Origin of the sequence: Kitasatospora sp. NRRL B-11411 (genome assembly GCF_000721345.1) — a bacterium.
GTDB lineage: Bacteria > Actinomycetota > Actinomycetes > Streptomycetales > Streptomycetaceae > Kitasatospora > Kitasatospora cineracea.
Genome location: NZ_JOGH01000067.1, coordinates 1 through 42,010 on the forward strand (window position 1 = coordinate 1; position 42,010 = coordinate 42,010).

The window sequence follows — 42,010 nt, forward strand, 5'->3', positions numbered from 1 at the left end:
GGGCGGGGCGGCGGGGTGGGACGGCGGGCAGTAGCGGGTAGCGTGCGGCGGTTCGGGCAGACGGTAGGGCCGGAGGTGATGCCCCGATGCCCGGACCTGGACTCGGACCTGGCACTGGACCCGGCCCCGGCCCCCGGCCCGGCCGGGGTTCCCGGCGGTACGTCGCGCCCGGGAGGGGACGACGGGCGCGGGTGCGGGCGCCGTTGGGCAGCCGTTCCGCCGTGGCGCGGGTGCCGCGCGGGCGTCCCGGGCCGGTGGCCGGGCGGCGGGGCGGGTGGGAGCGGGCGGCGGGGCGGGCCGGGCGGCTGCTGCTGGTGGCCGCGGCCGGGTACGCGGGCTACCTGGTGGTCAGCCGGCTGATCCTGCCGGTGGTGGCGGTGTTCGTCGCGCTGGTGCTCACGGCCGTGCTGCGGCCGCCCGTCGACCTGCTGGCCCGTCGGATGCCGCGCGCTGGCGGTGCTGCTGACGGTGCTGGGCGCGCTGGTGCTGATCGCCGGGCTGGGGGTGCTGGTCGCGGTGGTGGTCCGGGCGCAGGCGGGGCAGCTCGGCGGGCAGGTGCGCGGCGGGGTCGACCGGCTGGAGCACTGGCTGGAGGGGCCGCCGCTGCACGCCCGGTCCGGGACGCTGACGGACCTCCGGCAGCGGCTGGGCGAGCTGCTCAACACCCACCGGCAGGCCGTCCTGTCCACCGCCCTGACCAGCGCGGGGTGGGTGGTGGAGGCGGCGGCCGGGGCGGCGCTCGCGGTCTTCTGCGCCGTGTTCCTGACCCATTCGGGGGAGCGGATGTGGGGCTGGGCGACCGGCCTGCTGCCCGCCCGGAGCGCGGTGCTCTGGCGCCGGGCCGGGCACGCCGCGTGGCGGGCCTTCGCCGGGTACACCCGGGGGCTGTTCCTGGTCGCGGGCACCAACGCCGTCCTGGTCGGGGTGGCGCTGGCGGCCCTCGGCGTGCCGCTGGCGGTGCCGCTGGCGGGCCTGGAGTTCGTGGCGGCGCTGATCCCGCTGGTCGGTTCGCCGATCGCGCTGGCCGTCGCCTCGCTGGTCGCCCTCGCCACCCGCGGGCCGGTCACCGCCCTGCTGGTGCTGGCCCTGATCGTGCTGATCGGCCAGCTGGAGGGACACGTCCTGCACCCGCTGGTGATGGGCTGGGCGGTCCGGCTGCACCCCGTCGCGGTCGCCCTGGCGGTGGCCGTCGGCGGCACCCTCGGCGGGATCGTCGGCGCGGCCGTCGCGGTACCGGTGCTGTCGGTGGGCTGGGCGGTGTTCCGCGAGCTGCACGAGCCGCGCGCGGGAGGGGACGGGCGCGGGGGAGGGGAGAGAAGCGCGGGAGGGGACGGACGGAGAGCGGACCGATGATCGGACCGTCATGAAGCGATCATCGGGAGGACCGCGTCACGTGCAACACCCCGAGCAGCACCGAGAGCAGCGCCCGGCAGGGTGGGCCGAGCACCGCCCGGAACTGGTGGTGGCGCATGGTGCGCAGGCGCAGGTCCAGCTCGACGTCCACCCGCAGTTCGGCCTCCAGGGCCGCCAGCAGTTGGCGTTCCCGGGGGGAGAGCGTCGCGCCGTCCACCGTCCTCACCACCAGTCGATCAGTCGATCAGTCGATCAATCGTCGGTCGTCAGTCGTCCACGACCGTGGCCGGGCCCGCGACCGTGGCCGCGCGCGCAGCCGGGTCCAGCAGCGTGCACAGGGCACACAGGGCACACAGGGCCGTCCAGGACGCCGCGCGGACGCGGTAGCCCAGGCGGCGGGCACAGCAGATGCAGGTCAAGCAGGCAGAGCGGGCAGAACGGGCAGAGCGGGCGAGGCGGCCGCTCGTCGTACGCGTCCCGTTCACCGTTCACCGGTCCGCGGCCGGGCCAGCAGGCTGTCGTCCAGGCCGTCCAGCAGCCCGCCCACCGAGGGGTGCACCTCCAGGGCGCCCGCGTCGCGCAGCTCCGCGGCGGCGAAGCCGCCGGTCTCCACCCCGACGCACGGCGTCCCGGCCCGGTTCGCGGCCCGGACGTCCCACACGCTGTCGCCGACGAACACCGACCGGTCCGCCGCGGCGGACACCTGCGCCAGGCTGCTGCGCACCAGGTCGGGGGCCGGCTTGGAGGCGTCCACCGCGTCCGCGTCGGCCGTCGCGTGCACCGCGTCGTCGGCGTCCAGCACCCGGCGCAGCACGTCGAGTTCACGGCCCGAGGCGGAGGTCGACAGCACCACCCGCCACCCCCGCCCGGCGCACTCCCGCAGCAGGTCGCCCGCCCCGGGGAAGGCCCGCAGGCCGGGCCAGTGCTGGGCGTACAGCGCGAGGTGCGCGGCGCTGACCGAGTCGTCCTCGGAGCGGTCCCGGTCGTCCCCGAGCAGGTGGTCGAGCAACTGGTCGCTGCCCATGCCGATGGCCCGGTGCACCCGGGCGGCGTCCACCTCGTGGCCGTACTGCGCCAGCGCCTGCCACCAGGCGAGGGTGTGCAGGTAGGTGGTGTCCACCAGGGTGCCGTCCACGTCGAACAGTGCGGCCGCGACGTCCGCTGCCATGCCCCGTCGCCTCCTCCCGACCCGTCCCCCCGCCGGAACTCTTCCGGTGCGTGGCCCCGTCTACCCCGGCCGCCGCGCCCCACACCCCCGGTTTCCGGTCCGCCCCGGCCGGACAGACGCCCTGCGGACGGAAGGGGGCCACCACCGTGCCCGAGGACCGCCGGGGTCGCCACGAGACGCCGAACGAGCGTGCGGACCGGCGCTGGACCGAACTGCTCCAGGAGGTCCGGGTCGCCCAGACCGGCGCGCAGATCCTGTTCGGCTTCCTGCTGAGCGTGGTCTTCATGCCGCGCTTCACCACCCTCGACACCTTCGAACGCGGCCTGTACGTGGTCACCGTCGTCCTCGGCGCCCTCGCCACCGGCGCACTGATCGCCCCCGTCGCCTACCACCGGCTGCTCGCCGGCCGCCGCCTCAAGCCCCAACTCGTCGACGCCACCGCCCGAGTGGTCACCCTCGGCGTCGTCCTGCTCGCCCTCACCGTCGGCTCCGCGCTGCTCATGCTGCTGCACCTGGCCACCGGCGGCAGCCCGTTCGCCTGGCTGATCGTCGCCGTCGTGATGGCCTGGTTCGCCCTGTGGTGGCTGCTGCTGCCCTGGCTGCTGCTGCACCGCAACGGCAACGGCAGTAACGGCGACGACCACGGTGACGGTGAGCCCTGAGCCCTGAGCCCTGAGCCCTGAGCCCTGAGCCCTGAGCGCTGAGCCCTGAGCGCTGAGCGCTGAGTGCTGAGCGCTGAGTGCTGAACGCCGAAGCCGTCTCGTCCGGGCCCCGCTGCGGTCCGGTGCGGTTTCCGTTCCGCCCGGACCGGTCAGACGTCTGCCATGGCACCCACCGAACCCCGCACCGTCGTCGTCACCGGCGCCTCCGCCGGCGTCGGCCGCGCCGTGGCCCGCGCCTTCGCCGCCCGCGGCGACCGCGTCGCCCTGCTGGCCCGCGGCCGGGCCGGACTGGACGCCGCGCTGGAGGAGGCCCGCGACATGGGGGCCCGCGCGATGGCCGTCACCGTCGACCTCGCCGACCCGGACGCCGTCGAACGCGCCGCCGAGAGCGTCGAACGCGCCCTCGGCCCGATCGACGTCTGGGTCAACGCCGCCCTCGCCTCGGTCTTCGCCCCCTTCACCGAGATCACGCCCGCCGACTTCCGCCGCGTCACCGAGGTCTCCTACCTCGGCTACGTGTACGCCACCCGCGCCGCGCTGCGCCGGATGCTGCCGCGCGACCGCGGCTGCGTGGTCCAGGTCGGCTCCGCGATCGCCTACCGCGGCATCCCGCTGCAGAGCGCGTACAGCGGCGCCAAGCACGCCCTGCAGGGCTGGAACGAGGCCGTGCGCTGCGAACTGCTGCACCAGGGCACGGCGGTGCGCACCACGATGGTGCAGCTGCCCGCCGTCAACACCACGCAGTTCGACTGGGTGCGCTCCCGGCTGCCCCGCCAGGGCCGCCCCGTCGCGCCCGTCTACCAGCCCGAGCCGATCGCCCGCGCCATCGTGCACGCCGCCGACCACCCCGGCCGCCGCGAGTACCGGGTCGGCGGCTCCACCGTCGCCACCCTGCTGGCCAACGCGCTCGCCCCCGGCCTGCTCGACCGCTACCTCGCCCGCACCGGCTACGACGCCCAGCAGACCGACGCCCCGCGCCCGCCCGACCAGCCCGACAACCTGTGGGCCCCGCTCGACGAGCACCGCGACCACGGCTCCCACGGCCGCTTCGACGACGAGGCGCACGCCCGCTGCCTGCAAGCCTGGGTCGACCGCCACCGCGCCCCGCTGGCCGCCACCGCCGCCACCGCCGCGCTGCTGCTGGCGGCCGGCGCGCTCGGCCGACGGCGCTGCCGCTGACCCGCCGCCGGCAGCCGGCAGCCGGCAGCCGCGGGGTCAGACCAGCCGGGTGCCGAACGGGTCGCCGCCGGCCGGGGCCGCGGTCGGGGCCGGGGGAGGGGCGGGCGCCTTCGGCGCGGTCGGGAAGCGGACGCTGCGCACGACCCGGACCAGCAGCGGGGCGTACACCTCGGGCCAGCTGTCGACGTCCGGGGTGCTGAGTTCGAGCAGCAGGACGCCCCGGAGCGCGGGCGGCATCGGCAGGTACGCCTTGGCGGAGAGCAGCGGCACGCTCTCCTCGGCGGTGAGCTGCCAGCCCGGCTGCTGTTCGAGGGTGATCACCACCGGGCCGGCCGGGGCGTCGAACCGGCGGAGCGTCGGCGACGGCCCGGCGTCCGGCGGGGTGAGGACCTCGACCAGCCCGGCGGCGGCGGTGGCCTGCGGGGTGTCGTCCCCGGTGCCGAGCGCGGTGACGGTGAGCGTCGCCGTGGACAGCCGGTCGCCGACCGTGCCGAGGCAGGTGCCGGACCAGATCGCGCCTGCCCCGTCGAGCGCGGCCGACCCGGCCGCGTACAGCTCGGTGAGCGCCTGCCGCCGGGCGGGCGGCAGCCCCTCGGCGGCCGGGCCGAGCCGGGCCAGGACCAGCTCGTAGGCGTCGTCCACGCCGTCGGCGGGCTCGAACGGCACGAAGTCGGGCGGGACGTCGAACTCCACCGTCGCCGCCCGGTCCGCGTGCGCGTCGCTCGTGCTGTCCGCGGTGTCCGCGGTGTCCGCCGGGGTTGCTGCGTTCTCCGGGCTCTGCGGGGGTCGGGCGGTGCTGCCGGTCAACGGTCGTCCTCACGGGTCAGGGAGCGCGGTGGGGGAGGCGGTGGCGGCGGGGTGCCGGGGCCCGGCGGCGGGTCGTACGGGGGTCGGCGGTCGGCGGCCGCATCGAGCAGCCGGTCGCGGTGGCGCCTGGCGGGCAGGTAGCCGACCAGGAACGCCAGCGCGACGGCGCCGAGGACTGCGGCCGCCGCCGGGGCGCTCGCCGCCAGGGCCAGCGCGGCGACGGCGAACACGCCGCCGATCACCAGCAGGCCCGCCGGGCGGTACTCCGCGTCGACCTGCTCGGGCGTGGCCCGGGGCATCCGGTCGGGCGCGGGCGGGAGCGGCCCGCAGCCGGGCGGCCACCCCGGGGGCGTCCAGGCGGCCGGGGCGCCGGTGTGCGGGCCGGTCCACGGCACCGGGGCGGGTGCGCCGGGCCGCAGGTCCGGGGCGCGCATCCACGCGGCCCGGGCCCGGGCGGCCGGGTCCTGGTCCAGCACGGCCCGCACCCGCTTGTGGTGGGTGCGGCCGACCTGCCGGGCCTGTTCGAGCCGGTAGCCGTAGAGCCAGCACAGCCAGCGCAGCCGGCCCTCGTCGAAGGTGAAGGAGTTGACCAGTTCGTCGACGGTGCCCCGGCCGTCGAGCAGCAGGGCGGTGCGGGTCAGGTCCATCCGGCCACCCCGTGCGGGCATCCTGCCTGACGCATCGTCAACTCCCGTTCCCGGCGGCGGCCCTGTCCTTCTCGGAGCCGTCGTGCCAGGCGTTGTCCAGGCCCACCAGCAGCGGGCCGCCCAGCAGCAGTTCGCCCCACTGGCCGCCGTCGCGGGGCAGGAACTGGCGCAGGCCGCTCGCGTCCTTCGACCAGCCGTCCAGGGAGATGCCGGTGGCACCCAGGGCTACGCCGTTGCCGACCGCCTCCCGGGCGAACAGCGAGGCGGCGAGCTTGCCGGTCTTGCCGACCTCGCCGATCACCGGGACCATGCCCATCACGTCGACCGCGAAGCTCAGCGGCGGTACGTCCGCCCCCGCCGCCGCGGCCACGCCGTGCGCGGCCAGCGCGGCGCCGGACAGGCCCATCGAGACCGCGTTCAGTGCGGCCGCGCCGACCTCCAGCGGCGGGAACACCAGCCCGGCGCCGGCCAGCGCGATCGAGCCCAGGCCGACCAGGGTGCTCGCGTTGGAGAGCAGGTCGCCGACCGCCGCGATCGCGTTGGCGTGCGACCTGGCCCACTCCATGGCTTCCTTGGCGAGCTGGACGTGCGCCTGGGCGACCTTCTTCACGCTGTCCATCAGGTTGGCGAACCAGCCCGGACCGTCCGGCGCGTCCTCGCCGGCCCGGGCCACCACCCGGGCGGCCTGCCGGGCCAGTTGGTCGTGCTCGGCGCGCAGCGCCTCGGCCCGGGCCACGATGCCCTGCAAGTCGGCGTCGGCCGCCCGCAGTTCGGCGTCCGCCTTGCGCAACCTGCTCTCGGCGTCGGCGAGTTGCCGCTCGTCCTGGAACCACAGGCCGCCCAGCTTCAGGTCCGGGTTGTCGGCGGCCCGGGCGCGCCGGGCCTTCGCCGCCCGGGCCTGCTCCTCCTGGTCGGCGGCGGTGCGCTGCAGACCGGCGAGCTGGTCGCGCCAGCCCGCCAGCGCGGTGTACGCCGAGCTGAACGACGCCTGGGCGACGTCGAGTTGGCCCGGCAGCTTGGCGATCCGGGCGGAGAACGCGTCCGCCGCCTCGCCCTGCCAGGCCCCGCCGCCGCAGGACGCCCGGTTCACGCTGCTGCGGGCGTCCTCCAGCTCCTTCGCGGCCTGCTGGAGGTCGCGGACCAGCTCGTCGATGCCGGGCAGGCTGCCGGGCGCCGGGTCGAACCCGAGCGCGTCGAACCCCTCGCGGTCGGTCGGTGCGGCCCAGGCCGGGAACGGAAGGGTCGACATCAGGCCGCCTCCCCCGCCATCACCCGGCGCACCGTCTCGTCGGTCTCCCGGTACGCCCGCACGGTCACGTCCAGGCCCTCGCTGATCGCGTGCAGCGTCTCGTTGAGCTGCTTCAGCCCGTACTTCCAGTCGTCGGCGAACGCCGCGCACGCGCCGTCCAGTTCGCGCTGCCCGGTCACCTGCGGCGACGTGCGGCCCAGCGCGTGCAGCGCACCGCCCATGCTGCCGGTCGCCTCGGCGAGCTCCTTCGACACCCGGCCGAGCTCGTCGACCTCCACCCGGAACGTCCCCTGGGCCACAGCTCCCCCTCGTCTCCCCGTCCCACCGCGTCCGGCCCCGTCGCCCGGCGCAATTCCGCGCAGCCTACCCGGAATTGCGGGGGACGACGGATTCTGGGTGTTTCCTGGAAATCGGACCGGAAATCCCTTGGGGCCACTCTGGCCGGCCGATATCTCCAACTCGCTTGTGGTGGACGGGATTTGGTGGAGGGTGGGGAATACGGGGGCGGACCGGCGGGGCGGGCTCCTCGGCGGGACGGTGCGGGACGGTGCGGGCCGTCGCGGGAAATCCGCCGTCGAACGAGCGGTCGGACACTGCTTTGGCTGTAGCAGGTCTGTACTTGACTGTTACTTGACCTGGGAGGGGGTGGGTGGGCAGGTCAGGACAGGTCGAGGCCCAACTGCCCGGCCCCGTCCGGCAGGTCGCGGAAGCCGCCGTGCCGCCGCAGCCAGGCCCGGGTGCCCGCCGGGGCGGTGGACGGGACGCGGGCGGTGAGCCGGCCGACCCCTTCGGCGCGGGCTGCCCGCAGCAGCGGGCCGAGCAGCTGGGCGCCGACCCCGCGACCCCGGTGCGCGGGCACCAGCACGACGGTCAACTCCGCAGTGCTGCCCACCTGTTCGCCATCGTTACCGTCACCGCCGGGCCTGCCGCCGCTCTGTTCTCCGGTGTGCCGGAACCAGGCCGCGCCGATCGGCACCGGCTGCCAGCCGGACTCCTCGGTGGTGGAGAGGGCCACCAGGCCGAAGTCGCCGGGGCGCGGCCAGCCGTCCGCGCGGCGCGCGACCTGCCGGCTGTCGGCGCCGTCGGAGTTGTCGGAGTTGTCGGGGGCGCCACCGGCCCCGGCGGTCAGCAGGTCGCGCAGCAGGCCGGCGTCGGTGGTCAGGGCGAGCCGGAGGTGGACGTCCGCCGGGCCGGTCCCGGGCCAGTACTCCTGCTCGCGTCCGGCGGGGGTCAGCAGGCGGAGCCGCGGGCCGTGGAACATCCACACCCGGAAGTACACCTCCTCCTGGTCCATCACCATCAGCTGGACGAACCCGGGTTGCTGCCAGGGGAGTTGCTCGACCCGGGCGATCAGGGCGGCGAGGTCCGCGTGGTTCAGCGCCCCGGCGTACACGTCGCACTCCGGGAACTTCCCGCCGCCCCACCGGGTGTCCGCCCCGGTGGTCTCGCGCAGCGCCCCGACCCACCCCGTCCTCCCGTCCCGGCCCCGGAGCGGTGCGTCGGACTCCAGCCAGCGGCTCAACTCCTCGGCGAGGGGGCGGTCGTCGGGCTCGACCGACAGCATGACGTTGGCGACGTGGCTCATGCCGCGAGCCAACCAGGGCCGGGCCCGTCCGGCGAGCGGGTTTTCGCCGCTGTCGGACGGGCCCGGCCCGGTGGGGCGGGGGGCGGGGTCAGCGCTTGAAGGCGCCCTTGACCTTGTCGACGCCCTCGGCGACCCGGTCCTTGGCCTTGTCGACGCCCTGCTTGGCCTGGGCTCCGGCCTGGTCGGCCCGGCCCTCGTTCTCCAGCCGGTCGTTGTCGGTCGCGGCCCCGGCCTTCTCCTTCGCCGCGCCGACGGCCTCCTCGGCCTTGTGCTTCATGCGGTCGGATGCGTCACTCATGGTTCGGTCCTCCTCGATCGTGCGGTGGTGGTGCGGTCCGGTCGGTCAGTGGCCCGGTCGGTCAGTGGGTGAAGCGGTGGCGCGGGCGGCCGGGCGGGCGCTGGGCGGTGGGGGGCTGGTTGGCGGCGGGACGGTCGGCGGCCGGCAGGTCCGCCGGGACGCCGTCCGGATCGGTGGTGCGGTCCAGCACCAGACGGGTGTCCTCCGGCGGGACCGTCCGGCGGTGGCGCCGCCACCGCAGGCCGCCGCCCATCAGGGCGAGCCCGGCGCAGAAGATCAGCGCGAGGGCCAGCCCGGCCAGGAACGCGCCCAGGGTGCTCATGGTGGCGATCTGGTGGCCGAGCACGGTGACGCCCGTCTCGGGCCCGCCGCCGAGATTGTCGGCGATCAGCAGGCCCGCGAACGCGCCGGACGCGGCGAACAGCAGGAGTCCGAGCAGCAGCATGGTCCAAGTCCTTTCGCTGGCTCCGTTGCTTCGTGAGTTCGAGGTTTCGAGGTTTCGAGGCTTGAAGGCTTCGTGGCCCAGGGGTTCTCGTGCTCCTCGGGGCCCCGGTGCACCGTTGCCCCGGGTCGGGAGGCGTCTGCCCACTGCGCCCGGGCCGAATCAGCCGTCCCGCGGGGCGGCCCGCCGGGCCGGGCCGGGTCAGCCGTCGGGCCGGAGCGGGGGCCAGGCGTCCACCAGGTAGGGCGCGGCGCGCCGCTCGGCGAGGGACAGGCCGTGCCCGGGGGTGCCGTCCGCGCCGGGGGCGACGGTGCCGCCGGCCGGGTCGAGGACGCCGTCGAACAGCAGCGACTCGACCCGGACGTGGTCGTGGAACCACTCCAGGTGCCGGACCCCGGCGGCCAGGGCGGCCGCCGCGTGGGCGTGCGCGTGCGGGGAGCAGTGCGCGGAGAGCGGGACGCCGGCCGCCTCGGCGACGGCCGCGGCGCGCAGGAAGCCGGTCAGCCCGCCGCAGCGGGTCGCGTCCGCCTGCAGGCAGTCCACGCTGGGGGCGAGGCGGGCGAAGTAGCGCGGTTCGTCGCCGTACTCGCCCGCCGTGACGTCGGGGGAGACGGTGTCTCGGACGGTGGCCAGCCCGGCCAGGTCGTCGGAGGGCACCGGTTCCTCGAACCAGGACACCCCGTCCGCGGCGAACGCCGCCGCCAGCCGGATCGCCCGCTTCGCGGTGAACGCGCCGTTCGCGTCCACGTACAGCGCCGCGTCCGGGCCGATCGCGGCGCGGGCGGCGGAGATCCGTTCGAGGTCGCGTTCGGGGCGGGTGCCCCAGGACTCGCCGATCTTGATCTTGACGCGCGGGATGCCCTGCTCCTCGACCCAACCGCGCAGCCGGTGCTCCAGCACCCGGTCCGGGTAGGTGGTGAACCCGCCGCTGCCGTACACCTCGACCGGCCGGGGCCGCCCGCCCAGCAGCCGCACCAGCGGGATGTCCAGCAGCCGGGCGGAGAGGTCCCACAGCGCCAGGTCGACGGCGGACAGCGCGTACGTGCCCAGGCCCGGCCGGCCCGCGTTGCGCAGCGCCCGCCGCATCGCCTCGTACGCGCCGGCGGTGTCGAGCGCGTCGCGGCCGAGCACCACCGGGGCGAGCAGGCCGTGCAGCAGTGCACCGGTGGCGGGCGCGCCGTACGTCCAGCCCAGGCCGGTGGCCGGGCCGCTGCCCACCGCGACCAGCACCAGGGTGGTGGCGTCCCAGGCGAGCGTGCCGTCGGCCTCGGGCCGGTCGGTCGGGACGGTGTACACCCGGACCGACAGGCGTTCGATCGGATGGTCTGACCACATGACGGTCACCTCACGACTGTCGCTTCGGGTGCTCCGCGCGCTCCGCGTGCTCCGCGTGCTCCGCGCGCTCCGGGCGTTTCGGGCGCCCCGCGTGCTCCGGGCGCCCCGCGCGCTCCGGGGTGCGCAGGCCCGCGCGGGCCCCGGCGGCGAGCACGCCCGCGGCCCGGTCGACCAGGGCCATGATGGTGAGCGCCGGATTGGCGGCGCCCTGGGTCGGCAGCACGCTGCCGTCGGTGATCAGCAGGTTCGGCACCGCGAAGGAGCGCAGGTCCCGGTCGACCACGCCGTCCTCCGGCCGGGTGGCCATCCGGCAGCCGCCCACCAGGTGTGCGTACCGGTCGATGGTGATCACCTCGCTGGCGCCCGCCGCCGTCAGGATCGCCTCCATCACGCCGCGCGCGGCCGCGATCAGCTGCCGGTCGTTGTCGCACTGCGAGTAGGCGAAGTGCGCGACCGGCAGCCCGTGCCGGTCCTTCTCCTCCGCCAGGGTGACCCGGTTGCCGGGCTGCGGGAGCAGCTCGGCCATCGCGCCGAGCGTCGCCCAGTGCACGTAGTCGGACAGGTAGTGCCGCAGGTTGGCACCCCAGTGGCCCTGGGCGACCACGTGCTCGGCCCAGGTGATCGGCAGCGGCGAGATGTTCTGGATGGTGAACCCGCGCCGGTACGGCTTGGCCGGGTCGGTCTCGTAGAACGCCTCGGTGGACACCTCCGGCGGCGGCGCCTTGTACGCCCGGACCTCCTGCTCGAACCGGCCCGAGGTCTGCGGCGCGCCCTGCACCATCACGTACCGGCCGACCTGGTCGAAGTCGTTGCACAGGCCGTCCGGGAAGCGGGCGTTCGCCGAGTTGAGCAGCAGCCGGGGCGTCTCGATCGCGTACCCGGCGACCGCCACCGTCCGGGCCCGCTGGAGGTGCTCGCGCCCGCCGCGCAGGTAGCGCACGCCGCGGGCCAGGCCGTCCGGGCCGAGCTCGACCGCGGCGGCCATCGCGTCGGAGCGGACCTCCACGCCGTGCGCCAGCGCGTCCGGCAGGTGGGTGATCAGCGGCGACGCCTTGGCGTTGACCTTGCAGCCCTGGAGGCAGAACCCCCGGTACACGCAGTGCGGACGCCGCCCGAACCGGCCGTTGGTGATCGCCACCGGCCCGACCCGGGCCTCCAGACCGAGCGCCGCCGCCCCGCGCAGGAACACCTCGCCGTTGCCGCTCACCGGGTGCGGCGCGTGCGGGTACGCGTGCGGCTCGCCCCACGGCCAGTACTGCCCGGCCACCGGCAGCTCCGCCTCCAGCCGCTGGTAGGAGCCGCGCAGGTCGCCGTACGCCAGCGGCCAGTCCGCGCCCACCCCGTCCCGGCTGAGCGTCTCGAAGTCGGAGGGGTGGAAGCGCGGCGCGTACCCGGCGAAGTGCACCATCGAACCGCCCACCCCGCGCCCGGAGTTGTTCGACCCCATCGGCACCGGGTCGGAGCCGGACAGGACCCGCGGCTCGGTCCAGTACAGCTGGTGCGAGGCGTACTCGTCGCTCACCCAGTCCCGCAGCGGCTCCCAGAACGGGCCCGCCTCCAGCACCACCACCGACCAGCCCGCCCGGGCCATCCGCTGCGCCAGCACGGTGCCGCCCGCGCCGCAGCCGACGATCACCAGGTCGACCTCGTCCTCGTCCCGGTGGCGGCGCATCCGCTCGACCAGCTGCCGGTCGAAGCCCAGGCCGTCGCGCGGCAGCAGCCAGGCGGAGGCGTTGCGCCGGCGCACCGCGCGCTGGCGGCGGGCCGACTGGTGCAGGGTGGCGAGCGCGGCCTTCGCCCCGCTGTGCCGCCCGGGGTCGGTGACGGCGGGCAGCGGCGGCGGGTCGGGCGGCTCGGACGGAGGGGACGGCACAGCGGGGTCGGACGGGTCGGCGTCCGGCTGCCGCTCGGGGTGCGCGTCGGCGACCTCCCACGGCTCGCGGCGTCCGAGGCCCAGCCGGGCGTATCCGGACGGGAAGGCCGGGCCGCCGAAGCCGATCTCGTCCCAGGCCGCCGGGTGGCTGTAGTAGGCGGTGCAGGCGTAGCGGGTCCACAGGCTCCACACGTGCTTGGCCGGCCAGCCGTGCCAGCGCACCGCCCGGCGCACCTTCTCGATCAGGCCGTCCTGCTGGCGCACCGTCAGCTCGGCGAAGGCGGGGCGGCCGGGCAGTGCCCGGGCGTCCTCGTCCAGCGCCCGCATGCTCTCCGGCCAGGCCCGGTCGTCGGGCGGCAGGTCGGCGTAGTGCCAGCCGTCGGTCTCGCGCTCGGCCAGCCGGGCGTCGATCATCGGCAGCAGGTCGACCGGGGGGTGGTCCAGCAGCCGCTCCAGCAGGGCCCGGGCGGCGGCCTCCTCGGCGGGCGCGAACAGCCGCAGCGGCGGGCGCGGGCCCGCCACCCGGCCCGTCACCACGGCCGCCGTCGCCGGGTCCCAGTGCGGGCGGCGGGCCAGCGAGTCGTAGCCGGGGAACCGGCCCTCGTACGGCGGCCGCCCCTCCTGCCCCGGCCGCTCCCGCGCGCTCACGACCCTCCCTCGCGCCGCAGCACCGCCGCGACCAGGCCCATCCCGCCGACCATGCCCAGCAGCAGCGGGGCGAACACCGGCGGGCCGGTCTCCAGGTTGAACCGGGCCATCCGCCAGCCGCCCGGCTTCTCCGCGACGCCGCGCACGTGCAGCCAGAACCCCTGCAGCCCGTTCGCGGCGATCGCCGCCGAGACCAGCGGCAGCAGCGTCCGGGCCGCCTTGGCGTCCACTGCGCCCGCGATGCCCGCGGCCGCGCCGACCGGGCCCAGCACCACCGGCCACCACATCATCCGGTTGCCGAACCCGGCCCGGTCGTGCTCCAGGTAGATCTCGGCGGCCGCCACCACCGAGCCCGCGCCGGTGGCCAGCGCCAGCGAGCGCTGGAACCGGCCCTCGCGGACGGCTTCGAGCGGCCGCACCACCGCGGACGGCCGCACCGCCGTGGACAGCCGCACCGCCGCCAGCGGCCCGGTCACGACCTGCTCCGGTGCGGCAGCAGCTCGGCCAGCTTGGCCCGCAGCCCGCGCTTGACCACGGCCACCCGGTCGCTGTCGCCGCGCAGCACCGACTCGGCGGCGTCCTTGATCTGCGACCAGTCGGCGTGCGGCGGGATCGGCGGCACCGCCGGGTCGGTGCGCACGTCCAGCACGCACGGCCGGTCCGCGCCCAGCGCCCACTCCCAGGCCGCCCGGACCTTGCCCGGCTCCTCGACCCGCAGCCCGCGCAGGCCCACCGACTCGGCGAAGTCCGCGTACCGGACGTCCGGCAGCTGCTGCGAGGGCAGGAAGCTCGGCGCGCCCTCCATGGCCCGCATCTCCCAGGTGACCTGGTTCAGGTCGTGGTTGTTCAGCACGCACACCACCAGCCGCGGGTCGCTCCAGCGCTCCCGGTAGCGGGCGATGGTGACCAGCTCGGCGAGCCCGTTCATCTGCATCGCGCCGTCGCCGACCAGCGCCACCACCGGCCGGTCCGGGTGCGCGAACTTCGCGCCGATCGCGTACGGCACGCCCGGGCCCATCGTCGCCAGTGTCCCCGACAGCGAGCCGCGCATCGTGCCGCGCATCCGCAGGTGCCGGGCGTACCAGTTGGCCGCCGACCCCGAGTCCGCGGTCAGGATCGCGTCCTCGGGCAGCAGCGCGTCCAGCGCGTGCACCAGGTACTCCGGATTGATCGGATCGGCCGCGACCTTCGCCCGCTCCTCCATCACGCCCCACCAGCGCTCGGTGTTCTTCTCCACCCCGCGCTGCCAGCTGCGGTCCTTCTTGCGGTGCAGCATCGGCAGCAGCCGGTCCAGCGTCGCGGCCGCGTCCCCCACCAGGTTCACCTCGTACGGGTAGCGCAGCCCCACCATGAACGGGTCGGCGTCGATCTGCACCGCCCGCGCCTGGTCGAACTCCGGCAGGAACTGGGTGTACGGGAAGCTGGAGCCGACGGTCAGCAGCGTGTCGCAGTCCCGCATCAGCTCGTACGAGGGCCGGGTGCCCAGCAGCCCGATCGACCCCGTCACGTACGGCAGGGTGTCCGGCAGCACGTCCTTGCCGAGCAGCGCCTTCGCCACCCCCGCCCCCAGCAGCTCGGCCACCTGCTCGACCTGCTGCCGCGCCCCGCGGGCGCCCTGGCCGACCAGCATCGCCACCTTGCCGCCCGCGTTCAGCACCTCGGCGGCCCGCAGCAGCTCGCCGTCGTCCGGCACGGGGTGCGAGTGCGGCATGCCCAGGCTGGACGGCACCATCTTGAACGCGTGCTCCGGCGCCTGCTCGGGCAGCTCCTGCACGTCCGCCGGGATGATCACCGCGGTCACGGTGCGGTACGTCGCGGCCGTCCGGAACGCCCGGTCCAGCACGTTCGGCAGCTGCTGCGGGACGGTCACCATCTGGCAGTACGCCGAGGCCACGTCCTTGTACAGGCTCAGCAGGTCCACCTCCTGCTGGTACGAGCCGCCCATCGCGCTGCGGTTGGTCTGCCCGACGATCGCCACCACCGGCACGTGGTCGAGCTTCGCGTCGTACAGCCCGTTCAGCAGGTGGATCGCGCCCGGGCCGGAGGTCGCCGCGCACACGCCGACCTGCCCCGAGAACTTGGCGAACCCCACCGCCTCGAACGCCGCCATCTCCTCGTGCCTGGCCTGCACGAACGCGGGCCGGTCGTCGGCCCGCCCCCACGCCGCCAGCAGCCCGTTGATCCCGTCCCCCGGGTACCCGAACACCTGCTCCACGCCCCACTCCCGCAAGCGGGCGAGCACCTGATCCGCCACAGTCCTGGACACGGGACGTCCCTCCTTCTCGCTCCTGCACGCGTCTGCGCGCCTGCGCGTCCGCACGCCTTCGCGCACGGCGGCACCACTGCCGTGCGTCTGACCGCCCCCGCCGGAACGGAAACACGGCGGGGGCGGCGCGGAGCGGAGGAACGGTGGGGCGGGGGAGCGGTCAGAGCTCCCTGATCCGGGCCTTGAGCAGGCAGAACACGTTGCCCTCCGGGTCGGCCAGGACGTGCCAGGGCTCCTCGCCGGTCTGCCCGATGTCGGCCGGGCGGGCCCCCAGGGCGAGCAGCCGCTCCAGCTCGGCGCCCTGGTCGCGGTCGGTCGGGTTGACGTCGAAGTGCAGCCGGGCCCCGACCGGCCCCGGATCGGTGCAGGCGCTCAGGAACAGCGTCGGCTGCGCACCGCCGAAGCCCTCGCGCGGACCGACCTCGACACTGCCGTCCGCCTCCCGGCCGACCACCACGAAATCCAGCACCTCGCACCAGAACCGGGCCAGCGCCTCGGGTTCACGGCACTCGAGCACGAGCTCACTGATCCGACACGCCATCGACCGAACCTGCTTCCGGGGAGGAGGAGTTGACGACCCGTCCGCACCCGGTGACCCGGCGGTCGCCCCGGCGCGCACCCGCCGCCGACCGTACCCGGGGCCCCGGACGGACGCGACGGATTTTCCCACCGCCCGACCCCGACGTGTCGCCCGACCCCGGCGTGTCGCCCCTCCGCGGCCGGACCCGGCCGTCGACGGCGGAGGCCTGGTGCAGCCGTAACGGCCTGACCCGGTCAGGACGGCGGCGGCGGGCCGAGCCGTACGGCCGTGCGGACCAGTGCGGCGAGGGGCAGCGAGCGGCTGTGCGGCGGCCAGGCGATGTGGGTGACGATGGGCGGTGCGTCGGTGAGCGGCACCGCGGCGTGCTCGGCCCACAGCCAGGCCCGGGCGGAGGCCGGGAAGACGGCCATGGTGCGTCCGAGGGCGATCAGTTGGGCCAGCTGCGTCTGGTCGCGGACCTCGGGGCCCGGGCCGGGCGGGTAGGTGCCGCGGCGGGGCCAGCGGGCCATCGGGAGGTCCGGGAGGTCGCCCACGTCGGCCATGGACAGGCTCGTGCGGGCGGCCAGCGGGTGCCGGGCGGGCAGGACGGCGATCTGACCCTCGGTCAGCAACTGCTCGCTGTCGAACCCGGCCAGGGAGTTGTACGGCGAGTGCATCAGCGCCACGTCGGCGCGGCCGTCGCGCAGCATGTCCTCCTGCTCGCAGGTGCCGCTCGGCAGCACCTCGACCTCGGCGGCGCCCGGCTCGGCCGCGTAGGCGTCGAGCAACCTGCGCAGCAGCTCGTGGGAGGCCGCGGCCTTCACCGTCAGCACCAGGCGGTCGCGGCGGCCCCCCGTGCCGTCGGTGCCGCCGGCCCGGCAGGTGCGGCGCGCGGCGGCGGCGGTCGCGGCGAGGGCCGCGCGGCCCTCGCGCAGCAGCACCTCCCCGGCGCCGGTCAGCGCGACGCCGCGGCGGTTGCGCTCCAACAGGCGTACGCCGAGCCGCCGTTCGAGCTGCTGGATGGCCCGGGACAGCGGCGGCTGCGCCATGCCGAGGCGCTCGGCGGCCCGTCCGAAGTGCAGCTCCTCGGCCACGGCCGTGAAGTACGTCAGCTCGCGGGTCTCCAGGGTGTCCACGGCCACAGCGTACGCCGCCGGTGATACCCGCCGGGTATGACAGGGCACCGTACCGGTGTTGGAAGCGCCGCCCGTCCGCGGGCGAGGATCGGCGGCATGAGCGAAGCAGTCATGAACGACACCACGAGGATCGCGCTGGTCACCGGCGCCAACAAGGGAATCGGGTACGAGATCGCGGCCGGACTCGGCGCCCTCGGCCACCGGGTGGGCGTGGGGGCCCGCGACGCGGACCGGCGCGAGGCCGCCGTCCGCAAGCTGCGCGAGGCCGGGATCGACGCGTTCGGGGTGCCGCTGGACGTGACCGGCGACCGGAGCGTCGCCGAGGCCGCGGAACTGGTCGAACGGCAGGCCGGACGCCTGGACGTACTGGTCAACAACGCCGGCATCTCCGGGCCGCCGACCGGCCAGGGCTGGGAGCAGGACCCGACCGCGCTCGACCTCGACGTGGTCCGGGCCGTCGTGGAGACCAACGTCATCGGCGTCATCCGGGTCACCAACGCGATGCTGCCGCTGCTGCGGCGCTCGGCGTCACCGCGGATCGTCAACCTCTCCAGCACCGTCGGCTCCCTGACCCTGCAGGCGGACCCCGGCGCCGACGTCGGCCCGGTCATGGCCGCCTACGCGCCGACCAAGACCTTCCTCAACGCCGTCACCGTGCACTACGCCCGGCAGTTCGCCGGCACGGGCATCCTGGTCAACGCCGCCTGCCCCGGCCTGGTCGCCACCGACTTCACCGGCTTCCACGGCTCCCGGACCGCCGCGCAGGGCGCGGCCGCCGCGATCCGGCTCGCCACCCTGCCCGACGACGGCCCGACCGGTTCGTTCTCCGACGACGCCGGCGTCATCCCCTGGTGACGGGCCCCGGCCCCGGTCTGGCCCCGGCTCTGTGACGGGCCCGGCTCCGGCCCTGTGACGGGCCCGCCGCGAACCGCCGGTCAGAGCCCGTAGCGGCGGTTGGACTCCTCGCACTGGGCCAGGCGGCGCAGGTTGAGCAGGACCGGCTCGAACAGGGCGGCGGAGGCGACGGCGTACTCCGTCTGCTCCCGGGGGGTGGGGAGCTGCTCCATCCGGTCCAGGTCGTGGGCGGCGGCCTGCTCCATGGTGCGGGCGTACGGGAGCAGGTCGTCGGCGTCCAGGGGGTAGCCGAGGCGGTGCAGGGTGGCGAGGGTGGTGACCAGGGCGCGGTGGGCGGGGGAGAGCGCGCCGAGCTCGCGGGCCGCCGACCAGCCGAGCCGGGCCAGCAGCTCGTCGACCAGCAGGTCGGCGGCGGCGCGGTGCGGGTCGACGGCGGCCTCCCGGGACGGGCTCGCAGCCTCCCGGGACGGGCCCGCGGCCTCCGCCGGCCCGCCGGCGGCCTCCCGGGACGGGCCCGCGGCCTCCGCCGGGGCGCCGGGGGCCTCCCCGGCGGGGTGCGGCAGGGCCCAGAGCGCCGCGCCGAGCCGCACGGTCAGGCCGAGCGAGTCGTCGTCGACGTGCGCCAGCACCTCCCGCACGGTGGCCACCGGGATCCGCCCGACCTGGATCATCGCCCGCACCAGCCGCAGCCGCCGCAGGTGGGACTCGTCGTACTCGGCCTGGGTGGCGTTGATCCGGCGGCCGGGCGGGAGCAGTCCCTCGCGCAGGTAGTACTTGACCGTGGCGAGCGGGACGCCGCTCCGCTCGCCGAGATCCGCCAGGCGCATCCCCTTGTGCCCTCCGTTGACGAGTGCCACTATCCGAAGCACTTGGTGAGTTGGGCTATCCAATCACGGGCGGCCCGACGGAGACGAGGGGGACACCATGCCTGCGAAACCGATACCCGGCCGGACCACCGCCGCAGCCGACGGCAAGGTCGTCCTCTTCCTGATCGGCATGCGGATCAACCACTTTCGGGCCCCGCACCACTGGCTGCCGGTCTTCCTCGCCATGCCCCGGATGCTCCGCGAACTCTCCCGCGACCCCGACAGCGGCCTGCTCGGCTACCAACTGCTCACCGGCTCGCCCCGCACCTACTACGTCGTCCAGTACTGGGAGTCCGAGGAGAAACTGCTCGCCTACGCCGCCGCCCCCGGCAAACTGCACCGCAACGCCTGGGCGATGATCAACCGCTTCGAACGCAACTCCCGCCAGCACGTGGGCATCTGGCACGAGACGTACATCGTCCCGCCCGGCAACTACGAAGCCATCTACGGCGACATGCCCCCCTACGGCCTCGCCGCCGCCACCGGCACCCTCCCCCTCGAACACCGCGGCCGCACCGCCCGCGACCGCCTCGCCCACGGCAAGCAACACCCCCGGCAACAACCCTGACCCCGCCCCACGACCGGCCGACAGGCCGACCGACCGCCCGGGCCCGGTGCGCGGCGGTCGGCGAGGGCGCCGTCATGGGCGGTGGCTAGGCTCCTGCCATGTCCGACGACCCCGGTTTCACCTGCTCCTGCTGCGGTGCGCACCACGCAGAGACCCCCATGAACTACTCGGCCACGGCTCCCGCCGTCTGGGACCCCGGCTTCGAGGCGGACGGCGACAGCATGCTGTCGTCCGACCAGTGCGTCATCAAGGGGCAGCACTTCTTCATCAGGGGCTTGATCGAGATACCGGTGATCGGCAGCGCGGACGTCTTCTCCTGGGGCGTCTGGGTCTCGCTGAGCAGGGACAATTTCGCCCGCGCGCTCGACAGGTGGAACACGGAGGGCCGGGAGTCCGAGCCGCCCTACTTCGGCTGGCTCAGCACCGAACTCACGCCCTACTCGCCCGGCACCCTCAACCTGAAGACCAACGCCCACACCCGGCCGCTCGGCAGACGCCCCTTCATCGAACTCGAGCCCACCGACCACCCGCTCGCCGTGGAGCAGCGCACCGGCATCACCCGCGCCCGGGTGCGCGAGATCGCCACGGCCGTCCTGCACCCCGTCCTGACCCCGCGCCGGGCCCGGGCCAAAACGCTTGGCTCCGGGCCGGGTCGGGTGGCTACGCTCGCGGCATCGAGTCGGACGGGGGCTGGAGCTGCTGGGCCCGGTCCGGGGTAGCTGTGTTGTGGGGAGGACCGGATGGACGTGCCCGAGCCGTTGACCGAGGAAGAGCTCGCCGGGATCGAGGAGCTCCTCGCGGCCACCACTCCCGGGCCCTGGTACGTCCGGTCGCTCGACGACGACCATGCGATGTGCTTGGTCGCCGTCAGCACGGTGCCCGACACGGGGCTCGGTGAGCGCTGGCCGGACTTCGACCACCACGAGATCGTGGCGGCCACGCTCGTCCAGCAGCCGCGCTACGTCGACGTGGTCGACGAACGCTGGGACGAGAACGCCGCGTTCATCGCCGGCGCCCGGCAGGACGTCCCCCGGCTGGTCGCGGAGGTCCGGCGCCTCAACCGGCTGCTGGCGGCGGGGCGGGTGGCCGGGGCGGAGTGACGCCGCACGCCCCCGGCGGGGCCGGGGGGCGTGCGGGGGTGGCCGGGTGCGGGTCAGGGGCACCTGGGGATGGCGTTGTTGTGGAACGCGGCGGCGCCGTCGACGTAGGGGGCGAAGACCCAGCCGCCGACCTGCTGGTAGGGCGCGCCGCCGTAGATCTCCTGGAAGGCGTGGTACCAGACGTCGCCGAAGGTGCCGACGTTGCCGCCGACGGTCCAGCAGTTCACGGCGACCGAGTCGCCCGGGTGCAGGTCGGGCACGCCGACCTTGGCGGAGCCCGCGTTGGGCGACGAGTAGACGCCGGCGCTGTAGGTGGTGCCGAGGGCGATCACGACGCTGCCCGAGGCCGGGGCGCTGCCGGCGCCGATGGCGGCGGTGGTCGCCGCGACGAGTACGGCGGTGGACGCGGCGGCGCGCTTGAGCACCTTGCCCATGGCTTGTTCCCCCTTGGAGTCGTGCGGTCAGTCTGAGGCATCCATGACAACAAGGGTGGGGAAGGGGACGCCATCCGGTTTCAGGACAACGTCTGGGGCTGGCAGTACGGATACGGCCAGGACTCAACTCTGATGCAACAAGGGTCGAGTGCCGCACCAGCAGCTTCCATCGGTCGATTGGGTTGCGGCGCGTCCGCCGCGGGTCGGCCCGGGATTCTTTTCTGTGGGCCTCTGGCGTGTCTCGTGCTCCCGGCGGGGAAAGTGGTGTATCCAGATCGGGGCTGCCCTGTAGCTGCGAGTACTGGGCAGGTATCGGGGAATCGGGGTGGTTCGTGGCAAGTAGTGCTTTCGAAGAAGTGTCGCAGTTGGGCAAGTTGGGGGACGCCTCCTTTGAACTGCTGCGGAGGCTGGTGCACCAGGTCCGGCGCACCTACGGCTTTCCGCCACCTGACGGGCACACGGTGTGGAGCGACGACGCCGCCTACGAGTTGCTCGCAGCGATGCTGTCCCGCAAGGGAGGGGGACAGAAGTTCGTCACCAGCTGTGCTGCGCTCGCCGCTGACGACGCTTCACTGGAGCGTGTGTTCCTCACCTCGGTCAGGTATTTCCTCATCGACGAGGCGAAGAGGACGCCGCGGGGCAAGCTCCGTCGCCGGATCGCCCGTCTGATGAGCGAGGACCCGGCCTACCGGAAGGTTTCGGGCAGGCCGCCGCGCTGGGCTTTGGCCGAGCATGCCGAAGGGGCTGTGTGGCAGGGGGATCTCGACGACGTCATCGTGCAGGCAGCGCGGGTGACGGGTGTCGGTATCACCCGCTGGAACCACTCGGGACCCACGCCCAAGCAGACGGTCCACGCCCTCAAGTCCGTTCTCCTGCACGTGCTGCAGTACGCGCAGGGCGCGCTGCGAGAGGAGGAACTCGCCAAAGTCCTTGAGGCCCGGTTCGAACTCCTGGCACCCGCCCGGTTCACCTCCCTCTACGCGGACGAGAGCACCGTGGGCACCGGCGCCGAACCCGTCGACGGGCAGGCGATCGGCTTCACGGGCGACCTTGGCGGGATCGAGGGAGCGGCCAAGGACATCTGGCAGCGTCTCTCCCCCGACGAACGCCTGCTGCTCCCCCACCTCGACGAAGACGCCCACCACGCGGCGCAGCTGTTGGAGATCCGGCAGCACCAGGCGGCTGCAGTCCTGTCGAACCTCAAGTCGAAGCTCCGCACGGCACTGGCCGCGGACATCGACCGGCAGGCGGTGATGAGGGCTCTGCTGCAGCGGGGCCTCGATGCCCAGTCCTGACCGGCCTCGAGTTGCGTCGTCCGAATCCAGTGAAGAGAGAATGCACTGATGGACCACAGCCACGGGGGAGACGGTATGAGCCCTGTCCACAGCACCGCCTACCAGCAGTTGATGGCCGTCGCGGCGGGGCTGAAGGTACCCGATGCCGTGCGCCGGGTGACCAGCGCGCCGCCCCAAGATCCGCAGCCCGGCCAGATCTGGCGAGCCGTGTGGGATGACGTCATCCAACTGCTGCTCATCACAGCAGTCGACGGCGACGTGCTGCGGGCCGTACCGGCGTCCTTCGAACGGTACGCCGACACCGACACCCTGCTCCTGCCCGCTACAGCATCCACCCTGGAGGAGTCGTTGGCACTGTGGTGGGGATTGGAGGCCGTCTTTCCCTGGTGTGTGCTGGACCGGCAGGTCAGCGAGCTGACCGACCGCCCCACATCCATGGCAGGCGGTTCGCTCGCCGACACTGTGGTCGGCGCCCGGTGGGGCAAGGGCGCAGCCGTGTCCGCTGCGGGCACTGAGTACCGAGGCGTTCTGGCCGACCGGGTCGCGGTCCTCGCCTCGGCTCGGTGGGAACCGCTGGGAACGGGAGGATTGCCACAACTGTTCAAGGACAGTGGTCTCACCCCGGGGATCCTCGCGGCTGAGCTGCAGTTACTGCCTCCGCAGGCACTGGCCGTGTGGAGGGGGATGCAGCCCCTCACCACCGACCAGGCTGCCGTGCTCGCCGAACGCCTCGGTCGATCGGCCGACGAGTTGATCGCGGCCAACCCCGCAGTGCCGCAGGACGTCGTGCGTGAGCTGAACCGTCCCTTGCGCCGCGCGCAGGTGAAGGCGCTTGCCGCGCGGCATGGCGAAGCCGAACTCGACGCCCGGCTGCGCGCCGCGTACGGCATCTTTGCGCTCGCCGCTCGCCAGTCCGGCCCGGCCCGGCCGGACTGGACGGCACGCACCGACCGTTACTTCGAACTGTGTCTGGGCGAGTAGGAGGAGTACTGCGTGGTCAACCACGTGCTTGTCGGTGCGGCTAGGACCCAGGCTGCGGCGATGGTCCGGGAACTCGAAGCGGTGTGTCCCGGTGCGGTGGAGCGCCTGGCGCGAGGCGCTCTCGCGGAGCTGAGGACCTGGGCCGAACTGACCGTGGTGGACGTCGCGGAGGGCCGGGAAGGGCAAGGCTGCAGCGTCGCCGGAGCGTACGACTCCGGGCCACCACCACGCCTGTCAGTCGCCGCCGCGGCCAGCCTCGCCCGGCGCGACTTCACCGCCCTGCACGAACTGGGGCACCATCTGCAACAGAACAGCATCCCCCTCATGGATGCCTTCGGCGGGCAACCCGACGGTGGCGTCCTCCTTGAGGACGCGGCGTGCGACGCGTTCGCTGCCGAGATCCTGCTGCCCGCCGCCCTCGTCGAGCGGCACATGGACGCCAAAGGACCTGACGCGTCCGCGATCACGGAGCTATGGCAGGCGAGCAACGCCTCGCGGATGGCGGTCTGTGTACGAGCCGCCCAGCACCTACCCGCACCAGGGCACGTGCTCCTTCTCGATCGTGCGGGGCGCCTCGTCTTCGGGGTCTCCCATGGCCTTCCGCCTCTGCCACGCGGCAGCCGCCAGGGCGACATCCCCATCGTCGACCGTGCCGTGGCCGGCACCGGCCGCGCTCGGGGACGGACCCGGGTCCGCTACCGGGACGGCATCCTCGGGCGCGAACTGCACGCCGACGTCACACCGATGAACGGCTACCTTGTCGGCGTCCTCGTCGTCGACTCTGCCCCCTGGCGCGCCTTCACTCCGCCCACCCCCGACACCGGCCCTCAGGCACGTGAGTACATCTGCGCGAACTGCGACGAGGAGTACTCCTCCTTCGCACCGTCCTGCCCGCGCTGTCGGATTCCTCACTGCCCGGAATGCGGCCACTGCGCCTGCCCGCCCCGCGTGACCGAACGCCAGTGCCTCGGCTGCTTCACCCTGCATCCGCCTGAGATGTTCCCCGCGGACAGCGACCGCTGCCTGGAATGCTCCTGACGTCACGCCAGCCCCATCCGCACTGCGTCCACCACTACTCGCGAGTTACGTCGTCTGTCCCTGGCGAAGCACCCGCACCGGGTGCTCACGGATTCCGGGCGCCGGCCTCGGAGCCGTCGGGACCTTGCCGGCTGGAGTAGAACGATGGCCCGACAGATCACCGCAATCCGGATGTCTCCCGGCGGTACCGCGCATGAGCACATCATCCACCTGTGGTGGACCGACCAGGTGTCCGGCGCCACCGGAAACAGCACCCGGGCAGAGCTCGTCACCTGGATCGAGTACCAGTACGGCCGGGCCTACACCAGCGACACGGCCGGGCGCCGCACGGAAGTCGCCGTGGTGACCCCCGCCCGCGGCGAGAAGTACCTGCGGACCCATGCCGACGGCGTGTGGACCAACAACCTCCTCGCTCTGCCCAGGCGCTGACCCGCCGCAGCGCACAACCGTTCGGCGCGCCACCGCTCCGGTGACGCGCCGAGCAGCCCGTCTCTTCCCGGAAGAGTCCGGGGAAGATCACACCTCACGCCTTCAGGAGGACTCATGTCCCAGGACAGCCACGGGCCCGCGCCCGTCACGATCATCGTCAACGCGCGCCCGCACACGTGGGAGGCGAAGGAGATCACCTTCGAGCAGGTCGTCGATCTCGCCTACCCCGGCCAGACGCCGACCGACCAGGACACCTACACCGTCCGCTACAGCCGCGGCCACGACGGACATGGAGCGGGCAGCCTCACGGCCGGCCACAGCGTCCCGGTGAAGAAGGAGATGGTCTTCGATGTCTACCGCACTTCTCGCTCGTGACCCTGACCTGGCCCGCCTGCTCGACGACGGCTACGACGCCGTCGTCCACGCCGGCCACATCGTCATCCGGCACATCCCGTACGTCACCGAGCACCGCACCGTCGAACACGGCTTCCTCACCTACCCCATAACCGTCAGCGGAGACCGTCTGGTCTCCGGAACGGACCACCGCATCTGGTTCAGCGGCTCGGCCCCGTGCAACGAGCACGGTCGGCCGCTGGCCATGGCCTCTGCGGACCTGCGGGAGATTGCGGAGGGACTGCAGACCGACTTCATGCTCTCCAGCAAGCCGGGGCCGGACGGCTACCCGGACGAATACACGAAGATCACCGCGTATGTCCGGATCATCGCCGACCAAGCACGCGCACTCGACCTCTCGGCCACCCCCACCCCGGGCGCGGCTTGGCAGGAGATCGACGACGACAGTCCTTTCGCCTACCGGGACACCGCTACGTCCCGCGCCGGTATCGCGGCCGTCAACCGGCGCTTCCGGAGCCACCGCATCGTGATCGTCGGCCTCGGGGGCAGCGGGAGCTACATCCTCGACCAGGTGGCGAAGACCGAGGTCGACTCGATCCTCCTCATCGACGGCGACACCTTCGACAACCACAACGCGTTCCGGGCTCCGGGCGCCCCTACCCTCGGCGTCCTGCGCGACCGCCCGGCCAAGGCCGCCTACTTCGCCTCCATCTACGCGAACATGCACCGGGGCGTGACGGCTTGCGAGGAGTACCTCGACGAGGACAACCTCCACCTGCTCACTGGCGCGACGTTCGTCTTCCTCGCCTCCGACGATGCCACTGGCAAACCGGCGGTCATCGCCTGGCTCGAAGCGCACGAAGTGCCGTTCATCGACGTCGGCATGGGTGTCGAAGAGATCGACGGCCGCCTCAGCGGTCTGCTGCGCGTCACCACGAGCCTCCCCGGCCGCCGTGACGCGGCGCGCCCCCGCATCCCGCAGCCGGCTCCCGAGCGCGACGCCTACGCGCGGAACATTCAGACCGCGGACCTGAACGCGCTCAACGCCGTCCTGGCCGTCATCCGCTGGAAGCGCTCCATCGGCGTCTACGCCGACGCCACCGGCGAAGGCCACAGCACGTACTCACTGATCACCAACGAGATCGCCAACGAGGACCTGCCGTGACCGCCCAACACACCCTGCGTCCCGTCTTCACCGAGACGTTCCCCCCAACCATGGATGCAGGCGCGCTGTACGTCTCGATCTCCTACCGCACCTGCGGCCATCTGTGCTGCTGCGGCTGCGGGCACGAGGTCATCACACCGCTCTCCCCCAAGCAGTGGACGCTCACCTTCGACGGCGAGAACGTGTCCTTGGCCCCGTCGATCGGCAACTGGTCGCTCCCCTGCCAGTCGCACTACTGGATCCGTGACGGTCGTGTCCGCTGGAGCCGCCCGTATTCGGCAGCGGAGATCGATCAGAACCGAGCCTGTGACCGTAACCTGCTCGCCCCGGAGACTCCGCTCCCTGCATCAGAGCCAACTTCCAAGTTCCGTCGCTGGCTGCGGTCCCGGCGGCTGTGGATACCCGGACGATCACCCTGACTGGCCAGTGCCCTGGACGTATGCCGGGGCACTGGCGCGGACCGCGCGTCAGCTCGGCTTATCCCTCTGGCCTCCTGGCTCCTTCGCAGCTGTTGTGTGGACAGTCTCGTGCCAGCGGCCTCAGCCAGAGGTTTGTCGCTGGTCGAGTGCGGTGTCTCCGGCCGCGACGTTGTGCAGCGCGTCGAGAAAGCCGAGGCCCGGGCGATTCGATGAACGGCCTGGTGCCCGGCCGTGGTTGGGTGGCTTCGGGCCCGGTTAGTGGGTCAGGCCAGCGAGCAGGGACAGGACTTCGGGCCAGCCCTTCGCCTTGACGGCCGCGTTGCCCGCGCGGGTGCTGCCGAGGTCGGTCGGGCGGGCGGCCGGTCGCCGGGTGGGTGGGGCGGGTGCCGACGGCGCGGCAGGGGTAGGTGCCGACGCCGTGACCCGCGTCCGGGAGAACCAGGGCCCGGTGCGGGTGGGGGCGTGGACGGTGTCGAGTTCCTGGGCGATCTGCCGGGCCCAGAGCGGGGAGGACCACAGGTGGTCGTCGGCGCCGACGATGGCCAGGACCGTGCCGCTGACCTGGTCGAGCGGTATCGGGCCCGGGCCGACGTCCTTGCCGTCCTTCGTCCAGGCGGTGCTGCCGTGGTCCGGGAAGCCGCCGTTGACCTGGGCGGACGGGGGAGTAGACGATCGCGCCGTGAACCAGGCCCGGGTAGACGTCGGCCAGCAGCAGGGTGGCCTCGCTGCCGCAGGAGTAGCCCAGCGCCATTAGGTGGTTGGGGTTGGTGCTCGGCTGGGCGGCCAGCAGGCCGGCCGCGGTGGCGAAGTACTCCAGCGGGATGTCCTCCAGGGTGGCGGGCAGGCCGGGGAGGCCGAAGTAGCCGAGGGCCAGCGCCGGGTAACCGTGCGAGGCGAGCAGCGCCGCGGCGGACGTCTCGCCGTTGCCGCCCTCCGAACCACCGAAGAGCAGGTCCGCCGGGTGGCGCGGGGTGCCGGGGGTGGGGAGGAACAGTTCCCCGGAGACCCGGTCGGCCGCAAGGGTGAGTTGACGGTTGGTCACGCCGGGCCCGGACCACGCGCGGGTCAGTGTCCGGGAGACGGGCGGGCGCCCGTGCGTGGTGGCGGTGAGGGTGGCGTCTAAGGTGTGCCCGGCCGAGGTGGGCGGGGAAGAAGAAGGCGGTCTCGGGGTCGCCGTCCTGGGGCTCCATCGACCAGAACAGGCCCATCCCGTCCGCCCCCTGGTAGGTGCCGGAGCGTGGGGCGGCGGTGTCCAGGGCGACGGCCCCGTGGGCGTCGGCGCGGAAGTCGGCCCGCCGGTTCCAGGCCAGGCCCTGCCGGTCCACCGACCGGGAGGCGACGGTGACCTGCTGGCTGGGCCGGAGCCCGGTGATCCGCACGTGCACCGGCTGGCCGACCAGGGTGGTCGGCGCGTCCACCTCGATCGCGGCCGGGCCGCCCTGCTCCGCCGAGCAACCGGCCGCCCCTGCGCCGACCAGGGCGAGCGCCGCCGTGGCGCACGCCCAGCACCGGATCCGTTCCCCCGCGATCCGACCCTTTACAAGTTTCAGAAAGATTATTCAATCGCACCGCGGGCGGCCCTGTCGGCCCCCCGGTGCTCCGGCCGGTCCCGGTCCTGCGCGGCTGCCCGGCCTGCCTGGGTGGCCTGCGTGGCCCGGGCGGTGGCCCGGGTGTCGGCGGTGGCCAGGGCGAAGTAGACCGGGGGGAGGGCCAGTTCGATCGCCAGCAGGACGAGCTGGAACCAGTTCGGGCGCCCGGCGACGGCCAGCGAGAGGATCCGGCCGAGGGCGCCGAGCAGGAAGAGGCCGGCCAGGGCGCGGACCGGGGCGGGCGGGATCGGGCGTTGGCGGGCCGTCCAGAGCCAGGCCAGGCCGTAGCCCGCGAAGACCGCGCCGAGGAAGCGGTTGAGCGAGTCGACGGTGGGTCCGGCGTCGGTGGCGCCGGGGACGATCGCGTTGCCCGCCAGCAGGTGCAGCAGGCCGATGGCCGCACAGGCGAAGCCCATCGCGTACGAGAGGAACCGCAGTGTTCTGGCCATCGCCCGTCAACTCCACTCCACTGTGCCGCCCACCCGGGGCGGTCTGGTTGACACGTGTCTACTAGCGGGTGCGACTCCAGGGTGGGCGCGCGGGCCGGAGCCTGTCAAGTAGACACGCGTCCAGTAGGATCGGGGCATGTCGACCGCCCCGCGCCGCCGCCTCACCCCCGATCAGCGGCGGGCCCAACTGCTCGCCGTCGGAGCGGAGTTGTTCGCCGCGCACCCGTACGAGGCGGTGCTGATGGAGGAGGTCGCCGAGCGGGCCGGCGTCTCGCGGGCCCTGCTCTACCGGCACTTCCCGGGCAAGCGCGAACTGTTCGCCGCCGTCTACCGGCAGGCCGCCGACCGGCTGCTCGCCGCCACCCGCCTCGACCCGGGGGCGACCCTGGTGCAGCAGCTCGCCCAGGGGCTGGACGCGCACCTCGACTACTTCGTGGCCAACCGCCACGCCGTGCTCGCCGCCAACCGGGTCCTGGCGGGCGACCCCGTGGTGCAGACGATCATGGCGGAGGAGCTGGACGCGCTGCGCGCCCGACTGCTGGCCGTCCTCCCGCTGGCGGGCGAGGACGCCCGCGCCACCGTCTCGACCGTGCTGAAGAGCTGGCTGGTGTTCGTCCAGGTGCTCTGCGTCGACTGGCTCACCGAACCGACCTGCAGCCGCTCCGAGTTGCGCGACGTCTGCATCGGCGCGGTGCTCGGCGCCCTGCGCCCGCTGCTGCCGGTCGACCCGGCCCCCGGGTGGGACGGCTCCTGGGACGGCTCGTAGACGGACGGACGGCCCGGCCGTCGAGGAAAGCCCGCCGGGCCGCCCGCCGGACCGCCCGCCGGGGCGCGGAGCGGGTCAGGACAGGGCGGCGACCGCGGCAAGCAGCCCGGCCAGGCCGACCAGCAGCCAGGTGACGTAGTCGCCCAGCAGCCCGGAGTGCAGGCGGCGCAGCGCCCGGACGGCGTGCCGGGCCCAGGCGGGGGCGGGCAGCGGGCGGTGCAGCGCGGTGGCGGCGAGGGCCACGGCCAGCGCGGTGGAGAGCAGGCCGAGCAGGATGCCGGAGGCCGTCCAGTCGGCCGGGGGAGCGGGCAGCGGAGGGGCGGTCGCACCGTCCAGGACGGCGCCGAGGTACCCGGAGCGGTCGGTGAACCGGGCCGCCGCGGCCGCGATCACGCGCCCGACGGCGGGCACCAGGCCGACCGCGAGGCAGCCGGCCAGCAGCAGGGCCGGGACGGCGACCATCGGGCGGGGCAGCGACCGCTGCGGCCCGCGGACCTCCGGCTCCTCGCCCTCGCCGCTGGTCTCCGGCTCGCCCGGGCGTTCCGCCGGGTGCCGCCCCCAGCCGCCGAACACCCGGGCGCAGGCCCGCAGCACGGCGGCGCCGGTCACGGCGGAGACCAGCACGTACAGGGCGGGCAGCCACCAGGCCCACGCGCCGGCCGCGTGCTCGGCGACCGCCTTGCCCAGCCCCGTCCCGAACGGCGGCAGTCCGGCCAGTGCCAGCCCGCCCGCCGCGAACAGGCAGGCCACCAGCGGGAGTCGGCGGCCGCGGCCGAACAGCCCGTGCTCGTCGACCGAGCCGAAGCGGTCCAGCAGCACCCCGCACAGCCCGAACAGCGCGGCCTTGGCGCCCGCGTGCGCGGCCAGGTAGACGGCGGTGCCCGCCACCGACTCCGGCGTCAGCAGCGCGAACCCGACCAGGAACAGTCCGACGTGCCCGATCGTGGAGAACGCCAGCAGCCGTTTCAGGTGCCGCTGCTGCCAGCACATCAGGGCGCCGGTCAGCGCGGTCGCCACCCCCGCCGCCAGCAGCACCGGGCGCACCGCGTCCGCCGGGACGCCGCCCGGCCCGCCGAACACCGTCCACCGGATCCGGGCCGCGCCGTACGCGCCGAGCTCCACCATGATGCCCGACAGCAGCATGCACACCGGGCTGGGCGCGACCGCGTGCGCGTCCGGCAGCCAGAAGTGGAACGGCACGGCGGCGGCCTTCACCAGCGGCCCGGCCAGCACCAGCACGAACGCGCAGCGCACCAGGGCGTCCGGCGGCCGGGCGTCCAGCGCGTGGCCGAGCTGGGCCAGGCCGAGCTCGCCGGTGCGCGCGTACAGCAGGCCGATGCCGAGCAGCGAGGCGTACGCCGCCAGGGAGTTGACGATGCCGAAGGCGAGCGCGCCCTGCAGCGGGCGCGGGTCCTCGATCCGGTAGCCGGTCAGCGCGTACGCCACCGCGCCCATCAGCTCGAAGAACACGAAGGCGTCGAACAGGTCGCCGGTGAGGGCGAACCCGGTCATCCCGGCGGAGAAGAGCAGCAGCAGCGCCGGGTACACGCCGCCCTTGTCGCCCGCCGGTTCGTCGAAGTACCGCCAGGAGTAGGCGAGTACGGCCAGCACCAGGACCGCGGCGAGCAGCGCGGCGAGCACGCCGATCCGGTCGGCGGCCAGCGCGATGCCCACCGACTCCCCGCCCACCGGTGTCCAACCGCCCAGCCAGGACACCGAGACGCCGTCCCCGGTGCGCACCCACAGCGCGCCCAGGCAGAGCACCTGCGCGGCCGAGCAGCAGGTGGCGACGGTGTCGCGGGCCGTCCGCGGCAGCCACCGCCCGGTCACCGCCAGCAGCACCGCCCCCAGCAGCGGCAGCACCACGCCCAGCGGCAGCAGGTCCGCGGCGGACGGCAGCGCGACGGCGAGCGGCGACAGCCCCCCTGACGGCAGACCCGCGGACGGCAGGCTCCCGGCGAGCGGCAGGACCGCGGACGGCAGCCCCCCGGACAGCGGGCCCGCGGGCGGCAGGATCCCGGCGAGCGGCAGGACCGCGGACGGCAGCGCGGCGGACAGCGGCACCCCGTCAGCCCCGCAGGCCGGTCAGCAGCTGCGGGTCGACGGTGCCGTGGCGCTTGCGCAGCTGGATCACCAGCGCCAGCAGCAGCGCGGTGACGGTCGCGCCGACCACCACGTCGGTGAGCGCCAGCGCCTGCACCACCGGATCGACCACCGGCGCGTCGGTCGGCAGGTCGGAGAAGACCGGCGCGGTCGCCCCGGAACGGTAGCCGACCGTCAGCAGCAGCACGTACGTGGAGGACTGCGCCACCGCCAGGCACCCCACCGCGTGGATCAGGTTCCGGCTGGTCACCAGCCCGTAGCAGCCCGCCAGCAGGACCCACCCCGCCACCAGGTACGGCAGCACGCCCATTCAGTCCCCGTTCCTCTCCTCGGTCTCCACCGCCTGCTCCAGGAAGTGCGCCAGCAGCACGATCACCCCGCACGCCACCTCCACCCCCACCGCCGCGTTGACCAGCGCCACCAGGCCGCTGGAGGCGAGGGTGTTGAACGTCCCCAGCGGCAGCACGTTCTGCAGGTACGCCCCGCCCGCCGCCAGCCCCGCGAACCCCAGCGCCGCGAACGCCCCCGCCGCGACCCCGTCCGCGACGTCCAGCACCGCCAGCGGGCGCAGCCGCCGCAGCGCCCGGTAGTCGGCGGCGACGTACGCCAGGTGCAGACCGGTGGCCAGCACCACCCCGCCCTGGAAGCCGCCGCCCGGGCTGAGCGCGCCGTGCGCCACCACGTACGCGCCGGTCAGCAGCGCGAACGGCAGCAGGGTCGCGCCGAGCACCCGGGTGCCGGACAGCAGTTGTCCGGGCGCGGGCCGGTGGCGCCGCTCGTCGCGGGCCAGCCGCAGCAGCAGCGTGGCGCCGAGCACCGACGCGAACAGGATCGACTCCTCGCCGAGGGTGTCGAACGCCCGCTGGTCGAAGTTGACGGAGGACACCGCGTTGGCCGTGCGGTGCGCCAGCGCGGCCGCCACCGCCCGTTCCCCGTACGGGTGTTGGTCGCCACCGAAGGCCGGCAGGCGCAGCGCGGCGGCACCGAACGCGACGGCCAGGCCGACCGCCGCCGGGACGAACAGCACGAGCCGGACGCCCGGCCTCACCGCGCCGCCCGCCCGCGCCCGGCCCGGCGGCCGCCGTCCCCGCGGTCCTTGCAGTCCTCGCCGTCCCCGCCGTCCTCGCCGTCCTTGCTGGGCCCGTCGTCCCCACCAGGGGCTTTGCGGGCGGGTTCGCGGCGCACCTTGCGGACGGTCAGCAGGATCAGCAGCGGGGTGATCGCGGTGCCGACGCCGAGTTGGGACAGCGCCACGTCCGGTGCCTGCAGGACGGTGAACAGGAAGGCCAGGGCGAGGCCGAGTCCGGACAGCACGACCGCCTGCCGGGCCGGGTCGCGGGTCAGCACCGCGAGGGTGGCGAACGCGGCGGTCAGCAGCAGGGCGACCGCGATCAGCCCGGTCACTCCGACCGTCCCGGGTCGAGGCGGACGGTCAGCCGCCCGATCGCCATCGTGGTGACCGGCCCGGCGGCCAGCACCAGCGCCCCGATCAGCAGCAGCTTCCCCGCCGCCCGCCCCGGCCCGGTCTGCACGGCCACCGCCACCGCCGTCAACGGCACCCCCAGGGTGCTCGCCGCCGCCAGCGCGTGCAGCCGCAGGTAGCGCCCGGGCAGCCGGGCGAACGCCGCGGCGGCGAGCAGCAGCGCCCCCGACCCGGCCGCCAGCACACCCAGCGCGAGGGCGTGGCGCGACATCAACCCTCGCCCGGCGCGGGGAGCGCGGATCGCTTCAACAGGGCTGCTGGCAGGCGTGATTGACGCATCGTCAGCCCTCTTCCGGTCGGGACGGTCGGGACGGCCCGGACGGTCTAGGCGGCCCGGACGGTCCGGACGGCTCGGACGGCCGGGCGTGGTCCTGGTGCGGTTCGCCCGCCAGCAGCCGGGTGAACACCAGCGTCCCGGCGGGGGCGAGGGTGGCGAGCACCAGGGCGAGGTCCGTGTAGGAGGGGCGGTCCAGCCCCTGGGCGAGCAGCAGGAACAGCGCCACCAGCACCGTCCCGGCCAGCGTCAGGGCGGCGAGCCGCTCCTCCGCCGCGCCGACCGCGCAGCGGTACAGGCACGGGGCGAGGGCGGCGCAGTCCACCGTCGCGGCGATCAACCAGCCGTTCACCGGGCCCCGTCCTTCCCGGGCGCCAACGCCCGTTCCAGCAGGCCGGGTTCGGGGACGAGCAGGTGTACCCGGGGTGGGCGGTCGGCGACGGCGTAGCCGCCGGGGGTCGCCGAGTAGAGGATCAACGCCCAGGCGGGGCCGGTGCGTTCGGGGAGCGGGAGGTCGCGCAGCACGGGCCGGGCCAGGCCCGGTCGGGCGGTGACCACGGCCAGCCGCCAGGTGTCCGCGAGCACCGACAGCGGCCAGGCTCACAGGGCCGGCCACCAGCCGCGCGCCCCGCCGAGCCGGGCGCCGGACGCGCGCCGCGCCGGGCCGGCCGCGGCCGCGCCCAGCAGCGCGGCCAGCGCGCCGACCAGCAGCTCGAGGGCGTCGACGGTCGAGATCAGCACCGTGTACAGGCCGCACAGCACGGCCCACCACAGGGCCGCCTCCGCCACCGCCGTCCACCGCACCCGCCGCTCCCGTCCGCCGCCGGGTCCCTCCGGCCCCGGGTCCGCCCCGGGCCGGGCCCCGGCCGATCCCGCAGGACGCTAGCGGTGCCCGGCCCCGGCGGGCCGGGCACCGCGTCGCCGCCCGGAGCGGGCGTCATCCGTTCGGCTCAACGGGGTCGGGATCCGTTCGGCTCAACGGTGCCGGATCCGTTCGGCTCAACGGTGCCGGGCCGGTCGCCGCGGCGGGCAGGGGGCCCCGCGGTCACGGGGCCGGCTGCGGCTGCGGGGTGGGCTCGGGGTGCGGTTCGGGCCGGAACGGGGGGCCGTGGCGGTCCGGCGGCTCCGGGTCCGGGTGGGGCTGCCCGGGCGGCTCGGGGTCCGGGGCGGGGTCGGGTCGGCCGGGCCCCGGCGGGCCCGGGTTCGGGGGCTGCGGGTCGTGCGGGACCGGCGGGGCGATCGGCGGGGCCGGGGGCGGCAGCGGGGGGGGCGGGGGGGGGGGGGGGGGGGGGGGGGGGGGGCGCGAGGGCCGCGGGTGCCGTGGTGGCCGTGGTGGTCATCGGCGTCACCGTCCCAGCGCGTGCGCGAGCTGGGACTTGTTCATCTTCGAGCGCCCCTCGATGCCGCGCTGCCGCGCCTCGTTGTACAGCTGGTCGTACGTCGGGCCCTGGGCCCCGCGGTGCGAGCGCTTGCCGCCCCGGTGCCCGGAAGAGACGTCGTGGGTGGAGCTGCGGCTCGCGGTGCGGCTCTCGCCGTGCCGGGCGCGTTCCTTGTTCACGGTGCGGGCGGCGATCTCCTCGGCGCGCTTCTCGCTCGTCCCGCGCTCCAGCTGGCTCTCCTTGATGTGCTCGTACTGGCGCTCCCGCTTGGGGCTCGATCCGGCGGGCATGGTGGGACTCCTTTCGTCGCCGGACGGGTCACCCGGCGCGCATACCCGGATGAAGGCAGCCGAACCGGGTGAATCGGGTTTGCCCTCGGCGAACGGGGTAGGAGTAGGGCGCCACGCCGAGCGCGCACCGCCCGACGCGGCCGACCCGAAGAGGTCCGTCCCATCACGGCACGCGAGCCGTGAGCTGGGAGCCGTCGCCTGAAGAAGCCGGGTTCCACGGTTCTCCGCCCGCCGCGCCGTCGTGCGGCCCACCGAGTCCCGGACGGGGCATTCCACCGTCCGGAGCCCGGCACACCGCCGTTCCGGCGCCAGGCGGGTCCCGCCGTCCCCGGAGATGACTCCCCGTGACCACCACCTCCACGCTCCGCAGTACCCCCGTACCCTTCTCCGCCCCCGGGGCGGACGAGGTCGACCCGATGCACCGGCCCACCCGCCGGGAGATGCGGGCCATGGGCAAGTACGAGGCCCGCCGGCTCAGCGACGCGCTGTTCGTCCGGCTGGCCGAGCTGCCGCCCGAGGACCCCGCCCACAGCTACGTCCGGGGCACCCTGATCGAACTCAACATGCCGCTGGTGCGGTTCGTCGCCGCCCGGTTCCGGCACCGCCCCGAGGAACTCGACGACATCATCCAGGTCGGCACCGTCGGACTGATCAAGGCCGTCGACGGCTTCGACCCGCAGCGCGGCGTCGAGTTCGTCACGTACGCGATCCCCACCGTCTCCGGCGAGATCAAGCGGTTCTTCCGCGACACCTCGTGGCCGCTGCGCGTCCCGCGCAGCGTGCAGGAGCGCTACCTGGCGGCCGCCCACGCCTCCGACCGGCTCGAACAGGCCCTCGGACGGCTGCCCGACACCGCCGAGATCGCCGAGGAACTGCACGTCACCGAGGACCAGGCCGCCGAAGGGATCGACGCCGGTCGGCTGTGCCGCTGCGACTCGCTCGACTCGCTGCGCGACGACGACTCCGACGACACCGGCAGCGCCCTGATCAACCGGCTCGGCAGCTGCGACCCCGAACTCGAGGTCGCCGAACTCCGGGTGATGGCCAAGCCGTTCATCAGCCGGCTGCCCGAACGGGAACGCACCGTGCTGCTGCTGCGGTTCTGGGGCGGACTCACCCAGAGCGAGATCGCCACCGAGATCGGCGTCTCCCAGATGCACGTCTCCCGGATCCTCTCCGCCACCCTCGCCGGGCTGCGCGCCCAGGTCGAGGGCGCGGCCGGCGGCCCGGACGAGGAGAGTGGACGGGGCGCGGGGCACGGCGGGTCCGATTGAGCCGCGGGCCACTGGGTAGCCGCCCACAGGTGGCCGCCCCAGGGGCGACGAGTCGACACCGAACGGCAGGAGGTGTGCGAACCGTGGACGCACAGCCGGGCGCGGGCCCCGTCGGCCCGCTCACCGCCACCCCGCTCACCGTCGTGCTGCGCCATCCGCCCGACGCGCTGGTGGTGCGGCCCGAGGGTGAACTCGACCACGACAGCGTCGAGCCGCTGCGCGAAGTCCTCGAACGCGCCGTCGCCGACCCGCCCGGCCGGCTGGTGGTGGACTGCGGCGGCCTCGAGTTCTGCGACTCCACCGGCCTCAACCTGCTGCTGCGCGCCCACGCCGCCGCCCGGCGGGTCGGCCTGCCCCTGCTGCTGGCCGCGCCCGGGACGGCGTTCCTCCGCCTGCTGGAGATCACCGGCGCGGACGAGGTGCTCGACCTCCGCCCCACCGTCGAGGACGCGCTCACGGCGCCACCCGCCCCACCGGCGGGGCCACCCGGCGGGGCGGACGACGCACCGGGTACGCCCACTACGGCCGACGCGCCCGGCGCGGCCGATGCGTCCGGCGCGGCCGATGCGTCCGGCGCGGCCGATGCGTCCGGCGCGGCCGATGCGTCCGGCGCGGCCGATGCGTCCGGGGAGTCGTGATGGCGGCGCGTCCCGCAGAACCGACGGGTCCTACCGGCTCCACGGGCTCCACTGGCTCCACCGACTCCACGGGCTCCACGGAGCCCGCCGACCGGCCGGCCCCGGGCCGGGCGGAGCGGCGCCGCCTGCCGCTGGCCACCGCGCCCGGGGCGGTGGCCCGGAGCCGGGAGTTCACCCGCAGCGCGCTGCGGGCCTGGGGGTGGCTGCCCGGGGCGGACGACCGGACCCGGACCGCGGCCGAGGACGTGCTGCTGATGACCAGCGAACTGGTGACCAACGCCTGCCAGCACGCGGCCGGCCCCTACACGCTGGAACTGACCAGGTACGGACCGCTGTTGCGGGTCGAGGTCCGGGACGCCGACGACCGCCCGCCCACGCTGCGCCTGCGCCGGGAGCCCGCCCGGCCCGGCGGCCACGGGCTGCTGGTGGTCGACCGGCTGTCCGCCGCCTGGGGCAGCGAGCCGGTCGAGGGCGGCGGCAAGACGGTGTGGCTGGAGATCGTCCGTCCTCCGGCGGAACCCTGAACGCGGAAGTGCCACAGTGGAGACAAGGAGCGGCCCGCCCCCCTGGGCCGCGCCGTGTTCTCGGAGCCGAGGTGATGGTCGCGTGGGCAGCACACCCGATCCCGGACGGCCGCACCCGCCGCACCCCGACGAGCCGGGCGGGAGGGCGGAGCACGCCAGGGTGGAGGACCCCCGCCGCCGCACCCCCGACGTCTCCCTCGTGCCTGCCGGGACCGGCGGCGCCACCGGGCCGGACGGCGCCGCGCTGCGCCGCCTGCTGGCCGGGCTGACCGCCGTCCGGGACGGCGACCTCACGCTGCGGCTGCCGGACGCGCCGGGCGTGCTGGGCGAGATCTCCGAGGTGTACAACGACATGGCGGAGCGGCTGGCCCGGCTGAACGCCGAGGTGACCCGGGTGGCCCGCGAGGTCGGCACCGAGGGCATGCTGGGCGGCCAGGCGGAGGTGCCGCAGGCGCGGGGGGCGTGGCGGGAGCTGGCCGACTCGGTGAACGCGATGGCCGGCAACCTCACCTCGCAGGTCCGCAACATCGCGCAGGTGACCACGGCGGTGGCCCGCGGCGACCTGACCCGGAAGATCGACGTGGACGCCCGGGGCGAGATCCTGGAGCTCAAGGACACCGTCAACACGATGGTGGAGCAGCTGAGTTCGTTCGCCGCCGAGGTCACGCGCGTTGCCCGCGAGGTCGGCACCGAGGGCATCCTGGGCGGGCAGGCGGACGTCCGGGGCGTCTCCGGGACGTGGCGGGACCTGACCGACAGCGTCAACTTCATGGCGGGCAACCTGACCGCGCAGGTCCGCTCGATCGCCCAGGTCGCCACCGCGGTGGCCCGCGGCGACCTGACCCGGAAGACCGACGTGGTGGCGCGCGGCGAGATCCTGGAGCTGAAGAGCACCGTCAACACGATGGTGGAGCAGCTGAGTTCGTTCGCGGGCGAGGTCACGCGGGTGGCCCGCGAGGTCGGCACCGAGGGCATCCTGGGCGGGCAGGCGGACGTCCGGGGCGTCTCCGGGACGTGGCGGGACCTGACCGACAACGTGAACGTGATGGCCTCCAACCTGACCGGCCAGGTCCGTTCGATCGCGCAGGTCGCCACCGCGGTGGCCCGCGGCGACCTGTCGCAGCGCGTCACCATCGAGTCGGAGGGCGAAGTCGCCGCGCTGGCCGGGGCGTTGAACACCATGGTGGACACCCTGTCGGCGTTCGCCGCCGAGGTGACCAGGGTCGCCCGCGAGGTCGGCACCGACGGCACGCTCGGCGGGCAGGCCCAGGTCCCGAACGTCGCGGGCACCTGGAAGGACCTCACCGACAGCGTCAACTTCATGGCGCACAACCTCACTTCGCAGGTCCGCAACATCGCGCAGGTGACCACGGCGGTGGCCCGCGGCGACCTGACCCGCAAGATCGACGTGGACGCCCGGGGCGAGATCCTGGAGCTGAAGAACACCATCAACACCATGGTGGAGCAGCTCGGTTCGTTCGCCGCCGAGGTCACCCGGGTGGCCCGCGAGGTCGGCACCGAGGGACGGCTCGGCGGGCAGGCCGAGGTGGAGGGCGTCTCCGGCACCTGGAAGCGCCTGACCGAGAACGTCAACGAGCTGGCCGGGAACCTCACCCGGCAGGTCCGGGCGTGGCCCGGATCACCTCCCTCATCCAGGGCCGGCGCGAACCGGCGGCCGTGGCCGAACTGCTGGTCGACGAGCTGTGCCCGCTGCTGGACGCCCAGTACGGCACCTGCTACCTGGCCGAGGAGGCCGAGGGCGGCACCGTGCTGGTCCGCGCCGCCGCCTACGGCCACCACGGCCACCCCGGCCCGGACGCCCCGCGCGGCTTCGGCCTCGGCGAGTCGCTGGTCGGCCAGGCCGGGCGCAGCCGACGCCCCATCGCGGTCGGCGAACTCCCGCCCGGCTACGCCGAGATCGGCTCCGGCCTGGGCTCCGCCTCCCCCCGCGAACTGCTGATCCAGCCGATCACCATGGAGGACCGGCTGCTCGGCGTGCTGGAGGTCGCCACCCTGCACCACTTCACCGACCTGCACCGGGACTTCCTGGAACGCCTGGCCCAGGCCATCGGCACCACCCTGGCCACCCTGCTGGCCAACGCCCGGACCGACGAACTGCTCCGCGAGTCCCGCCGCCTGACCTCCGAACTGCGGGCCCGCTCCGAGCAGTTGGTCGACGGGCAGGAGGAGCTGCGGCGCTCCAACGCGGAACTCGGCGAGAAGGCCGAACTGCTGGCCGAGCAGAACCGCGACATCGAGGCGAAGAACCTCCAGATCGAACAGGCCCGCCGCGAACTCGAGGAACGGGCCCGCCAGTTGACCCGCACCTCGATGTACAAGTCCGAGTTCCTGGCCAACATGAGCCACGAACTGCGCACCCCGCTCAACAGCCTGCTGATCCTGGCCCAGCTGCTCGCCCAGAACGCCGAGGGCAACCTCACCGGCAAACAGGTCGAGTACGCCGAGGTGATCCGCTCGGCCGGCTCCGACCTGCTCCAGCTGATCAACGACATCCTCGACCTGTCGAAGGTCGAGGCGGGCAAACTCGACGTCACCGTCGAACCGTTCGAGCTGCGCGAACTCCTCGACTACGTGGACACCACCTTCCGCCCGCTCGCCGCCGAGAAGGGCCTCGACTTCCGGATCACCACCGCCCCCGGCACCCCCGAACAGCTGCACACCGACCAGGCCCGGCTGCGGCAGATCCTGCGCAACCTGCTCTCCAACGCGGTCAAGTTCACCGACCGGGGCTTCGTCGAACTCGCCGTCGAACCCGCCCGCGCCGGTGAACTCCCCACCGAAGGAAGGGACTTGGAGGCCGTCGCGTTCCGGGTCCAGGACTCCGGGATCGGCATCGGCGCCGACCACCTGGAATCCATCTTCGGCGCCTTCCAGCAGGCCGACGGCACCACCAGCCGCAAGTACGGCGGCACCGGCCTCGGACTGTCGATCAGCCGCGAACTCGCCCGGCTGCTCGGCGGCGCCGTCAGCGCCGAATCCGTTCCCGGCGAAGGCAGTTGCTTCACCCTGCTGCTACCCGCCGCCTACCCCGAACCCGCGGCGGAGGGGACGGCCGAACAGCGGACCGGGGGCGGCACGGGCCCGGCGCACCGGATCCTGGTGGTCGAACCCGACCCGCCCGGACTGCTCACCCTGCTCGCCCGCAGCGGCGTCACCGGCCGCGACCCCGCCACCACCGTCGACAGTGCCGGCGACCCCGACAGCGCCCTCGCCGCCCTCGACCGGGCCCCGCACGACCTGGTCGTCCTCGACCTCGGCCTGCCCGCCGACGGCGCCCGCACCCTGCTCGCCGCCCTCGAACAGCGCGCCGACCCCGTCCCCGTCCTCGGCCACACCGGCGGCGCCGAACCGCCCTCCCCGGCCGCCGACCGGCTCGACGTCACCACCGGCCTGGACGAACTGCGCGCCCGCATCGCCGGGGCGATCACCCCCGCCCCGCCCGACGCAGCACCCGACACCGGCACCGGCACCCGGGGCGGACGGCTCGCCGGACGCACCGTCCTGGTCATCGACGACGACCCGCGCAACGTCTACGCCCTCAGCACCGCCCTCGAACTCGAGGGCGCCACCGCCCTGCACGCCGCCAACGGCCGCACCGGCATCGCCCTGCTGCGCGCCCACCCCGAGACCGACCTGGTGCTGATGGACCTGATGATGCCCGAACTCGACGGCTACGCCGCCACCGCCGCCATCCGCGAGGGCACCGACCGGGCCACCGTCCCGATCGTCGCCGTCACCGCCAAGGCGATGCCCGACGACCGCGCCCGCAGCCTCGCCGCCGGCGCCGACGACCACCTCACCAAACCCGTCGACGCCGCCGAACTGATCGCCACCGTGCAGCGCTGGGTGGAGAGTTGACCCGATGAGCAGCATCGGCGAACCGCCCCCGCCACCCGGGCCGCCCCCGTCCCCCGGGCCGGCCGGCGGGGTGCGCCACCTGCTGGCGCTGCGGCTGCGCCAGGCCCAGGAGGAGACCGAGGAACTGCGGGCCGCGCTCGCCGTCCGCCCGCTCACCGCACTGGCCACCGGCGTGCTCGCCGAACGGCTCGGCTGCGGACCGGCCGCGGCCGGCGCCCAACTGCTCGCGCTCGCCGCCCGCGCCCACCTCGGCCCGCAGGAACTCGCCGCCGACATCCTCACCACGCTGCCTGCCGACCCCGCCGACCCCGCCGACACCCCCGGCCCGGCCGCCGCGTCCCCGCAGCCCCCGCGGGCCCCGGCCGGGCAGGCGGTGCCCGTCCTGGAGAGCGCCCTCGCCCGGACCGCCGACATGCTCGGCGCCCCCGCCGCCGTGCTCTGGACCGTCCGGCCCGGCGGCGTCCTGCAGCCCGTCGCCGCACCCGGCTTCACCGAAGCCGAACGGGCCCCCTGGCAGCACGTCCCGCCCGGCGTCCCCCCCCCCGCCCAGCAGGCCCTGGCCCGCCGCACCCCGCTCGGCCCGACCGGCCCCGTCACCGCCACCCTCGGCGCCGCCCGCGCCCCCTACCGCCTCGCCGTGCCGCTGCACCGCGCCGACGGCCCCTCCGCCGTCCTCGAACTCGCCTGGAC

46 protein-coding genes and 2 pseudogenes are annotated in these 42,010 nt (G+C 74.6%); 20 read left to right on the forward strand and 28 right to left on the reverse strand.

The annotated features are described in order from the left end of the window. Positions 1-456: 456 nt before the first annotated feature. On the forward strand, positions 457-1,353 hold the full coding sequence (locus IH44_RS41395; RefSeq protein ID WP_063759681.1) for an AI-2E family transporter: 897 nt from the start codon (positions 457-459) through the stop codon (positions 1,351-1,353). A gap of 19 nt (positions 1,354-1,372) precedes the next feature. Here IH44_RS41395 and IH44_RS0125400 read toward each other — a convergent pair whose 3' ends face one another. Both IH44_RS0125400 and IH44_RS0125405 read right to left on the reverse strand, forming a co-directional pair. Continuing rightward, the gene (locus IH44_RS0125400) at positions 1,373-1,582 is read right to left on the reverse strand and encodes a hypothetical protein (RefSeq protein WP_157852460.1); all 210 of its coding nucleotides are present in this window, start codon (positions 1,580-1,582) and stop codon (positions 1,373-1,375) included. A gap of 252 nt (positions 1,583-1,834) precedes the next feature. Next, positions 1,835-2,521: an HAD family hydrolase gene (locus tag IH44_RS0125405; protein ID WP_030462039.1), complete on the reverse strand. Its 687-nt coding sequence runs from the start codon at positions 2,519-2,521 to the stop codon at positions 1,835-1,837. A gap of 146 nt (positions 2,522-2,667) precedes the next feature. On the opposite strand from IH44_RS0125405, the gene IH44_RS0125410 reads away from it, so the two are divergent. Beyond that, on the forward strand, positions 2,668-3,183 hold the full coding sequence (locus IH44_RS0125410) for a DUF6328 family protein (protein WP_051817303.1): 516 nt from the start codon (positions 2,668-2,670) through the stop codon (positions 3,181-3,183). 162 nt (positions 3,184-3,345) lie between these two features. After that, positions 3,346-4,362, forward strand: a complete 1,017-nt coding sequence (locus tag IH44_RS0125415; RefSeq protein WP_030462041.1) for an SDR family oxidoreductase — start codon at positions 3,346-3,348, stop codon at positions 4,360-4,362. Between the two features lie 36 nt (positions 4,363-4,398). Here IH44_RS0125415 and IH44_RS0125420 read toward each other — a convergent pair whose 3' ends face one another. From IH44_RS0125420 to IH44_RS0125490, 13 genes are all read right to left on the reverse strand, one after another. After that, entirely contained in the window at positions 4,399-5,169 is a 771-nt protein-coding gene (locus tag IH44_RS0125420; protein ID WP_030462042.1) for a hypothetical protein, read from the reverse strand. Next, on the reverse strand, positions 5,166-5,816 hold the full coding sequence (locus tag IH44_RS0125425) for a hypothetical protein (protein WP_030462043.1): 651 nt from the start codon (positions 5,814-5,816) through the stop codon (positions 5,166-5,168). The genes IH44_RS0125420 and IH44_RS0125425 overlap by 4 nt, the downstream gene beginning before the upstream one ends. Positions 5,817-5,853: 37 nt before the next feature. Next, the gene (locus tag IH44_RS0125430; RefSeq protein ID WP_030462044.1) at positions 5,854-7,065 is read right to left on the reverse strand and encodes a putative T7SS-secreted protein; all 1,212 of its coding nucleotides are present in this window, start codon (positions 7,063-7,065) and stop codon (positions 5,854-5,856) included. Beyond that, positions 7,065-7,364 carry a WXG100 family type VII secretion target gene (locus tag IH44_RS0125435; RefSeq protein WP_030462045.1) on the reverse strand — a complete coding sequence of 100 codons (300 nt, stop codon included), beginning with the start codon at positions 7,362-7,364 and terminating at the stop codon, positions 7,065-7,067. Before IH44_RS0125435 ends, IH44_RS0125430 begins: the two co-directional genes overlap by 1 nt. Before the next feature lie 359 nt (positions 7,365-7,723). Beyond that, positions 7,724-8,650, reverse strand: coding sequence for a GNAT family N-acetyltransferase (locus IH44_RS45630; protein ID WP_063759682.1), 927 nt, complete (start codon positions 8,648-8,650; stop codon positions 7,724-7,726). A gap of 88 nt (positions 8,651-8,738) precedes the next feature. After that, on the reverse strand, positions 8,739-8,948 hold the full coding sequence (locus IH44_RS0125450) for a CsbD family protein (RefSeq protein WP_030462046.1): 210 nt from the start codon (positions 8,946-8,948) through the stop codon (positions 8,739-8,741). 61 nt (positions 8,949-9,009) lie between these two features. Then, complete coding sequence (locus IH44_RS49775; RefSeq protein ID WP_063759683.1) at positions 9,010-9,393, reverse strand: hypothetical protein; 384 nt, start codon at positions 9,391-9,393, stop codon at positions 9,010-9,012. 198 nt (positions 9,394-9,591) lie between these two features. Beyond that, a complete protein-coding gene (locus IH44_RS0125460; protein ID WP_030462048.1) occupies positions 9,592-10,725 on the reverse strand; it encodes an enolase C-terminal domain-like protein in 1,134 nt (377 codons plus the stop codon). A gap of 10 nt (positions 10,726-10,735) precedes the next feature. Continuing rightward, positions 10,736-13,246: a GMC family oxidoreductase gene (locus IH44_RS44515; RefSeq protein WP_081967108.1), complete on the reverse strand. Its 2,511-nt coding sequence runs from the start codon at positions 13,244-13,246 to the stop codon at positions 10,736-10,738. Continuing rightward, positions 13,243-13,722: a hypothetical protein gene (locus IH44_RS0125475; RefSeq protein WP_081967109.1), complete on the reverse strand. Its 480-nt coding sequence runs from the start codon at positions 13,720-13,722 to the stop codon at positions 13,243-13,245. The genes IH44_RS44515 and IH44_RS0125475 overlap by 4 nt, the downstream gene beginning before the upstream one ends. Beyond that, a complete protein-coding gene (locus tag IH44_RS0125480; RefSeq protein WP_030462051.1) occupies positions 13,719-15,512 on the reverse strand; it encodes a thiamine pyrophosphate-requiring protein in 1,794 nt (597 codons plus the stop codon). Before IH44_RS0125480 ends, IH44_RS0125475 begins: the two co-directional genes overlap by 4 nt. Before the next feature lie 160 nt (positions 15,513-15,672). Then, positions 15,673-16,053 (reverse strand): VOC family protein, encoded by a 381-nt coding sequence (locus tag IH44_RS0125485; protein WP_030462052.1) that lies wholly within the window; start codon positions 16,051-16,053, stop codon positions 15,673-15,675. Positions 16,054-16,286: 233 nt separating this feature from the next. After that, entirely contained in the window at positions 16,287-17,168 is an 882-nt protein-coding gene (locus tag IH44_RS0125490; protein ID WP_030462053.1) for a LysR family transcriptional regulator, read from the reverse strand. Between the two features lie 96 nt (positions 17,169-17,264). On the opposite strand from IH44_RS0125490, the gene IH44_RS0125495 reads away from it, so the two are divergent. Beyond that, positions 17,265-18,023, forward strand: coding sequence for an SDR family oxidoreductase (locus tag IH44_RS0125495; protein WP_030462054.1), 759 nt, complete (start codon positions 17,265-17,267; stop codon positions 18,021-18,023). Between the two features lie 80 nt (positions 18,024-18,103). Here IH44_RS0125495 and IH44_RS0125500 read toward each other — a convergent pair whose 3' ends face one another. After that, complete coding sequence (locus IH44_RS0125500; RefSeq protein WP_030462055.1) at positions 18,104-18,850, reverse strand: MerR family transcriptional regulator; 747 nt, start codon at positions 18,848-18,850, stop codon at positions 18,104-18,106. A 97-nt stretch (positions 18,851-18,947) separates the two neighbouring features. Between IH44_RS0125500 and IH44_RS0125505 the strand changes: the two genes are divergently transcribed. The 3 genes and pseudogenes from IH44_RS0125505 to IH44_RS0125515 all read left to right on the forward strand — a co-directional run bounded on the left by IH44_RS0125505 (position 18,948) and on the right by IH44_RS0125515 (position 20,557). Further along, positions 18,948-19,457, forward strand: coding sequence for a DUF4188 domain-containing protein (locus IH44_RS0125505; protein ID WP_030462056.1), 510 nt, complete (start codon positions 18,948-18,950; stop codon positions 19,455-19,457). Between the two features lie 158 nt (positions 19,458-19,615). After that, a pseudogene (locus IH44_RS0125510) lies at positions 19,616-20,056 on the forward strand (DUF2199 domain-containing protein); the annotation flags it as partial. Between the two features lie 141 nt (positions 20,057-20,197). After that, entirely contained in the window at positions 20,198-20,557 is a 360-nt protein-coding gene (locus tag IH44_RS0125515; RefSeq protein WP_030462058.1) for a hypothetical protein, read from the forward strand. Positions 20,558-20,610: 53 nt separating this feature from the next. On the opposite strand, the gene IH44_RS0125520 is transcribed toward IH44_RS0125515, so the two are convergent. Beyond that, on the reverse strand, positions 20,611-20,991 hold the full coding sequence (locus IH44_RS0125520; protein WP_030462059.1) for a hypothetical protein: 381 nt from the start codon (positions 20,989-20,991) through the stop codon (positions 20,611-20,613). Between the two features lie 356 nt (positions 20,992-21,347). Between IH44_RS0125520 and IH44_RS0125525 the strand changes: the two genes are divergently transcribed. The 7 genes from IH44_RS0125525 (at position 21,348) to IH44_RS46685 (ending at position 26,672) form a co-directional block, all read left to right on the forward strand. Beyond that, entirely contained in the window at positions 21,348-22,286 is a 939-nt protein-coding gene (locus tag IH44_RS0125525; protein ID WP_232795083.1) for a hypothetical protein, read from the forward strand. 48 nt (positions 22,287-22,334) lie between these two features. Continuing rightward, positions 22,335-23,267: a hypothetical protein gene (locus IH44_RS0125530; protein WP_030462061.1), complete on the forward strand. Its 933-nt coding sequence runs from the start codon at positions 22,335-22,337 to the stop codon at positions 23,265-23,267. Positions 23,268-23,279: 12 nt separating this feature from the next. Beyond that, positions 23,280-24,305, forward strand: a complete 1,026-nt coding sequence (locus IH44_RS0125535) for an ImmA/IrrE family metallo-endopeptidase (RefSeq protein WP_030462062.1) — start codon at positions 23,280-23,282, stop codon at positions 24,303-24,305. 144 nt (positions 24,306-24,449) lie between these two features. After that, the gene (locus tag IH44_RS0125540) at positions 24,450-24,734 is read left to right on the forward strand and encodes a DUF3892 domain-containing protein (RefSeq protein ID WP_030462063.1); all 285 of its coding nucleotides are present in this window, start codon (positions 24,450-24,452) and stop codon (positions 24,732-24,734) included. A 114-nt stretch (positions 24,735-24,848) separates the two neighbouring features. Beyond that, on the forward strand, positions 24,849-25,109 hold the full coding sequence (locus IH44_RS0125545) for a multiubiquitin domain-containing protein (protein ID WP_030462064.1): 261 nt from the start codon (positions 24,849-24,851) through the stop codon (positions 25,107-25,109). Then, complete coding sequence (locus IH44_RS0125550) at positions 25,084-26,253, forward strand: ThiF family adenylyltransferase (protein ID WP_030462065.1); 1,170 nt, start codon at positions 25,084-25,086, stop codon at positions 26,251-26,253. The genes IH44_RS0125545 and IH44_RS0125550 overlap by 26 nt, the downstream gene beginning before the upstream one ends. Further along, positions 26,250-26,672 (forward strand): DUF6527 family protein, encoded by a 423-nt coding sequence (locus IH44_RS46685; protein ID WP_157852461.1) that lies wholly within the window; start codon positions 26,250-26,252, stop codon positions 26,670-26,672. Before IH44_RS0125550 ends, IH44_RS46685 begins: the two co-directional genes overlap by 4 nt. Positions 26,673-26,935: 263 nt before the next feature. Here IH44_RS46685 and IH44_RS49780 read toward each other — a convergent pair whose 3' ends face one another. Together IH44_RS49780 and IH44_RS0125565 are read right to left on the reverse strand one after the other, a co-directional pair. Then, entirely contained in the window at positions 26,936-28,090 is a 1,155-nt protein-coding gene (locus tag IH44_RS49780; RefSeq protein WP_369794993.1) for an acyl-CoA thioesterase/BAAT N-terminal domain-containing protein, read from the reverse strand. Between the two features lie 137 nt (positions 28,091-28,227). Further along, on the reverse strand, positions 28,228-28,710 hold the full coding sequence (locus tag IH44_RS0125565; RefSeq protein WP_081967111.1) for a DUF4345 domain-containing protein: 483 nt from the start codon (positions 28,708-28,710) through the stop codon (positions 28,228-28,230). 136 nt (positions 28,711-28,846) lie between these two features. Here IH44_RS0125565 and IH44_RS0125570 point away from each other — a divergent pair, with 136 nt between their 5' ends. Further along, the gene (locus tag IH44_RS0125570; protein ID WP_030462068.1) at positions 28,847-29,476 is read left to right on the forward strand and encodes a TetR/AcrR family transcriptional regulator; all 630 of its coding nucleotides are present in this window, start codon (positions 28,847-28,849) and stop codon (positions 29,474-29,476) included. Positions 29,477-29,551: 75 nt separating this feature from the next. Here the strand turns inward: IH44_RS0125570 and IH44_RS0125575 are convergent, their stop codons facing one another. The 9 genes from IH44_RS0125575 to IH44_RS0125615 all read right to left on the reverse strand — a co-directional run bounded on the left by IH44_RS0125575 (position 29,552) and on the right by IH44_RS0125615 (position 35,005). Then, positions 29,552-31,375 (reverse strand): complex I subunit 5 family protein, encoded by a 1,824-nt coding sequence (locus IH44_RS0125575; RefSeq protein WP_030462069.1) that lies wholly within the window; start codon positions 31,373-31,375, stop codon positions 29,552-29,554. A gap of 169 nt (positions 31,376-31,544) precedes the next feature. Next, complete coding sequence (locus IH44_RS0125580; protein ID WP_030462070.1) at positions 31,545-31,889, reverse strand: sodium:proton antiporter; 345 nt, start codon at positions 31,887-31,889, stop codon at positions 31,545-31,547. After that, a complete protein-coding gene (locus IH44_RS0125585) occupies positions 31,890-32,627 on the reverse strand; it encodes an MnhB domain-containing protein (RefSeq protein ID WP_051817304.1) in 738 nt (245 codons plus the stop codon). Next, complete coding sequence (locus tag IH44_RS49785) at positions 32,624-32,983, reverse strand: DUF4040 domain-containing protein (RefSeq protein WP_030462072.1); 360 nt, start codon at positions 32,981-32,983, stop codon at positions 32,624-32,626. The genes IH44_RS0125585 and IH44_RS49785 overlap by 4 nt, the downstream gene beginning before the upstream one ends. Beyond that, positions 32,980-33,273 carry a monovalent cation/H(+) antiporter subunit G gene (locus IH44_RS0125595; protein WP_051817305.1) on the reverse strand — a complete coding sequence of 98 codons (294 nt, stop codon included), beginning with the start codon at positions 33,271-33,273 and terminating at the stop codon, positions 32,980-32,982. Before IH44_RS0125595 ends, IH44_RS49785 begins: the two co-directional genes overlap by 4 nt. Positions 33,274-33,343: 70 nt before the next feature. Continuing rightward, positions 33,344-33,688, reverse strand: coding sequence for a monovalent cation/H+ antiporter complex subunit F (locus IH44_RS0125600; protein ID WP_051817306.1), 345 nt, complete (start codon positions 33,686-33,688; stop codon positions 33,344-33,346). Continuing rightward, entirely contained in the window at positions 33,685-33,921 is a 237-nt protein-coding gene (locus tag IH44_RS45640) for a hypothetical protein (RefSeq protein WP_030462075.1), read from the reverse strand. Before IH44_RS45640 ends, IH44_RS0125600 begins: the two co-directional genes overlap by 4 nt. A 15-nt stretch (positions 33,922-33,936) precedes the next feature. Next, a complete protein-coding gene (locus IH44_RS0125610) occupies positions 33,937-34,140 on the reverse strand; it encodes a hypothetical protein (RefSeq protein WP_030462076.1) in 204 nt (67 codons plus the stop codon). A 541-nt stretch (positions 34,141-34,681) separates the two neighbouring features. Further along, positions 34,682-35,005: a hypothetical protein gene (locus IH44_RS0125615; RefSeq protein ID WP_030462077.1), complete on the reverse strand. Its 324-nt coding sequence runs from the start codon at positions 35,003-35,005 to the stop codon at positions 34,682-34,684. A gap of 344 nt (positions 35,006-35,349) precedes the next feature. On the opposite strand from IH44_RS0125615, the gene IH44_RS0125620 reads away from it, so the two are divergent. The 5 genes and pseudogenes from IH44_RS0125620 to IH44_RS49480 form a co-directional block, all read left to right on the forward strand. After that, positions 35,350-36,279 carry a SigB/SigF/SigG family RNA polymerase sigma factor gene (locus IH44_RS0125620; RefSeq protein WP_232795082.1) on the forward strand — a complete coding sequence of 310 codons (930 nt, stop codon included), beginning with the start codon at positions 35,350-35,352 and terminating at the stop codon, positions 36,277-36,279. An 83-nt stretch (positions 36,280-36,362) separates the two neighbouring features. Further along, positions 36,363-36,917, forward strand: a complete 555-nt coding sequence (locus IH44_RS0125625; protein ID WP_063759684.1) for an STAS domain-containing protein — start codon at positions 36,363-36,365, stop codon at positions 36,915-36,917. Continuing rightward, positions 36,917-37,441: an ATP-binding protein gene (locus IH44_RS0125630; RefSeq protein ID WP_198545034.1), complete on the forward strand. Its 525-nt coding sequence runs from the start codon at positions 36,917-36,919 to the stop codon at positions 37,439-37,441. Before IH44_RS0125625 ends, IH44_RS0125630 begins: the two co-directional genes overlap by 1 nt. A 199-nt stretch (positions 37,442-37,640) precedes the next feature. Continuing rightward, positions 37,641-41,320 (forward strand): annotated as a pseudogene (locus IH44_RS41405) (HAMP domain-containing protein). A 4-nt stretch (positions 41,321-41,324) separates the two neighbouring features. Further along, on the forward strand, positions 41,325-42,010 hold a 686-nt coding region (locus tag IH44_RS49480), incomplete at its 3' end, for an ANTAR domain-containing protein (RefSeq protein WP_030462081.1).

Coding starts and splice junctions, on each gene's coding strand:
- IH44_RS0125425 (WP_030462043.1), bottom strand. CDS start 5,816: ATGGACCTGACCCGCACCGCCCTGCTGCTCGACGGCCGGGGCACCGTC.
- IH44_RS0125630 (WP_198545034.1), top strand. CDS start 36,917: ATGGCGGCGCGTCCCGCAGAACCGACGGGTCCTACCGGCTCCACGGGC.
- IH44_RS0125545 (WP_030462064.1), top strand. CDS start 24,849: ATGTCCCAGGACAGCCACGGGCCCGCGCCCGTCACGATCATCGTCAAC.
- IH44_RS0125580 (WP_030462070.1), bottom strand. CDS start 31,889: ATGGGCGTGCTGCCGTACCTGGTGGCGGGGTGGGTCCTGCTGGCGGGC.
- IH44_RS0125430 (WP_030462044.1), bottom strand. CDS start 7,065: ATGTCGACCCTTCCGTTCCCGGCCTGGGCCGCACCGACCGACCGCGAG.
- IH44_RS0125570 (WP_030462068.1), top strand. CDS start 28,847: ATGTCGACCGCCCCGCGCCGCCGCCTCACCCCCGATCAGCGGCGGGCC.
- IH44_RS0125550 (WP_030462065.1), top strand. CDS start 25,084: ATGTCTACCGCACTTCTCGCTCGTGACCCTGACCTGGCCCGCCTGCTC.
- IH44_RS0125615 (WP_030462077.1), bottom strand. CDS start 35,005: ATGCCCGCCGGATCGAGCCCCAAGCGGGAGCGCCAGTACGAGCACATC.
- IH44_RS0125530 (WP_030462061.1), top strand. CDS start 22,335: ATGGACCACAGCCACGGGGGAGACGGTATGAGCCCTGTCCACAGCACC.
- IH44_RS0125485 (WP_030462052.1), bottom strand. CDS start 16,053: ATGGCGTGTCGGATCAGTGAGCTCGTGCTCGAGTGCCGTGAACCCGAG.
- IH44_RS0125595 (WP_051817305.1), bottom strand. CDS start 33,273: ATGTCGCGCCACGCCCTCGCGCTGGGTGTGCTGGCGGCCGGGTCGGGG.
- IH44_RS0125450 (WP_030462046.1), bottom strand. CDS start 8,948: ATGAGTGACGCATCCGACCGCATGAAGCACAAGGCCGAGGAGGCCGTC.
- IH44_RS49775 (WP_063759683.1), bottom strand. CDS start 9,393: ATGCTGCTGCTCGGACTCCTGCTGTTCGCCGCGTCCGGCGCGTTCGCG.
- IH44_RS0125505 (WP_030462056.1), top strand. CDS start 18,948: ATGCCTGCGAAACCGATACCCGGCCGGACCACCGCCGCAGCCGACGGC.
- IH44_RS0125515 (WP_030462058.1), top strand. CDS start 20,198: ATGGACGTGCCCGAGCCGTTGACCGAGGAAGAGCTCGCCGGGATCGAG.
- IH44_RS0125460 (WP_030462048.1), bottom strand. CDS start 10,725: ATGTGGTCAGACCATCCGATCGAACGCCTGTCGGTCCGGGTGTACACC.
- IH44_RS0125500 (WP_030462055.1), bottom strand. CDS start 18,850: ATGCGCCTGGCGGATCTCGGCGAGCGGAGCGGCGTCCCGCTCGCCACG.
- IH44_RS0125495 (WP_030462054.1), top strand. CDS start 17,265: ATGAGCGAAGCAGTCATGAACGACACCACGAGGATCGCGCTGGTCACC.
- IH44_RS0125415 (WP_030462041.1), top strand. CDS start 3,346: ATGGCACCCACCGAACCCCGCACCGTCGTCGTCACCGGCGCCTCCGCC.
- IH44_RS45630 (WP_063759682.1), bottom strand. CDS start 8,650: ATGAGCCACGTCGCCAACGTCATGCTGTCGGTCGAGCCCGACGACCGC.
- IH44_RS0125520 (WP_030462059.1), bottom strand. CDS start 20,991: ATGGGCAAGGTGCTCAAGCGCGCCGCCGCGTCCACCGCCGTACTCGTC.
- IH44_RS0125565 (WP_081967111.1), bottom strand. CDS start 28,710: ATGGCCAGAACACTGCGGTTCCTCTCGTACGCGATGGGCTTCGCCTGT.
- IH44_RS0125405 (WP_030462039.1), bottom strand. CDS start 2,521: ATGGCAGCGGACGTCGCGGCCGCACTGTTCGACGTGGACGGCACCCTG.
- IH44_RS0125540 (WP_030462063.1), top strand. CDS start 24,450: ATGGCCCGACAGATCACCGCAATCCGGATGTCTCCCGGCGGTACCGCG.